Genomic DNA, 57,671 nt, shown 5'->3' with positions numbered 1-57,671 from the left:
TAACGGATAGCGGTATTATGACACTAGATACAGCAAACGAAGCCTCTCGCTCTACTGCCCTTGCCTCATCAACAGCATCAATACACAGTATTGCGCGTCAACGTATGCTAACAAATAATAACCCAACGACTTCACCATTAACGGCGGCTCTCGAATTATCGCCAAGTATGTTATATCAAGAGCAAGCTCCTGTATTTTGGTCTCAAGTCTTTGGTGGCAGCTTATCACATGAAGCAACCGATACAGCCTCAGCTTACGATACAAACCATCTTGGTTTTACGTTAGGTTATGAAAGAGATTTTCAACAAAGCCGTATGGGATTAATGCTAGGACTTGTGAATACGACAACTGATAGTACTGACTCCTTTGAAAACACAACAAGTAGTTTTTATACAGGCGCCTATTACAGTAAAAAATTAGGTTGGATGGATATATCTTCTTCATTACTAGCAGGTTACGCAACTAATGATAACAAACGTTATGTAAACGGCTCTGAAACAGCAAAATCTGATTTCACTAGCGTTTACCTAAGCCCTTCTGTGACAGCAAGTTCGACTTATATTGTAGTAGATAACGTGGAGATTCAACCTGCCGCAAGTCTAGATTTAACATTGGCTCAATTAAGTAGCTACAAAGAATCAGGAACCACTGTTTCTGACCTAGATGTTGATAGTCGTAATTTACAGTCATTAAGAGCAACGATTCAGTTAGCGACTATTTATCACTTCTCTGAAAATATGAATACATCATTCACCGCAGGTATTAGCGCATTAAATACTAATGATGAAGATATCAGCTTAAGTGTTGATGGAAATAGTCTTACTTACAGTGCAGATAACGGTACGGGTACCACGCCATTTGTGGGAGTTGATTTTAATCTGGTCGATTACAACGACTTTAATATTTCTGTTGGATTAAGTGCTGGTAGTAATAGCGATGAAAACTACACCAATGGCCACTTAGATGTGCAGTATCAATTCTAACGTTTAAACCTCAATTGTTTTATTTAATCAATCTGCCTTGCTGATTTATATCAAGGCGGATTGTCAATGCTTTCAAACGATTAAAACAAGCGACAACTGGATCATATTTAATTGGCTTGTATTAAAAAATAAGACCTTAGGTATTAACTATTAATACCTTTTAGAAGCTGATTTACAGGTTTATTCCACAGATTAAACTCGCTGTTCATTGTTTAACGAAAACGTTTAAAACTAACAGTAAACAGTAATTAAAATGAATTTTATAAAGGCTACAAACATGTTTAAAAAAATAACACCGCCACTCATAGTATTAGCAATGAGTGCAACGATAACCCCGTTTACTTTTGCTGATGATTTCATTATCAGTACAGATATTACAGAGCAAAACGGTGGTGACATACTTGATGGTGATGACATCATTACTATTACAGAAACAGGGTCTGTTACCATAAACACTTCAACCACTCGAGCTTTAAGAGCAGATGGAACATTCAATACCTTAATTAATAACGGAACAATAGAAACAGCTGGAACCGCTTCATACGGTATATATTCCAATGATGGAAACAATACATTGACCAACAACGGTGCTATAACGACGACAGAGACAAGTAGTCATGGCTTGTATGGTAGAGACGGTTCAAACACGCTAACAAATAGCGAAGAGGCTACGATAACAACAACAGGAAATTCTTCTACAGGTTTATATGCAAGAGAAGATTCAAATATAGTTATAAACAATGGAACTATTTCAACCTCTGGAAGCGGTTCAGATGCAATAAGCGCTGATAGCCAGACAGGAGCCGATGATAATACCTTAACCAACACTGGAACGATAAATTTAAGTGGCGAGGATTCATACGGTTTATATGCATTTGGAACTAATAACACCTTAACCAATAGCGGCTCTGTGATAATGACAGGCAGTAATAGTTTGGGTTTAGCGGCTACTGGTGACTTGAATGTACTTACTAATGATGGAAGTGTTACTACAAGTGGCGATGAGTCGTACGCTTTAGGTGCTGCCGGCAATAGTAATACATTAACCAATAACCATCTCATTTCAACCGATGGTGCTGAGGGGTCTGGCTTATATGTTTTAGGTGATGCGAATACTTTAGATAACAATGGAACAATAGAAACAAATGGCGAAAGCGCCTACGCAATTTATCTTGAAGGCGAACTGAATACCGTGACCAATGCTGGCGACATTACAACAACAGGTGATTATGCTTATGGCATCTACAGCGCTGAAAATACCACCACGAATGGTACTATAAGTATTGGAAACAGCGGCACCAATGGTGCCATAAGTATTGAAAACAGCGGCACCATTAGCACAACAGGTGATTATGCTTATGGTATTGCAGCTTTAGTAAATAATTCAACCATTGTAAACAGCGGTAACATTAGTACTACTGCTACTTCGACCTTTGGCCTCTATTCTTACGGCTCTGCGAACACTCTAAGCAACAGCGGCACAATAGCAACTTCTGGTGAGAGTGCCGATGGGGTATATATTAATGGAGATAATAACGAATTCTTAAACGAAGGAACGATCACTACAGAAGCTGGCACCGGTATATATACATACGGTGATGAACAAACAATCACTAATGCTGGCTCAATAACAACCGGTGGTTCTGCAGCATATGGTATTGATGTTCGTGGCGACTCTAACGAATTTACCAACAGTGGCGCGATAGCAACCTATGGTGAGAGCGCTTATGCAATATCTATCAATGGAGACAATAACGAACTGACAAACCAAGGAACACTTGCCACTGTAGATGGTGTGGGAGTGTATATCTTCGGGGACGGCAATACCCTTACTAATACGGGTACGATTAACACTGGCGGTCAGTATGCCTACGGTGTCACACTAGAAGGCTCTTCAAATACAGTGATTAACAACGGCACTATTATCACCAATGACTCCTACTCTTTTGGCCTCGACTCTTATTATGAAGAAGAAAACACTTTAATTAACAATGGCTCTATCACTACCAATGGTGAACGCAGTTACGGTATATCTTCAGACACAAGTAACAATACAATTGTGACGAATACCGGCTCGATCACTACTGCTAACACTGGCTCACATGCTCTATTTATTTACAGTGACACCAACACCATCACCAATAGTAGCTCGCTAGCAACCAGTGGTTCTGAAGCACATGGCGTTGATGTTAGCGGTGACTCTAACGAGATTACCAACAGTGGTTCGATCACAGTAACAGGTTCAGCAAGCCACGGCATTTATTTGGCGGATGATGCGACCAATACCACTATCACCAATAGCGGTATGATTTCAGCAACCGGCGAAGGCGGTTATGCCATTTTGGGTTCTGATACAACCGACACTACGGTTAACTTATTAGCAGGTTCAGTCATTGTTGGTGAAATCGATTTAGGTGGCACAACAGACAATGACACGCTAAACATTGTTTTCAACTCTGATTCGATAAGCAACAGTACACTCGCATTCTCTAATGTTGAAAACGTCAATGTGACTGGTGATTTAGGGGTAGGTATTGTAACTAATAATGGCATTATCACACTAGATACTGCCAACGAAACCTCTCGTTCTTCCGCTCTTGCCTCGTCAACAGCATCAATACACAATATTGCGCGTCAACGTATGCTAGCAAACAATAAACCCGCTGATTCTGCATTAACTGCCGCACTTGAATTATCGCCAAGCATGTTGTACCAAGAGCAAGCACCTGTGTTTTGGTCTCAAGTCTTTGGTGGCAGCTTGTCACATGAAGAAACCGATACAGCCTCAGCTTACGATACAAACCACCTTGGTTTCACTTTAGGTTATGAAAGAGATTTTCAACAAAGCCGTATGGGATTAATGCTAGGACTTGTGAATACGACAACTGATAGTACTGACTCCTTTGAAAACACAACAAGTAGTTTTTATACAGGCGCCTATTACAGTAAAAAATTAGGTTGGATGGATATATCTTCTTCATTACTAGCAGGTTACGCAACTAATGATAACAAACGTTATGTAAACGGCTCTGAAACAGCAAAATCTGATTTCACTAGCGTTTACCTAAGCCCTTCTGTGACAGCAAGTTCGACTTATATTGTAGTGGATAACGTAGAGATTCGACCTGCCGCAAGTCTAGATTTAACATTGGCTCAATTAAGTAGCTACAAAGAATCAGGAACCACTGCTTCTGACCTAGATGTTGATAGTCGTAATTTACAGTCATTAAGAGCAACGATTCAGTTAGCGACTATTTATCACTTCTCTGAAAGTATGAATACATCATTCACCGCAGGTATTAGCGCATTAAATACTAATGATGAAGATATCAGCTTAAGTGTTGATGGAAATAGTCTTACTTACAGTGCAGATAACGGTACGGGTACCACACCATTTGTGGCAGTTGACTTCAACATGGTTGATTACAACGACTTCAATATTTCTGTGGGATTAAGTGCAGGTAGCAACAGCGATGAAAGCTACACCAATGGTCACTTAGATGTGCAGTATCAGTTTTAGTTTCTAAATACCTATTAATAGACACTTATTAAAAAATAATCGCCACCATAATAACGTTTATTATGGTGGCTAAAATTAAGCTGTATTACATCAATCCTAACCAATATAACAATGAAATACCTAGGCTAGTAGTAATTAACGAGCCGATCGTTGTCATTGCAATAATATTAGCTGCTAAATCTGAATTATGTCCCATTGCCCTTGCCATAACATAACTTGCAGCAGCTGTAGGTGACGCTGACATAAAGAAAATCAATCCTAGCGGCATTCCCGTGAAACCATAAAAATAAGCACCTGCGGTTATTAATACAGGGCCAATTATAATTTTTAACATGCTCGAAAAACGACAGTTAAAGCTATTATCTTTTAATGCTTGGATATTTAAACTACCACCGGTGCATAATAATGCTAAAGGTAAAGTCATATTAGAGAAGTATTGCCCTGTATGGATAACAAGTTCAGGCACTGGAATCGCAAATAGGAAAAAGATAATACCGCTTGTAATACCTATAATAAGTGGGTTTTTCATTAAAGATTTAAACACACCTAAAAACATATCAACACTAATACCTTCTTGTTTAGGGGAAAGTATAATCACCGATAAAATGTTATATAACATGGTATGAAAAGCGACATATACCGCTGCAATTGCAAACCCATCATCACCATAGACATTCGCTACATAAGCTAAACCAATAATGGCAATGTTGCTACGAAAGGCCCCTTGAATAACAACACCATGCTCACTTTTATTTTTTACCCAATACCTTGCTCCTAAGATACTAATAATAAAAAACACAAAGTTGGCAATCAACGAATAAATAATCAATGAAAAATCGATATCAATATCACGATTGGTTTTGATAATACTCAAGAAAAGTAAAGCAGGTAAGGTAATTTTAAATACGAGTTTTGAACCCACTTCGATAAAAGCATCATCAATTGTTTTTGTTTTTTTCAAAAACCAACCTAAAAAAAGCAATAAACAAATTGGGCCAATAATAGAAAAGGAAAACTGTAAAGATTCAAAAAACATATAAGACTCTCAAGAATTTAAAGGGATATACCAATGTTGGCTATATTATCAGCATAAACAGATTGATGCTTAAATAAACTTAACTCCTCACATTGGTATATCAGCGATGAAGACGTTTTTTATTAGTCGATTTGTAAATATTTATGCATTTGCACTGATAAGCGCCAATTACGTTCAATGCATATTTTCATGCATAATGCGGTTGCCGAAGCTTTTTGTGAGATAGGTTGTAAGCAGATCGTTTTATCTTGTATTGAATCGGCTTTGGCTAATAACTCTTCTAACTGCTCAATATCCTTTTCAGTCCCTACAGGATGTTTTATTTCGTTCGCTCGCATTAAAGCGGTTTTTAATACTTCTTTTTTACCACGCATATTTATTTTAGGTGATAACGTGACCCAAGTTAATTCATCCACTAAAACAGGGTAAGTACCACTTGTCTCAACTTGCGTTTTAAAACCATATTGATTTAAGGTTTGTGTTAATTCACGTAAATCAAACATACAAGGCTCACCACCAGTGATAACAATTAGATTAGCACTGTATTCCAAGCGATTGATCTCATTAATAATATCTTTGGTGGAAGCATCAGCCCAACGATCTGATTCAGTACTTTTATCAGTTAATGAAATTAAGTCAGATTGATTTTCAGGATCAATTTCCCATGTGTGTTTGGTATCACACCAAGCGCAGCCTACATCGCAACCTTGTAAACGAATGAAAATAGCAGGTACGCCAGTGAAAACACCTTCGCCTTGAATGGTTTGAAACAGTTCATTTACTTTGTAGTTTTGTGTCATTAACGTAAAATGCCTTATTTTATCTTGCTCACTAATTTTGATGAGCTGTTTATAATTCAGAGCAATAGGAAACACAAGTGCTATGAGCAAAAAAGTCGTGGTTATTTATTCAGGTGGGATGGACTCATACACTGTTTTACATAAAGCAATTGAAGAAGGTTTAACACCCTATGCTTTAACTTTCGATTACGGACAACGTCACGTTAAGGAAATTAAAGTAGCAAGTGACGTCTGTAATGAACTAGGTATACATCATAAAGTTATCGATATTACAGCGATAAACCAATTAATTGGCGGTTCATCTTTAACTGATAGTTCCATTGATGTGGCATTAGGCCATTATCAAAATGACAATATGAAAAGCACTGTAGTACCAAACCGAAATATGATATTACTTTCAATGGCTATTGGTTATGCAGTTTCCATTGGCGCTGAAAAAGTGTATTACGGAGCACATTCCGGAGATCATGAAATTTATCCTGATTGCCGCCCTATTTTTGTTGAAAAAATGAATGAAGTGGCAGCGGTTGCCAATTATGAGGCGACTGAAATATATTCTCCTTATTTAACCACTGATAAAATTGGAATCTTAAAAGACGGGATTAGAATGGGGTTAGATTATAGTAAAACATGGACTTGTTATAACGGTAGAAAGCATGCTTGTGGACAATGTGGAAGTTGTGTTGAACGCCTCGAAGCTTTTGAAAAAAACGCAATAACAGACCCAATCAGCTACGAAAATTAAAAAAACATCAGTGATAACTATCCCGCATTCTCAAAGTGAATATAAGCGATAACAATATCACAGAGTTAATTTAAATATGCCTTTAGCCATTGCTATAACTGAAACTTAATGATTTATCATAAAATGAAATTGAGTTTTTATTAACACATTAATCAACGTTTTAGAGGCAAAGATAAATGTTCATCAAGACATTTATTGCCTCTAGCTATTCCCTAATCTACCTTTTTTTTATAAAATGACGAATTCGGCCATTGTTTGGCGTATTTTATTAAACAAGATAAATTTTTATTGTTTTTCAATTAGAGAACTAAAATGTTATTAGACCCATATTATGCCCAACAAGACAACATCATCACCATAACAGCTGAACAGGCGTGTACTTTCGCTAAAAAAGAATGTGAAGACTTTAACCCTATTCATGATAAAGACTCTAAACGTTTTTGTATTCCTGGTGATTTATTATTCTCATTAGCACTTAAAGAATATGGTGCGAGTGAATCAATGAGTTTTACGTTTACTAATATGGTAAAAGATAGTGTTCCACTGACTTTTCCTGAATGTGCGGATGAAGTACAAATCACAACAGAGCAAGGAAAAAGCGTATTAGAGATATCAAAATCAGGTGAAAAAAATTCAAATCCTGATTTTATTGATTCATTGATAAAAAATTACGTCCTTTTTTCGGGTCAAAACTTCCCTGGCTTATTAATGCCATTACTTGAAAAGCATCAAGTGATGTTCAACCCAGAAAAACCGCTTGTTATGTACAACAGCATGAGCTTTAAGTTCGACAATTTAGATGTAAGTAATCATATACATGTTAAATTAGCTGACACTTACCTTGAAGTTGAAAAAAAGCGTGGTAATTTCTTTTTGCACTTTGATATTTTAGATGGTGATAAAGTCATTGGACGAGGTATTAAAACAATGGTGGTTGCAGGTCTAAGACCCTATGAACATGAAGCGATTATAGGCTGTTGTGACCGCTATTTAGCACGACGCAATGACTTTGTAAAAAACTGCTAATTCATACTATTTATGACTTTTACAGAGGCTTCTTTATGAAGCCTTTTTATACCAATTACATTAAATAAGTGTTCTAAATTTTGCGCAGGAAAAATGGCTTAGTTCAAGGCATAAGTTGAGGTAAAGGGTTGTTTCCTTTATAAAACTTATAACGAAGAAATAAGTTATTTTAACAAGTAAAATAGATCTGTTAATTAGTGTGATTGGTATTATTAAGCGTCATTAATAAGTGAGCATAAAAAAGGGAGATAACACAAGCGTGTTATCTCCCTTTTTAATTGAAGAAAATTATTTATCTACATGGATTAATCTTCTGTTGATTCTTCTTTCTTCTCGGTTTTAACAACCGCAATACTTAATTCTTCAAGTGCAGCAGGATTCGCAAAACCAGGCGCATTCGTTAATGGACAAGCAGCCGAAGCTGTTTTCGGGAAAGCAATCACTTCACGAATTGAACTTGAGCCAGTCATTAACATCACAATACGGTCTAAACCGAACGCTAAACCTGCATGCGGTGGAGCACCAAATTGTAATGCCTCTAATAAGAAACCAAATTTATCTTGCGCTTCTTCATCTGAAATATTAAGAATACGGAAAATAGCTGCTTGCATATCTTGTTTGTGGATACGAACCGAACCACCACCTAACTCACAACCATTTAACACCATGTCGTAAGCATCAGATAACGCGCCCACAGGGCTCGCTTCTAACTCAACTGGCGTCATATTTAATGGCGCAGTAAATGGATGATGTATTGGTGTTAATGCGCCATCTTCTAATGGTTCAAACATTGGGAATTCGATAACCCAAAGAGGTTTCCATTCATCTTTGATTAAACCAAGATCTTCAGCAACTTTAAGACGTAGTGCACCGATTGCTTCTGCCACCACATTGGCTTTATCAGCACCAAACATAATGATATCGCCATCTTGTGCATTGGTACGTTTTAATAACTCAGCAACGATTTCTTCATTTAAGAATTTAGCAATTGGAGATTGAACGCCTTCAAGCCCTTTAGCCGCTTCATTCACTTTCATCCACGCCAGCCCTTTCGCGCCGTAGATAGTGACAAATTTACCGTACTCATCAATATTTTTACGAGAAAGTGATGCACCACCCGGTACACAAATAACAGCGACGCGACTTGCTTGATCATTAGCAGGACCAGAGAATACGTTAAATTCAACTTCTTTTAATAAGTCTGCGACATCTACTAATTCAAAATCGATACGTAAATCTGGCTTATCACTACCAAAACGACGCATTGCTTCTGCATAAGTCATTTTAGGGAAAGTGCCTAAATCAACATCTAGCATCTCTTTGAAAAGCTTAACGACCATCTCTTCTGTTTTATCCATTACCTGTTCGCCAGTCATGAATGATGTTTCGATATCTATTTGCGTGAATTCAGGCTGACGATCCGCACGTAAATCTTCATCACGGAAACATTTTACAATTTGGTAGTATTTATCAAGACCCGACATCATCAACAGTTGTTTAAATAACTGTGGTGATTGTGGCAGCGCAAAAAACTGACCTTTATGTGTACGGCTTGGCACTAAATAATCGCGTGCACCTTCTGGTGTTGCTTTGGTTAAGATAGGCGTTTCAACGTCTAAGAAACCATTATCATCTAAGAAACGACGTACAAAGCTACTTACTTTAGAACGAAAAACCATACGCTCTGCCATTTCTGGACGACGTAAGTCTAAGTAACGGTAACGTAAACGTTGCTCTTCAGAGTTCTTTTGGTTGCTATCAAGTGGAGATGGCTCAGAACGGTTTAAAATTTCAAGCTCAAGACCACGAATTTCAATACCACCCGTTGTCATATCTTTATTAACTTGTCCTTCTGGACGAGCACGAACTTGACCTTTCATCTTGATACAAAATTCATTACGAACAGAAGCCGCAACGGCTGTCGCTTCTGGTGTATCACCATCAAAGAATACTTGTACAATACCTTCACGATCACGTAAATCTAGGAATGTTACACCACCTAAATCGCGCTGTTTGTTTATCCAACCTACTAATTCAACTTCTTGACCAATATTCGCTTCGGTCACTTCACCACAATACATTGTGCGCATCATCGATTCCTGTTTGCATACGTTATAAAATAATTAGCTGTATTATAAAAGAAAACCGCTGATAGTCATATGCTTAAATAAAAAAATGACCCTGCAACACAATTTAAGTAAAATGCGCGACAATAGTTAGTAGAAATAACACTCAACCACAAAATTTAGGCAGCCCTATGAGCCAAACCGACAATATTTTTAGCAAACCCTTAGATAAAGTAGATAGTTTTAGTTTTGATCAGCAAGTCGTGCAAGTTTTTCCAGATATGATCAAACGTTCTGTGCCGGGTTATGAAAATATTATTAATAGCATTGCTGTAATCACTCAACGTTGTGCTATTGATAATTCGAATTTATATGACCTTGGTTGTTCTTTAGGTGCAGCAACATTATCAATGCGACGCGGTTTACTTGAAAAATCAGGTTGCCAAATAATTTCCGTTGATAACTCTTCTGCGATGGTTGAGTCATGTAAACAACATATACAAGCTTATAAATCAGAGATTCCAGTTACTGTATTACAGGATGATATTTGTAATATTAAAATTGAAAATGCTTCGGTGGTTGTGCTTAATTTCACTTTACAATTTTTAACACCAGAAAAACGTTTGAGCTTATTAACCAATATATACCAAGGTTTATTGCCAGGCGGCGTATTGATTCTATCTGAAAAATTCTTGTTTGATGATCCTAAAAGCCACCAGCTGATTATTGATTTACATTTAGATTTCAAACGCAATCAAGGTTATAGCGAGTTGGAAATAAGCCAAAAACGCTCTTCACTTGATAACGTGTTAATTTCAGATACGGTGGAAGAACATTATCAACGTCTTCAACAAGCGGGCTTTAAACACAACAATCTGTGGTATCAATATTTTAATTTCGGCTCAATTTTAAGTATCAAATAAGCTGACTTTCAATCGCTAAATTTATGGTAAAAATTATTTTATGATCGACTTCAATCACTTTTACAGCATCATTGCTAAAAACCGTTTAAATCACTGGTTACATACTTTACCAGCGCAATTACACGCTTGGGAAAATACGCATGTTCACGGAACGCTAGCAAGCTGGATCAGAGTGCTCAACAAATTTCCCGACATCAAGACCAATAATATTGAACTACAAAATGAAGTACGTATTGGTGATGGTTCAGAATTATCAATGGGTGAAACTAAAAAATTAGAGAATCTACTACAGAAATTTCATCCATGGCGTAAAGGCCCTTTTCATATTCACGGTGTACATATCGATACAGAATGGCGCAGTGACTGGAAATGGGATCGTGTTTTACCACATATCAGCCCACTTAAATATCGTTATGTGCTTGATGTAGGTTGTGGCAGTGGCTACCACATGTGGAGAATGCGTGGAGAAGGTGCTGAATTTGTAGTGGGCATTGACCCAAGTGAATTGTTTTTATGTCAGTTTGAAGCGGTTCGCCATTTTGCGAATAAAGATGAAAATGTCAATCTACTCCCTTTAGGTATACAGGAATTGCCTAAACTAGCAGCCTTCGATACGGTGTTTTCAATGGGTGTGTTATATCATCGTAAATCACCGATGGACCATATTACTCAGCTTCAAGATCAACTAGTTGAAGGTGGTGAATTAGTTTTAGAAACATTAGTGATTGAGGGCGATAAAGATGATGTACTTGTACCGCAAGATCGCTATGCCAAAATGCGCAATATCTGGTTTTTACCCAGCGCTGAAGCGCTTAAATTATGGGTTGAAAAATGTGGTTTTGAAGATGTACGCATCGTTGATATTAACGACACTTTGACTGGCGAACAACGCAGTACCGCATGGATGACCAATGAATCATTAGAAGATTACTTAGATCCTAATGACTCGACTAAAACCGTAGAAGGTCATCCAGCTCCTAAACGAGCTTTATTGATCGCTAAAAAGGCATTGAAGCCACTTAGTTAAGCTAATGATTATCAGCAACTATTACTATCTCGTTTTTAAATAATCAATTAACGAGATAGTTTTGTTTATTGTTATTGTATTCTTCTGCTGGGTGGCTTATTTTAACTAAACTTCATAATGATAAGGAGGGTAAATATTAATATGAACAAACAAGATTTTCTTAATCGATTCATTTTACATAATACAACTTCTTTATCTTTCCAGAACCGATTGCCACGCCCACATCATAAAATGCCACTTAAAAAAGCAGCCATATTAATGCCATTAATACAAAGAGAAAATGGTTTACATATGCTCCTTACACAACGAGCATTACATTTAAAACATCATGCAGGACAAATAAGTTTTCCAGGAGGAAAACATGAACTTACCGATAAAAGCTTAGCGCATACAGCATTACGTGAAACAGAAGAAGAAATAGGTATTAAACAAAAGGCAATACAGTTGATCGGATCTTTACCATCATTAACTACAGTTACTGGTTACCACATCACCCCTTTTATTGGTTTTGTAGAAGCAGAGCAAAAAATAATAATTGATCACGGTGAAGTGAAAGAATGTTTTGAAGTCCCTTTTTCATTTCTGTTAAACCCACAAAACTTTTCTAAACAACATTTAGTCGCAAACAAAAAACGTCATTTCACCTATTGTTGTGCCTACCAACATCATTTAATTTGGGGGGCGACAGCACAAATGTTAGTTAATTTGCAACAACACCTCAATGACGTTGAGTCTAGATAAAGTCTGCGGTATAGAAGATAAACTTTATAAAGCTAAAAAGATCTTTTTCTATTTTGATTCGTACCATCACCTCAATGGTTTGAATTTAACGATTTATATCGGCAATAGTAAATACAAGCTCATCGGTGACTGTCATAAATAGTTAACAATCAGCTTATAAATTTAAATGGTTCATTTATTTTGAATAATAAGCAATATTAAACAAATGGCTTGCTGAAGTAGGCAAACTAGTATTTTATACGCCTTCTAACTAATCAAATAAAATAAAGGATTAATAATAAAATTTAAATAACGAAATAGACTACAATCCATTAATAAAATGGCTAAGCATTACCCCCCTATTATTTACAATGCACCAAAAAGGAAAAAAATATGGTTGAACACATTACAGGCATGCTGGCATTAATTGGAGTGCTCTCGCTTTTGTGTCAATGGATTGGCTGGAAATTACATTTACCCGCTATTTTACCACTACTATTATGTGGATTATTGTTAGGCCCCGGTTTAGGTATTTTAAATCCAGATGCCATTTTTGGTGATTTATTGTTTCCGATTATTTCATTAGGTGTTGCTGTTATATTATTTGAAGGGGCATTAACGCTTAACTTTAAAGAAATTAAAGATCACGGTCGAATGGTAACTCATTTAGTGACAGCTGGTGCCTTTATCACTTGGGCTTGCATTACTCCTGCAGCCCATTTTTTATTAGGGTTTGATTGGAAAATTGCAATGCTACTCGGTGCATTAGTTGTAGTAACCGGACCGACCGTAATTGTCCCTATGCTGCGAACAGTGAATCCAAAATCCAACTTAGCCAGTATTCTTCGTTGGGAAGGTATCGTGATTGATCCTATTGGGGCTTTACTTGCAGTATTAGTATTTGAATTCATTGCAGTCACAGCGGATCCAACATCCCACATATTACACGCGCTTACTTTAACTTTAACACTTGGATTTGGTTTAGGGATTGTGGCAGGTTATTTAACCGGTTTAACTATTCGTAAAAACCTATTCCCTCATTATTTACGTAACACAGCCGTATTAACGATTATGTTAGGTGTTTTTGTTGCTTCAAATATTTTACAGGAAGAGTCAGGTTTATTAACTGTTACTGTGATGGGAATTTGGTTAGCAAATATGCGCGGGGTTGATATCGCTGAAATTTTAGAGTTTAAAGAAACCTTAACCGTATTACTTATTTCTGCTTTATTTATTCTATTAGCTGCACGCCTTGATTCTGGAGCCATGTTAGATCTGGGTTTGGAAGGGTTAGCGGTGTTATTTGTAGCCATGTTTATCGCTCGTCCATTAAGTATTTGGGTATCAGGCATTGGTACTAACCTATCCTCAAAAGACAAGTGGTTTTTAAGTTGGGTAGCTCCTCGTGGTATTGTAGCGGCAGCAATTTCCTCATTATTTGCCATAAAGTTAGAGTCTGTTGGCTTAGAAGGTGCAAGCTCAATCGTGCCTTTAGTCTTTTTAATTATTATCGGCACAGTTGTTATTCAAAGCTTAACAGCAGGCCCTTGGGCTAAGTTTCTTGGTGTAAAAGAAGGTTCAAATCAAGGCTTATTAATGTTTGGCGCTTCAAAATTTTCTCGGGAATTAGCATTAATATTAATGTCGAAAAACATTAAGGTTCGCCTTGCTGACAATAACTGGGACAGTATTCGTAAAGCGCGTATGGCTAACATTCCTGTTTATTTCGGAAACCCTGCTTCTGAGCATGCCACTAACTATATGAATTTAAGTGGTATTGGTAGAGTGTTAGTGATGTCTCCCTATCGTCAGTTAAATCCGTTAGTGACATTTCATTTCCAGGATTTATTTGGCATTGAAAAAGTCTATGGTTTAACTAACCCTGATAGTAGTAGTGCTCGACATCAATTATCAGAATCTTACTTGAAACGCTTATGTTTGTTTGGTGAAAATATATCCTACGCTAAAGTGGCAAGCTTAATGGCTAAAGGCGCTATCTTAAAAATCACTAATATCACCGAAAATTTCACTTTTGAACGCTTTAAACAGCGATATGGTGAAACAGCAATACCTTTAGTTTATTTAACGAAGGAAGGCGATGTAAATATTGTTTCCAGTGTCGACAATAGTGATTTCCCTGATGGAATTGAATTAATTAGTTTATTGCCTCAGGAAGCACAAGAGCAAGCTGTTATTCAACGCGCTTTAGATGAAGAAATGGATCGCCAAACAAAAGCAAAAATAAAAATGGAAGAAGCTGAAAAGCGTATTACAGATAAGATACATAATAAGGAAAATACACCAACTAAATAATCCTTATTAGACTCGAAGCTAAAGTCCAATCAAAGTATTGGGCTTTCTTTCCTCCCCTCCTAAACCAACAAACCAACAAACAAGCTATTAACAATTATTTTACTTTATTTACACATAAAATTAGACTAACAAAATAATCACTCCTACACTCCTCACATAGAGTTAGATTTAATAACTCACTTTCATAACATGATGCATTAACTCCTTTGTAAATAATATGAATACAATCAAAGCTACATAAAATTAACTATTAGCCATTAAATCAGACGAATAGGAATAAATATGGGATTCTTCTTCAGAAAAAATAAGCACGAAGAAACAGCATCATTAAAACAATCAAATACAGATAAAGCACACCACACATTAGAAAGCTTGAAAGATACAGCTGCATTTATAGAATTTACAACAGAAGGTATTGTCGTAGATGCTAATGAGCACTTTTTAAATGCGGTTGGATATACTTTTGATGAAATAAAAGGAAAGCATCATCGTATATTCTGTGATCCAACTTATACGAAATCCGATGAATATACTTCATTTTGGACAACGCTCGCTTCAGGGCAATCAATAAAAGATAGATTTAGACGTTTTACTAAAGATGGTCAACCAATATGGCTTGAAGCCTGTTATAACTCTGTTAAGGATGATTCAGGAGAAATAGTCTCAATAGTCAAGATAGCAAGTGATGTCACTAGTTTTATTGAAAATGCGAATATTCAAAACGGCATTTTAAAAGCCTTAGATAGCTCAACGGCAACCATCTCATTTAATTTAGATGGCACTATCATCGATGCTAACCAAAATTTTTTAGATGCGGCAGGCTACCAATTATCTGATATCCAAGGACAGCATCATAAAATATTTTGCTCAGCTGAATTAGTTGCCAGTAATGAGTACACAGCACTTTGGGCAAAACTAAATCGAGGGGAATTTGTTCAAGGTTTATTTGAACGTCGAGACTCTAGGGGCAACGTCCTTTGGTTAGAGGCAAGCTATAACCCGATTATTTGTGAAAATGGCAATTTAATACGTGTCGTCAAATTTGCCACAGATGTTACAGAAAGAATTAATAACGTGAATAATGCTTCTGAAGCCGTCTCCTCGACAGTCACAGAAACGGAACAAGTTTCAGAGCAAGGTAAAGATGTATTGATCAAAAGCGTTGCGATCATGGATGAAATAACAGAAAACGTTGAAGTTGTCGCAAAGGATATTTTAGCGCTAGGTGAGCAGTCCGACAAAATTAATAATATGGTAAGCACAATAACTGCAATAGCAGATCAAACTAATTTATTAGCCTTAAATGCAGCCATTGAAGCAGCCCGAGCTGGTGAATATGGCCGAGGATTTGCAGTAGTAGCAGATGAAGTAAGAAGCTTAGCAGCAAGAACCAGTACTTCTACTTCAGAAATAACTGAAGTTGTTAAAAATAATTCAACATTGTCCAACACTCTGGCTCAAAATATTATTGAAACGCAAGAAAAAGCAGTAAAAGGAGCTGAGTTGATCACACAAGTCGATGGTATTTTCGTTGAAATTAATGAAGGAATGAAAGGTGTTGCTGCAGCAGTAAATCGTTTATAGCCCTCGATTCAAATTCAGTTAATATAATATAAGGTTTAACAGTGAAATATATGTTCAAGCCTTATTCTCACCTCTACATTATCTTTTTTTACATTATTAGCTAACCTGTCCCATTACAGGGTTGTAAATTAGCGATTGCAGAAATCTTAAAAAACACGATAATACTCACACTATTTTATATGCTGATCATAGGCTTTTTAAATTTGCCTAAAAGGATTTTTCTGTGAATATCAAAAAATATAGCCTACGACCACTGTGCATTGCCCTTTCTTTATTAACCACGACTTCTCTTGCAGCTGAAACCACAAAGAATAATATTCTAGACCCCAATTATATCCCAGCTGAGAAAGAAAATGATTTCAAAGATTTAGGTTATCAAGTTAAAGGGACAAACTCATCGTGGGAACAACTCGATGTTTCAGATATTTTTTATGAAGATCCCTACCAAATTTCATTATTTTCACCTCAAAATGGTGAAGATAGTGAACGACTATGGTCTCAAACGACTTCAATTTTTTACTATGGATTCGGTGCAATTGCTGTTCTAGCAGCATTACCAACAGAAATAACTAATTGGGAAAGCTCGGATGCCAACCTAGGACAAAAATGGATAAACAATGTTACCGATGGACCTGTATGGGATCGTGATGACACTGTATTAAATTATGTACTACATCCTTATTTTGGCGGTGCATATTATCAAACAGCTCGTAAATCAGGTTATCGTCAATGGGACTCTTTTTTATATTCAACCTTGATGTCAACCGCATTTTGGGAATATGGTGTAGAAGCCTTTGCTGAAATTCCATCAATGCAAGATCTAGTCGTCACGCCTGTATTAGGTTGGGTCTATGGGGAATGGGCATTTAATACAGAGCGCGAAATCTGGTCTGAAGGTGGCACGGTATTAGGTAGTGAATATCTAGGTAATGTAAGCTTATTTTTATTAGATCCTGTTGACTCGGTGGGACGTAATGTAAACCGTTTGTTTGGTACTGATGTTATTAAAGCGGGAACAAGCTACATTAAACTATCTGAAGGTGACAATACGGGTAAAAAAATCACCTTTGAAATTAACTACACCTTTGGTGAAGAAGATAATGCAGCGCAACAAAGCATAAGTGGCAAACGAAAAGTCATTAACAGCTATTCATTCACTCCTTCTAAAGATCCTGTCAGCTCAGGAATTGTAGGAGTAACGCTCGGAACCGGACAAGTAAATTTTGCATCGAAACGAGGCTACGTTAGCGAGCAATATATGCAAGCTTCATTAGGATTATATTTTAGCCGTAGTTTTTCAACACGCTTAAATTATTCATCAACTAAAATGATGAAAGAAATTGTTAAACCAACTGTAATTTTTGAAAGTTTCAGCGTAGATGGACAATATTATTTTAATACTGATTCAAACTTCCGACCTTATATTACTGCTGGTGTAGGTGAAGAAATTTGGGAAGAAGATAATGATTCTTATAACTTTCAGGCTAATGCAGGTTTAGGAATTCACTATAAACTTAACTCAAACTGGGCATTACAAGTAGAAGCAGTTAATTATTACACTTATGATGAATCAAGTAATGATCAACAAATGACAGGGAAATTAGTCTATCGTTTTGCAGTAGGTGAAAAGTAAATAAACCGCTAGCATTTTATTTTTATAAACTTTAAAAACTTAATCGTTCAGCTATTAAAAAATAATTTTAATAAAGCATGAGTGTTAACGATTAAGTTTTAAGGATTTTACATGTATAAATTTTTCGAAAATTTAGTCCCCGCATTAGATGATCAAGAGCCAGCTCAACCTCCAAGAACTCTCGTTGCTTTCTGTTTACATTACACAAAAGGTTATAAAACAGCTTTGTTTTTTATGACTTTATTAACAGCCACACTCGCAATTTTAGAAGTCTCTTTATTTGGTTTCATGGGGCAACTAGTTGATTGGTTAATTGCCAAAAATCCAGAAACTTTATTGCAGGATGAAGGTAAGAAATTATTACTTATGTCTTTAATGGTCTTAGTCTTAATCCCCTTACTTACCCTTTTACACTCTCTTATCGTTCATCAAGTTTTACTAGGCAATTATCCAATGTCAATACGTTGGTTTGCTCATCGCTATTTATTAAAACAAAGTGTTTCATTTTATCAAGATGATTTTGCAGGTCGTATTGCTACTAAAGTAATGCAAACCGCATTAGCCGTGCGTGAAACTGTTATGAAACTATTAAATGTAATGGTTTATATCTTGGTTTATTTTATCTCGATGATCATTATGGTAGCGAAATCTGATTACCGCCTCGCTATACCTATGTTGGTATGGCTGATTGTTTATTGCGGTATTCAATATTACTTTATTCCTCGATTAAGAAAAGTAGCAGTTAAACAAGCAGATGCTCGCTCTACAATGACAGGACGTATTGTGGATAGTTATACGAATATCTCAACGGTAAAACTATTTGCGCATACTGATTCTGAATCGGCATATGCTAAAAAAGGCATGGAAGGCTTTTTAGATACCGTTTATAAACAAATGCGTTTAGCAACAGGCATCAATGTTAGCGTTCAGGTTTCAAATTATATCTTGGCTTTTGCTATAGCTGCATTATCGATTGCTTTGTGGATGGAAAGTGCTATTTCAATTGGTGCTATTGCTATCGCAATTAGTTTAGCCCTTCGGTTAAATGGTATGTCGCAATGGATAATGTGGGAATTAAGCGCTTTATTCGAAAATATCGGCACAGTAACTGATGGTATGAATACCTTAGCTAAGCCTAACATTATTAAAGATCAAGACGATGCGAAACCTTTGATTGTTTCTGAAGGTAACCTTTATTTTAAACAAATGAGCTTTCATTACGGTGAAAATAAAGGCGTTATTGATAACCTAGATTTAAATATCAAAGCAGGCGAAAAAATTGGTTTAGTTGGTCGCTCTGGTGCTGGTAAATCGACATTGGTTAATCTTCTATTACGTTTTTACGATGTCGAAAAAGGGCAAATCATTATTGATGGGCAAGATATTAAAACGGTACAACAAGAAAGCTTACGTTTACAAATTGGTATGGTGACGCAAGATACTTCTTTATTACATCGCTCTATACGTGAAAATATTCTTTATGGGCGTCCAAATGCCACTGAAGAAGATATGATTAAAGCGACAAAACAAGCCCAAGCGCATGACTTTATCATGGGGTTAACGGATACCACTGGTAACACAGGCTACGATGCGCAAGTTGGCGAACGTGGTGTGAAGCTTTCTGGTGGGCAACGCCAGCGTATTGCTATCTCTCGAGTGTTATTAAAAGACGCGCCTATATTAGTATTAGATGAAGCGACTTCAGCACTAGACTCAGAAGTAGAAGCGGCAATTCAAGAAAGTTTATACGAATTGATGCAAGGCAAAACGGTTATTGCAATTGCCCATCGATTATCAACAATTGCAGCAATGGATCGCTTAATCGTTTTAGATAAAGGTCAAATTATTGAACAAGGTAGCCATGAAGAGTTAATTAAACAGAATGGTGTTTATGCGCAATTATGGACACATCAAACGGGTGGATTCTTAGGCTTAGATTATAATTAATCCCATTAAAAAAGGCCTTTAATAAACTTAAAGGCCTTTTAAATTAAACGCTTAACAACAGTAATTAATATTTGCTAATTAATCATTATTCTTCATAAAGATTATCATAAACAAAGTTAGTAGCTTCAATATAACCAGGCACACTGCCGCAATCAAAACGCTTACCTTTAAATTTGTAAGCTAACACACAACCAGATTTTGCTTGCTCTAACAAAGCGTCGGTAATTTGTACTTCGCCACCTTTACCCGGCTTTGTATTTTCTAAAATATCAAAGATATCTGGCGTTAAAATATAACGACCAATAATGGCAAGATTACTTGGTGCTGTGCCAGGGGCTGGTTTCTCAACCATATCATCAACACGGTAAATATCATCTCTAATAACAGAGCCTTTAATAACACCATATTTATGAATTTGATCTTCTGGCACTTCTTCAACGGCAACGATAGAGCAGCGGAATTGTTTATATAACTCAGTCATTTGTTTTAATACACCATCGCCTTCTTGATTGATACACAAATCGTCGGCAAGTACCACGGCAAAAGGTTGATCACCAATAAGCTCTTTACCAATTAAAATAGCATGCCCTAAGCCTTTCATCTGACGCTGACGAATAAAAGAGAAAGTCGCAGTATCCATAATTTGTCGAATATCTTTTAGCTTTTCTTCTTTTGGTGTACCACTAATTTCTTTTTCTAATTCGTAATTATGGTCAAAATGATCTGAGATAGAATGCTTGCCTCGACCTACCACAATTCCCATACTCGTCATGCCAGCTTCAATTGCTTCATCAACACCAAACTCAATTAATGGCTTATTAACTAGTGGCATCATTTCTTTTGGCATTGATTTAGTTGCAGGAAGAAAACGTGTACCGTAACCAGCCGCTGGAAATAAACATTTTTTAATCATACGTCCCCACTTAGAATATATTTAATTGATGAAATGAAATATTAACACTTTCTACAAATTTTATTAGCTAAATCTAGCATATTATTAGCATAATTAAATAACTACACTAATAATATCAATAATTAAGTTCTTGTACGTGTTACTCGGCGGCGTTCGCCAGCTTTACGATGCTGATTATGCTTTTTAACAGCACGTCGTATTCTAGCTTGAGGATTTGATATTTTGTTAGTATCAACACGCACTTTAGTTTCTGTTTCTCGTGGCATATCAACCAGTTTACGTAAGTAGTTAACTTCCTTAAGTGAAAGCTCTTGCCAGCCACCTTGAGGTAATTGATTGTTTAAAATGATATTACCGTAACGAACACGCATTAAACGGCTGACTTGTAAGCCTTGGCTTTCCCATAAACGACGTACTTCACGAGTACGGCCTTCAGTTAATACAACATGGAACCAGCGGTTAATACCTTCACCACCATGTTCTTTAATATCTAAGAACTTAGCTTCACCATCTTCAAGCTGAACGCCCATACGTAAACGATTTAAAATAGCTTCAGTTACCTCACCAAATACACGTACTGCATACTCACGTTCAATTTGTTGGCTTGGATGCATCATTTTATTCGCAAATTCACCATCGGTAGTGAACAATAATAAACCTGAAGTATTGATATCAAGACGACCGATAGAAATCCAACGCGCGCCTTTTAATTGAGGCAAACGGTCAAAAACGGTTTTACGCCCTTCTTCATCACTACGCGTACAAACTTCACCTTCAGGTTTGTTGTAAGCTAAAATACGACAAACCACGCTTTCAGCGGCTTGGTATTTCACAACATGCCCATCAACACGAATCACTTGCTCTTGCGTAACACGTTCGCCTAATTCAACAATTTTACCATCAAGGCTAACACGCCCTTCAGCAATGACTGTTTCCATTTTACGACGTGAACCTAATCCCGCTCGTGCTAATACTTTTTGTAATTTTTCACTCATCTTACTTTCCTTTGGGTAATTCTCATTATGCCAATAAATAGCCAGCCTATTTTAACACTTAAGATTAAATAAACCGCACTATTAATATTTTTTATAACTTCACTTTTTGTTACTTTTAAGTAACCACTTAAAAACTTTACTGGAACGGCGTTAAATCTCCCGCCCCTTCTCTCATAATAACCACTTCATCATCAGACAAATCAATCACAGTCGTTGGTGATTCTCCGAGATAACCGCCATTAAGAATTAAATCCACCTTCTGCTCTAATTGGTCTCGAATTTCTTCAGGATCAAACTCAGCCGTATGATTACCAGGTAAAATCAAACTGGTTGTCATCAAAGGCGTATCTAGTTCATCTAGTAACGCTAATGCAATGGCATTATCAGGAATACGAATACCGATTGTACGCTTGCTTGGATTCATTAAACGTTTGGGTAAATCTTTAGTCGATTTAAAGATAAAGGTATAAGCCCCTGGTGTATTGCTTTTCAGCATACGGTAAGCGGCATTATCAACGCGCGCATAGACGGAAATTTCAGCTAAATCTCTACAGACTAAAGTAAAATTATGTTTTTTATCTAAATCTCTAATATGACAAATACGCTCTAATGCATGCTTATTATCGATACTACATCCTAGTGCGTAACCAGAATCTGTAGGGTAAATAACAACACCACCCTGCTTTATTATTTCAGCAGCCTGTTTCATTAATCTTTTTTGTGGATTTTCAGGATGCACGTAAAAAAACTGACTCATAACTTTATTGCTCTATATGTTTATAAATTTATTATTTTAACTACAGTGATATTGTTATTAAAACTTTATGGGGTCTGGCAAGCAGGCCAATTATGCCAAATTGGTTGACAAACTTCAGGTAAAAAAAGACTTTTCCCTAAATCACGCCAGCGCCCTACAAAATGAAAATCACTCCCTTGAGAAGCCAATAAATCATATTCTTTGCTCCATAAACCTAACTGAAGTCTCATCTGTGGTGATTGCTGCCCCATTGCCACTTCCATTGCATCGCCTCCTTCATCTTTAAAGGTCACTAACAATTTCCTTAACCATTTGTTGGATAATTTATAATGATCGGGATGGGCTAATACCGCTTGGCCGCCAGCAGCTTTAATCACTTTAATTGCATCGGCTAAATCAACCCAATTATGAGGGACGTATCCAGTATTACCACGGCTAAGATATTTATCGAATATTTTAGGGAAAGTCGGCGCAACACCAATTTCAACCATATAACGAGCAAAATGAGCACGTGTGATAGCGCCTTCGCCCGCTAAGGCTTTGGCACCTTCATAAACATTAGGAATATTTGCTTTGGCTAAACGTTTTCCCATTTCAAGCGCGCGTTGCTCGCGTTTTTCTTTTTGTATCTCAATGAGCTCAATTAAAGCAGGATGAGTGGGATCAATATTAACGCCCACAACATGAATTTCATGATTTAACCAATTCGTTGTCACTTCGATACCGTTAATTAATTGCAACTTCAAATTATTATCTTGAATATATTGTGTTGCTTCGGCTAAACCGTCCACGGTATCGTGATCGGTAATGGCTAAAAAATGAACTTGTCTATTTTCTGCTCGTTGCACTAATTCGCTAGGCGTAAGCTGTCCATCTGAGGCTTTAGTATGTGAGTGAAGATCAATTAACATGAATATCCTAAAAATCACCTTGACATTAGGAGCATTTTGCAAAAAAATAGCTTCTAATTATTACGGGACGCATAATATATGATTTTTAATACAATTACTCTTAAAGATTCTTGGTGGCACTCATTCTCATAAGCGAGCAATGAGGTTTTTGTATATCTATATCCCAATAAAACCAATTTTAAAGCTCGCATCTTGCGGGCTTTTTTCATATTTGGAACAAACAAAAGTAAAACAGGCACAGTACAATGATAATTTTTAACACAATCCTTAATTGGCGATGGCAAATAAAATAATTTAAAACGACTATTTGCAAATTTATTATTAAGGAATTAAACATGAATACTTTACACCCTATCGGCGTATTAAAAACCATTGAAACACCCTGCAGTTATATTCAAGATTCATTAGGGCTATTTCAAAAAATCAGTGAAGACAGCAATAACCATTTATTATTTGACTCGGCAGAAATAGAAAGCAAAGAGCATTTAAAAAGTCTTATACTCGTTGATGCTTGTTTGAAGATAACTTGTAAAGGTTTAGTGGTAACACTTGATGCCCTAACCGACAATGGTAAAGATTTACTGACTTTTATCACCCCCAAATTTTCAACTCAATTAATTACAGCGCAACGACCAAATAAATTACAACTAAGTTTCCCTCAATCAGATACCAGTGGCGATGAAGATCAGCGTTTAAAGTCAGCCTCTCCAATGGACGCTATTCGCTGTATCGTTGATCGCATTAAAAAACGTTCATCACATCCACAAGCTTTATTTTTAGGTGGCGTATTTGCTTACGATTTTATTGCGACTTTTGAACAATTAATGGATGTGCCTGATAGCGAAAACACAACACCTGATTATGTATTTTATGTTGCTGAAACCTTAATGCTACATGATCATCAAACTCAAGAAGGCCATATTTTAGGCAGTGTATTTGGTGGGTTATATTCAGATGAAAATGAAGTGCGTATCGCAAAACGTATTACTGAGTTACAAAGCTTCTGTGAAAACTTCACTACACCAGTCAATCAACAAATTACAATTGATGCAAAAGTGACTGTCGATGTTTCAGACCCAGATTATTGCGAAATAGTAGAGCAATTAAAAACCAACATTGTTAAAGGCGACATTTTCCAAGTTGTTCCTTCACGTAGTTTTGCTTTACCTTGTCCAGATCCTATTTCAGCATATCAAAAGCTAAAAGAAACCAATCCAAGTCCTTATATGTTTTATTTAAAAGACAGTGACTTTATTTTATTTGGTGCATCGCCTGAAAGCGCAATCAAATTTACACAATCGACTCGCGATGTTGAGATTTACCCGATTGCAGGTACACGTCGACGTGGGTTTAACCCAGATGGCACAATTAATAAAGATCTCGATGGCCGTTTAGAATTAGAGTTACGTTTAGATAAAAAAGAAACGTCTGAACATTTAATGCTCGTTGATTTAGCACGTAATGATGTTGCACGTATTAGTGAACCCGGAACACGCCATGTAGCTGAATTATTACAAGTTGACCGTTATAGTCACGTGATGCATTTGGTGTCTCGCGTTGTGGGTAAACTTCGTGCCGATTTAGACGCATTACATGCTTATCAAGCTTGTATGAATATGGGAACCTTAGTGGGTGCACCTAAAATTAGCGCTTCTAACTTAGTCAGACGAGTCGAGAAAAAACGTCGCGGAAGTTATGGTGGAGCCGTAGGCTATATCAATGGTAATGGTGATATGGATAGCTGCATTGTTATTCGTTCTGCTTTTGTGAAAGATGGCATCGCACAAGCACAAGCAGGTGCAGGTGTTGTTTATGATTCAGTACCGCAACTAGAAGCGGATGAAACACGCAGTAAAGCCTCAGCCGTTTTAAATGCCATTGCGCTTGCACATGGTTCAACGTTAGCGGCGGTTATGCCCAAGACTAAGCAAGGAGCATAAGACGATGCAAACAATTCAAACTAGCCGTAAAAAAACAACCTTATTCTTCTTAGATAACTTTGATTCATTTACTTATAATTTAGTGGATCAATTTAAAACAGCAGGTTATCCAGTAAAAATTTACCGTAATAACCAAAGTGCAGAGCAAATAAAATCGCATATTGATCATTGCAAAGGTGACGTAGTTTTAGTGCTTTCACCAGGCCCTGGCACGCCAAGTGCAGCGGGATGTATGATTGAACTGATTGGTTTATGTAAAGGAACGATTCCTATCTTAGGGATATGTTTAGGTCATCAAGCCTTAATTGAACAGTATGGCGGCGTGGTTGGTCAAGCCGATGAAATACAACACGGTAAATCATCACTGATTGAACACTGTGCAGATAAAATGTTTGCAGGATTATCACAACCACTGTCAGTGGCTCGTTATCATTCATTAGTAGGCACATCAGTCCCTCAATCGCTTGAAATTGTGGCACAATACAAAGGTATGTGTATGTCTATTTATCAGGAACAAGATAAGGTGATCGGTTTTCAATTTCACCCTGAATCTATATTAACCTGTGAAGGTGCCCAGCTTTTAGAAAACAGCCTCAATTTATTGACTGCCTCGGAGAAAAATTAAATGAGCGAATACAATGTACACCCTATCCTAGAACAACTGTATTTAGGCGACTCTTTAACAGAGCAGCAAAGCCAAGCATTTTTTGAACAAGTGGTATTGGGTGAAGTTGATCCTATTGTTTTATCATCAGCTTTAACTGCTCTGAAGATTAAAGGTGAAACGCCAACAGAAATAACCGGTGCCGCTAAGGCCCTATTAGCACAAGCAAAAGCCTTTCCGCGTCCCGATTACCCATTTACTGATATTGTAGGAACAGGCGGTGATGGTTTAGGGACCATTAATATCTCTACAGCCAGTGCATTTGTTGCCGCAGCTTGTGGTGTTAAGGTTTGTAAACACGGTAGCCGCAGTGTTTCAAGTAAATCGGGGTCTTCTGATTTATTGGCAACCTTTGGAATTAACCTAGAAATGTCACCTGAAACAGCGCGTCAATGTCTAGATAATTTAAACGTGTGTTTCATTTTTGCACCAAGTTACCATGCAGGAATGCGCTTTGCGGGTCCTGTACGCGCGGCATTAAAAACACGTTCGATCTTTAATGTCTTAGGCCCATTAGTGAACCCAGCACGTCCAGACTTTGAATTAATGGGTGTATACGCACCTGAACTCTTGGTACCTATTGCAAAAGTACACCAACAATTAGGAATGAAACGCGTTATGGTGGTGTTTGGTAGCGGTTTAGATGAAGTGGCTTTACACGGAAGCACTCAAGTCGCTGAATTACACAATGGTGAAATCAAAGAATATACATTAACACCCGATGATTTTGGTGTAGAGCATCACCCAGTAGAAAGTATTTTTGGTGGCACACCAGAAGAAAATAAAATCATTATCGAACAAATATTACAAGGTAAGGGCACGCCAGCTCAACAAGCGGCTGTTGCTATTAATGTTTCAGCTTTATTAGTTTTAAATGGTAAAGCAGATAACTTTAAACAAGGCACAACCATGGCATTGGAAAGCATGCAATCAGGGCAGCCTCTTACATTACTCAAACAACTTGCGGAGCAAAGCAATGCTTAATGACCAAAGTTTACAAGATACTATTTTAGGCAAGATTGTTGATGACAAATTAATCTGGGTTGAACAAAGAAAACAGCAACAACCTTTAATTAAGTTTAAAGATGATTTAGTAGAAAGTGATCGTCACTTTTATCAAGCCCTAGATCAAGAACAAAGCGTTTTTATTTTAGAATGTAAAAAAGCTTCACCATCGAAGGGCCTGATCCGAGAAGACTTTGATTTGGATTTAATTGCAGGTGTTTATAAAAACTACGCATCAGCGATTTCTGTGTTAACCGATGAAAAATACTTTCAAGGTGATTTTGAGTATATCAATAAAGTGCGTGAGCAAGTGACACAACCAGTTATCTGCAAAGACTTTATTGTTGACCCATACCAAATTTATTTAGCTCGTCACTATAAAGCTGATGCTATTTTATTAATGCTTTCAGTATTAGATGACGATGCTTACCAAGCTTATCGTGATACTGCGCACAGCTTAAATATGGGTGTATTAACGGAAGTCAGTAATGAACATGAGTTGGTACGTGCTATCGCTTTAAACGCAAAGGTAATAGGCATTAATAATAGAGACTTACGTGATCTTAGTATCGATTTAAATCGTACTAAACAACTGGCAGTCAAGATGCCTGAAGATAGAATTGTCATTTCTGAATCCGGTATTTATAACCATCAACAAGTGAAAGAATTAAGTCAATTTGCTAATGGTTTTCTAGTGGGCAGTTCACTGATGTCACAACCTAATATCGACCAAGCTTGTAGAAAACTTATTTTAGGTGAAAACAAAGTTTGCGGTTTAACTCATGCTCGTGATGCGGCTGATGCTCATAAAGCAGGTGCCATTTACGGCGGCCTTATTTTTGTTGAAAAATCTCCTCGCTTTGTCGCACTTGAGCAAGCTCGCTTAGTGATGTCTGGTGCGCCACTTAATTATGTTGGTGTTTTCCAAAATGAAGACGTTGAATTAGTGGCTTACACGGCAAAAAGTTTAGGTCTTAGCGCGGTGCAATTACATGGCGATGAAACACCTAAATATATTAAGCAACTATTAGCTGTATTACCTAAAAGTTGTGAAGTGTGGAAAGCGCATGGTATCAGTGAATTCTTACCGGATTTTGAAAAATATAATGTGAGTAAACATGTCCTTGATACGCGTGTCGGCGATCAAAGTGGCGGCACAGGAAAAAGCTTTGATTGGACTTTGTTAGATAATACTCAAACAGCAACAATAGACAAAAATACAATATTATTAGCAGGCGGTCTTAACCCTGACAATGCCCAACAAGCTGCTTTAATCGGCTGTGCCGGGTTAGATTTTAATTCCGGCGTTGAGTCTGAACCTGGTAAAAAAGACGCAGATAAATTAAATCGCAGTTTTGCAGCTATTCGTCGCTATATGACAAGATAGTTAACAGCGACAATCGTATTAAAAGGTAATAAAACATGAAAACGTTAGATGCTTATTTTGGTGATTTCGGCGGTATGTATGTACCGCAAATATTAGTCCCAGCGCTTAAACAACTTGAAGCTGAATTTTTAAAAGCACAATCAGATCCTGAATTCCAAGCCGAATTTAGTGAATTATTAACCGAGTATGCGGGACGCCCTACTCCGTTAACATTATGCCGTAATTTAACTAAAGGTAAAAAAACTAAACTTTATTTAAAACGTGAAGACTTATTACACGGTGGCGCGCACAAAACTAACCAAGTGTTAGGTCAAGCTCTACTGGCTAAACGTATGGGTAAAACTGAAATCATTGCAGAAACAGGCGCCGGTCAACACGGTGTAGCAACCGCGCTAGCTTGTGCATTATTAGGTCTTAAGTGTCGTGTATATATGGGCGCAGTGGATTGTGAACGCCAAAAACCCAATATGTTCAGAATGCGTTTAATGGGTGCAGAAGTTATCCCTGTTACGTCAGGCTCTTCAACCTTAAAAGATGCATGTAATGAAGCATTACGCGATTGGGCTGGTAGTTATGATACTTCGCATTATTTATTAGGTACTGCTGCAGGGCCACATCCTTTCCCTACTATTGTGCGTGAATACCAAAAGATTATTGGTGAAGAAGCTAAACAACAGTGCTTGCGTAAAGAAGGTATTTTACCTAATAAAGTGATTGCTTGTGTTGGCGGTGGCTCTAATGCTATTGGTATTTTCTCTGACTTTATTGATGATGAAAGCGTTGAATTAATTGGTGTTGAACCAGGTGGACATGGCATTGAAACGGGTGAGCATGGTTGCCCTATTGCTTGTGGTACTGATGGTATCTTCTTTGGAATGAAATCATTAATGATGCAAGATGAACAAGGTCAAATCCAAGAATCTTATTCTATTTCAGCGGGTCTTGATTTCCCGTCTGTTGGCCCTCAACATGCTCACTTAGCTAAAACAGGCCGAGCACAATACGTGAACGCAACTGATGATGAAGCGTTAATGGCATTTAAAGCACTAGCGGAACAGGAAGGTATCATTCCGGCACTAGAATCTTCACATGCTTTAGCGCATGCTTTAAAAATCATCGAAGCAGATGATAAAGAACAAGTTATTATCGTTAACCTATCGGGTCGTGGCGATAAAGATATTTTCACCGTTGCTGATATTTTTGAAAAAAGAGGAATGATCTAATGGCTGATGATCTACAAACACAACGATATACTGAATTATTTGATCGCTTAGCAGCAAAAAATCAAGGTGCCTTTGTTCCTTTTGTCACAGTCGGTGACCCAAATAAAGAACAATCATTAGCAATCATCAACACGCTTGTTGAAGCAGGCGCAGATGCGCTAGAACTAGGTATTCCATTTTCAGACCCTGTTGCCGATGGAACTGTCATCCAAGATGCATCAATCCGAGCTCTAGAAGCAGGCACCACACCCGAAGTATGTTTTGATATCATCAAAGAAGTTCGAGCTAATCACCCACAAATACCAATTGGTTTACTATTGTATGTAAATTTAGTTTACCGTAATGGCATTGAAAGTTTTTACCAACGTTGTAAAAAAGCCGGTGTGGACTCTATCTTGATTGCAGATGTACCTTTGCATGAAAGTGAACCTTATCGTGCCGCCGCTGAGAAATTTGGTTTACAACAAATCTTTATTGCTCCGCCAAACGGTGATAAAGCGACGCTTCAGCAAGTTGCTGAATACGGGCAAGGTTATACTTACCTATTAAGCCGTGCAGGTGTGACAGGCGCTGATGCCAAAGCAGGTATGCCTGTCGAACATATGCTTGAAACATTAAACCAGTATAATGCACCACCATCATTGCTTGGATTTGGTATTTCGCAACCAGAACAAGTCGCTGAAGCCATCAAGTCAGGCGCAGCGGGTGCGATATCTGGGTCTGCAGTAGTTAAAGTTATTGAACGTAATCTTGCAGATCCAGAAAAAATGAAAACAGAAATGTTTGAATTTATTAGCTCAATGAAAGCTGCGACATTAAAATAAATTATTCCACTTAAAATAAGAGAGTTTTATGAAACAATTGCTTGATTTTATTCCATTAATCATTTTTTTCGCCATTTATAAAATGGTTGATATTTATGCAGCAACGGGATCGTTAATTATAACAACAGGGCTAGTGCTCGCTTATAGTTACTTCAAAAACGGTAAAGCAGAAAAAATGCAGGTTATAACCTTCGTGATGGTTTTTGTATTTGGTTCATTAACACTTATTTTGCATGACGATGCTTTCATCAAATGGAAAGTAACCTTTATCTATGCTTTATTTGCTATCGCTTTATTAGTCAGTCAGCTACTCTTTAAAAAGCCAATTATCAAACAAATGCTAGGTAAAGAATTAGCGCTACCTGACGCTGTTTGGAATAATTTAAACGTAGCTTGGGCACTTTTCTTTATCGTGCTAAGTATATTAAATGTTTATGTTGCATTTAACTTGCCGCAAGAAATTTGGGTTAACTTTAAAGTATTTGGTTTATTAGGTGCGACACTGGTATTTACGCTTTTAAGTGGTGTTTACATTTATAAGTATTTACCGGCTTCAGATAAAAATAAAGAAAAAGCAGAACAAGAGTCAGATAAATAACTAAAAGTAGGCGTTTAAAAGAGACGAAGTAACAAAAAGGCGACTGTATGTAACATACAGTCGCCTTTTTAATTTTCTCAATAGACTAGTTAGAATGCAACATACTATTTAATTCAACAGCACTTTTATTCACTAAACATTCGATTTGACCTGTTACTGAATTACGGCGGAATAATAAATCATCTTTATTCGCTAAATCGCGTGCTTTAACAGAGCCAGCTTCTTTGCCTTCTTTGTCTAACATTTTAACTTTAGAGCCCGCTGTTACATATAAACCAGATTCGATAGTACAACGATTACCTAATGGGAAACCTAGACCCGCGTTAGCACCTAATAAACTGTTCTCACCAATAGCCACGACCATTTTACCGCCACCAGAAAGAGTCCCCATAATAGAAGCTCCACCACCAATATCACTACCTTCACCAACCATTACACCAGCAGAAATTCGACCTTCAACCATGCTAACGCCTGTTGTACCAGCATTGAAGTTAATGAAACCTTCATGCATAACTGTAGTGCCTTCGCCAACGTGAGCACCTAAACGTACGCGTGATGTATCAGCAATACGTACGCCTGCTGGAACCACGTAATCAACCATTTTAGGGAATTTATCAACACAGTCGACAATAATCGTTTTACCTTTTAAACGTGCTTTCATTTGACGTTCTTTTAATTCTGGTAAATCAATTGGACCTTTATTAGTCCAGGCGATGTTATGTAATAAACCAAAGATCCCATCTAAAACTACACCATGTGGTTTAACTAGACGATGTGAAATAAGTTGTAGTTTTAAGTAACCTTCAGCTACGCTTTGTGGCGCTTCATCTGTTGCTAGAATAACTAATACTAGCGGTTGTTTTGATTTAGCGGCTGCAACGGCAAAATCTGCATTATCAGTCTCATTTTCACCATTAAAAGCAGCGGCTAATTGTTCAGCGATAGCTGGCATAATTTCAATAACTTGATTACCTTCTTTATAACCAGCAATAGCACCTACTGTTGCCACTAAATCATCACTTGGATTTAGAATTGGATTTGGGAAAAATGCTTCGATGATTTTTTGGTCACGGTTTTTAGTCGCAGTACCAAAAGCAAGAGAAAATGTAGACATGTATAAAGCTCCAGTTTAAAAGTTTATTTGGTGTAAACACCATAATATAAATGAAATAAGGTAATAGAGGACAATAATAAAGAAGCCTCAACAGAGATGCAAAATTATATGTAATAAAAACGGATAATCTATATTATTGATCTTGTTCTATGCTCAGAGACTTATTTAATCAAGTATTTGGCATACTTAGAGGTTATGATGCAGAAAATTTATTTTTAAAAGAAGAAAAAATAAATCCAGTAAAATGCTTTACTAAAAATAGAAAAAATTCAAGCAGCAGCATAAATAAGATAGCCACTGCCAATCCAACTATAATTGATTCTTGATTCAATACAATATTCGCACGGTAATCACGCCAAGTGTCAATAAAGATAGGTTGCCCCACTTCTTTAACCAATAATCCCAAACGGTACCAAATAGGCTTATTCATATTATTGATTTTTTTCTGTAAATACTGCACACGTAAGTATGTGTCTTCAATAATAGAAGCTTCATCTTGAAACAATGCAAGATGGCTGATTTTATGTTGGTTAATTAAAGCATCTAAATCACCATCAAAATGCACATCTGCAAGTAATTGATATTGTGAAAGTTGCAAATTAGCTTCGACAAAGTGCCCCTGTAAACGTAATTCATATTGCTGTAAAAAGTGTGGTAATTGCAATCCAAACAAAACACTTAGCGCAAAGAGTATTTGTAAACAGTAACGCTTTATCATGGCTAACATAATTATTTAAATCCTCTATCACTACGTAATAATTCATAGGCTTTTTGGATATCTTGTGCTTTTTCTTTCGCTAATTGCATCATTTGTTCAGGTAATCCTTTTGATGCTAATTTATCAGGGTGATTTTGACTCATCAATTTACGATAAGCACGTTTAATCTCTTTATCACTTGCACTGCTATCAACACCTAATATTTTATACGCATCAGCTTTGTCAGATGAAGTGCTAGCTCGTTGGCTACCATTATGACTTTGATTGAAATGTTGCTGCCCTTCCATCATTTGAATTAACCGATCTAATTCAAAGCGAGATGATCCTAATGTTTCAGCAATAATGTAAAGGATCGCTTTTTCTTTTGCTTCGATTTGCCCATCAGCAAAGGCCATTTGCACTTGAATGGCTAGAAACATTTGCAATACATTGCGTTCACCATGTAATACACGCATAAATTCTTGTAATGTTTCTATCAATGCAAAGGATGGGCTTTTTCCTTCGGTAAAAGCTGTTTGCGCTTGAGTACGAGCTTCACCATGTAAATTCATCTGATCCATATACGCACTGGCGATTTGGATATCATGGCTAGTCACTTGCCCTTTTGATTTAGCAACATGCCCCATAACTGAAAAAGCAGTTTCAAAAAACACCTTCTGTTTATCAAAGCTATTTGAGCGCCCGTTTAAAATACCATCCTGAAGAGTAAAGTTACGGCCTAAGGCAACATCAAAACGATGCCCTAACCAAACCCCAAAAATAAGCCCAAAGAAATGCCCAAACATGAAACCAAAGAACCCACCTAATAGTTTTCCCAATATATGCATAATTATTAACAGCCTTTAAACCAAAAGTATCAAATGAATTCATTATTTTGACTAACTATGTAACTATTTACCAATTATTTGTAGTAAATAACAAAAATAGCCCCTTTATCGTCAATCAAAGATTGGAGCAAGCAAAATTTTGCTTTATTATATACAGTTATATTGTTTTTTGCTTAGCGTTTTCATTTATTTCTAGGCACTTGTTGTGAGTTATTAATGTTAAAATATATCCCTTTATTATTCATGTTATCCCCTATTGCTCACGCTGCAGAGCAAAGCGAAACTAATGATTCTGTTACTCAAGATGATGTTGATACTCAGATGAGTCTAAAAGAGAATTCAGCACTACGTAAAGTAGATGCTTTCTTCCAACAATGCTATCAGAACGTCCCACCTCGTATCAAAAGTAATAATAAATTAGACAGAAACCAAATACCTGTCGATATTAGCGCTGATACCTTAACAGGTTTTGCTGGCGATATATTTTATCAAGGCAATGTTAATCTAGTACAAGGTGACAAAACCTTAACATCAGACACGTTATCTTATAGCCGTTCGGCAGAACAAGCTTATGCTGCGGGTAATGTTCGCTTTGTAGATGGTGAAATCACTTTAACCGCAGATCAAATTAAAACTAACTTAAAAACCGATGAATCTTCATTATTTAAGACTGAATACCAATTCCATGGTCAAGGTGGACGAGGTGATGCTGATTTAATTTATGATAATGGGCAAAACCTTTATGAGTTTAATTCATCATCTTATACAGCCTGCCCACCGCAAGATACGACTTGGAGTATTGAATCTTCAACTATGTATATTGATAATGCATCAGAAGTCGGCAGTGCTTATAATGCAGTATTAAAAATAAAAGGGATTCCTGTCTTTTATTTTCCTTACATAAATTACCCTCTGACAGATAAACGTAAAACGGGGCTTTTATTTCCAACTTATGAAAACTCATCGATTAATGGTATTACTGTTGCTCAGCCCTTATATATCAATCTAACCACGAATCAAGATATGACTTTCACCCCAACATATATGGCAGATAGAGGATTATTGTTGAAAAATGAATATCGTTATTTATTTGATATAGGTTCAGGAAAAATTGCGACAGAATATCTGGGTACCGATAAACTTAATGAAGACGATGATGAAGAAGAAAATACTCGTTACTTACTACATTTAAATCATAATATTACTTTTGCTAAAAATTGGAACTTCAATGCTGAATACACAAGAGTCAGCGACGAAGATTACTTTAATGATATCGAAACAGACTATGGAACCCAGAGTGACGGCCAATTATTACAAACCGCGGAGTTAAGCTATACCTCAATGAATTGGAATAGCTCAGTAGAAGTACGTGATTTCCAAGTACTAGATGAAGACGAAGATTCCTATATTGTGCTTCCAAAAGTATCATTAAATGCATACCAACCATTGGACTGGAGAAGTCTACAATTTGAATGGTATTCAGAAGTCACTAAATTTTCTCATAATGATGACGACGTTTACACAGGTACTCGTGTGCATGCAGAGCCTAAAATTGTATTGCCTCTTTACTATGATTCTTTATTTATTAATACTGAATTAAAATATATGCTAAGCCTTTATCAACAAGATTTAGGCACAACCGACACCTATGATGAATATGACGAAACTGCCACAAGGTATATCCCTTCTTTTAAAATTCATTCGGGCATAAATCTAGAACGCGACTTCACTTTATTTGATAAAAATTACCGTCAAACGTTAGTGCCACAGATGCAATATTTATATGTGCCTTATGAAGATCAATCTAACATTGGTTTATACGACACAACAACGTTGGAAAGCGATTATTATGGGCTTTTTCGTGACAATCGATATTCAGGATATGACCGAATAGCAGATGCGAACCAAATAACCTTTGGGCTGTCTAGTAGTTTTATCAACAATCAAGGTAAAGAGAAATTACGCTTTGCAGTGGGTCAAAACTATTACTTTGAAGAGTCAAAGGTTACTTTAGATGAAGATGATAGCAGTGATGAAGATGAAGTAAGCCGATCATCAATGATCGGTGAGTTTGATATCAACTTTGAGAATGACTACTTCTTACATGCAGGAGTTGAGTGGGATAGTAATGACAAAGTCATTGAACGAGCTAATACCACGGTTGAAAAACGCTGGGCTAACAATACCTATCTGCAAGCAAGTTACCGTTATTACAAAGAATCCGATGATGCCGATTGGGATGAAATCATTAACCAAGTTGGCGGCAAATTAAATTGGTCAATTAGTAGTCAATGGAGTACTTTTGCAAGTTATTACTATGACCTTAATGTTGACAATACCTTTGAGAGTATTGTGGGATTAAAATATCAATCTTGTTGTTGGTCCATTAGTTTGACTTATGACCAACACATGCTTTCTTATTACGACGAAGAAGATGACTTAGAAAGCACACTTGAAACAGAAACAAGCTATGGAATAACCTTTGAGTTAACAGGGTTAGGTGGTACAGACGTCGCTGATGGTGACGAAGGTTTATTCGACTACGGTCGCCCATTTTATTTAAAGTGATGAGTAAAAAATGAAATTAGCAAAACGACTTTTAGGCACGATGATCTTGTGCAGTGTCATGTCACAAACGACAACCGCAGCACAAATACAATTAGATAATATTGAAGCAGTAGTGAATAAAGAATTAATTTTACACAGTGACATGGTCAACATGAAGCAAGAAATAACAAATCGCTATAAAGAAAATAATCAACCGATCCCTGCTGACTTTGATAAACAAATCTTAGATAAATTAATCAATGATAAATTACAACTTCAAGTTGCAGAAGCAATAGGTTTACGCATCAATGATGTACAAGTTAATCAAACAATAGAAAGCATTGCTAAGAAACAAAATAAAACATTAGCACAGCTACGTCTTGATTTAGAAAAGTCAGGGATTAATTATAATGCCTATGTTGATAATATTCGTGATGAATTAACTATTAATGATATTCGTCAAATAGAAGTTCGCAAACGAATTAAGCTTTCAGATCAAGAAGTTGAACAAATGGTTGACTTAATAAATCAACAAGGTCAACAAAAAGCAGAATTTAACTTTGCCCATATCATGCTTCAAGTTGCCGCTAAAGACTCTCCAGAAAAGAAATTAGCAATAGACCAAAAGGCACAAAAATTAGTTAAAGAAATTCAAAGTGGTGCTGATATCAAAAAGCTAGCAATCCAAAATTCAGACGGCCCTAAAGCCAAAGAAGGTGGAGACTGGGGCTGGCGTAAACTTGAGACCATGCCGAGTTTGTTTGCTGAAAAAATTAATGATGATAATAAAAAAGGCGATATTATCGGTCCATTTCGTTCTGGAAGAGGTGTTCATATCATTAAGATACTAGACACTAAAGGCAAGCAAAGTGTTATGAATGAGGAAGTTAACGCTCGCCACATTTTAATTAAACCAAATGTTATTTTAAGTGATGAAAAAGCGAAACAGTTACTAGCCTCTTTGCGTAAAGACATAGTTTCTGGGAAAAAAAGTTTTGCTGATGTTGCCAAAGAATACTCTCAAGACCCAGGTTCGGCAGTCAAAGGCGGTGTTCTAGGCTGGGCTGATCCGAAGGTATATGTACCAGAATTCCGAGATGCTGCTTTATCTCAGTCAATTGGCGAAATCAGTCAGCCATTTCGAACTACACATGGATGGCATATCCTAGAAGTATTAGAAAAACGAAAATCAGATGTAACAAAACAAGTTACCAAACAAAAAGCATATAATATTTTATTTGGTCAACGTTTTCCTTCAGAAGCCGCTGCTTGGATCAATGAAATTCGCCAGCAGGCTTATATTAAAATTAATAATCCTGAATATATTTTTGAGGAAGAATAATGTTACCTCGTATTGTTGTTACAGCGGGCGAACCAAGTGGGATTGGTCCAGATTTAATATTAGAACTTGCAGATCAAATCTGGCCTGTAGAATTAATTATATGTGCAGATTTAACTGTATTAAGAGAACGTGCGGCTAAACTGAATAAAAAATTAGACTTTATTCAATATGACTTTGCTAATAAAAAACAAAGTCAAAAAATTGGACAACTCACCGTTGCCCATATTCCAACGGCCGTTAATGTCGAAGCTGGTACACTAAACAAAAGCAATGGCGAATATGTATTAGAAACATTACGATTTGCTAGCCAAGGCTGTTTAAATGGTGAATTTGCAGCAGTTGTTACCGCTCCTGTTCATAAAGGTGTAATTAACGATGCAGGCGTTGCATTTAGCGGACATACAGAGTTTTTTGCAGAACAAGCTGATGTAGATTTAGTGGTCATGATGTTAGCGACCACTGGGTTGCGTGTTGCTCTTGCGACCACACATTTACCGCTATCAGCCGTGCCAAAAGCAATCACAGAACCCTTGTTAACTGATATCATCACGATCCTTAATGCTGAATTAATTGCAAAATATGCAATTGACCAGCCTACCATCTATGTTTGTGGTTTAAACCCGCATGCAGGTGAAGGTGGTCATATGGGTAGAGAAGAGATTGAAGTAATTGAACCCACACTTGATAAACTTCGATCGCGCGGCATTAACTTAGTGGGCCCATTACCAGCAGATACATTATTTCAAGATAAATATTTACAGCAAGCTGATGCAGTTTTAGCTATGTACCATGACCAAGGTTTACCTGTTTTAAAATACAAAGGCTTTGGCAAGTCGGTTAACATCACACTTGGTTTATCCTTTATCCGAACATCGGTTGACCACGGTACCGCATTAGATTTAGCAGGAACAGGAAAAGCAGACTCAAGTAGTTTACACTGCGCAGTCAACGAGGCTATTACTATGGTCCAAAGTAACATCAACAAGGTTAATTAAAAATGAACGACAAAACTCACTTAGGCCATACTGCCCGTAAACGCTTTGGACAAAACTTTTTACACGATGATTATATCATTGACTCAATTGTTGCAGCGATTGCACCACAAGCAGAAGATAATATAGTAGAAATTGGCCCTGGTTTAGGCGCATTAACAGAGCCTGTTGCTGCAAAAGTAAATTGTTTAAATGTTGTTGAGCTTGACCGCGACTTAGCAGAGCGTTTAGAGCAGCACCCCACTTTACGCGATAAACTAAAAATAACTCAAGCCGATGCAATGCGCTTCGATTTTGGACAATTAGTTCAAGGTGACAAACAGCTACGTGTATTTGGTAACCTACCTTACAACATTTCTACACCGCTTATGTTTCATTTATTCGAATTTGCAGACAAAATTTCTGACATGCACTTTATGCTTCAAAAAGAAGTCGTTAACCGATTATGTGCGGGACCAAATTGCAAAGCCTATGGTCGCTTAAGTGTGATGGCACAATATTACTGTAATGTAATTCCGGTATTAGAAGTGCCACCAACGGCCTTTATACCTGCACCTAAAGTGGAATCCGCAGTGGTTCGATTAGAGCCTTACGATACCCCTCCTTTTGTGGCGAAAAGCCTTAAAGTATTAAATCAAGTTTGTTCAATGGCTTTTAATCAGCGTCGTAAAACAATCCGTAATGGATGGCGCGAATTATTAACAGCAGAAGAATTAGCAACGCTTGATATCGATATCGGTAAACGAGCAGAAAATATTTCAGTTGAAGAGTACGTGCGTGTGGCGAACTACGTTTACGACCGTCAACAAGAAGCTTAACTAAATAATGGCAACTTACATAGTAGGTGACATTCAAGGTTGTTATGATGAACTTAAACAACTTTTATGTTTAGCCAATTTCGATAAAGACAGAGATGAATTATGGGCTGCCGGTGATTTAGTTGCTCGAGGTCCTAAATCATTACAGACATTACGCTTCTTAAAAACGTTAAATGCAAAAGTGGTACTTGGGAATCATGATTTACACTTGTTAGCCACTTCCATTGGCGTGCATAACTGCAAAGCCAAAGATAAAACCCTACCTATTTTAGAAGCTCAAGATAGTGATCAATTACTGACTTGGTTACGTCAACAACCACTTTTATTAGAGCACCCAGAACACAAATTTATCATGGTTCATGCAGGTATATTACCATCGTGGAGTATTGCTCAAGCAAAAAAATTAGCAAAAGAAGTCGAAACGGTATTGCAAAGTGATGATTACCAAACGTTGCTAAACAATATGTACGGTAACCAACCAACACAATGGCAAGACACTTATTCAGGCTATGAACGACTACGGTATATAATTAATGTATTTACTCGTATGCGTTATTGCACAGTGGATGGTGAACTGGAATTTGATAACTATCTCGCCCCAGCTCAAGTAAACAATCCACTATTAAAGCCTTGGTTTGAAATAGCACCAAAACAGCATAACCAACCCATTTTATTTGGTCATTGGGCGTTTTTAGGTAAAGCAGAACAGGTGAAAAATACGTTATATGCACTTGATACAGGCTGCGTATGGGGAAATAGTTTAACTATGTTACGTTGGCAAGATAAAAAATTATTTTCGTTACCTTGCCCCGTACATTGCTAGCGGACGATTAAGCAATCACTCTTTCTAAAGTGACAAATTCTAAATTATGTGCATTTTTTTCATCGGCTAAATAAACTTCAGATTCAATTTTATTCCACTCCCCCTGCGCTAAATAATCAGGAAAGCGAGTATCACCATTAGTTTCTAAATCAATAAAGGTCAGATATAAACGATTTGCAACGGATAAAAAATGCTCATAAATAGTCGCACCACCAATAATCATTACTTCTTCAACACCTTCAGCAGCGGCTAATGCTTGTTCAACTGAGCTTACACAAGTCACTCCTGCAATATTTAAACTCGCGTCACGCGAAACAACAATATTAAGTCGCCCAGGTAATGCACGGCCAATAGAGTCATAGGTTTTGCGGCCCATTATCACAGGCTTACCTAATGTCGTTTTTTTAAAATGCTGTAGATCTGCAGGTAAATGCCAAGGCATTTTATTATCTAACCCAATTACTCGATCCTGTGCCATGGCAACTATCATTGAAATTTTCATTTATATCCCTAATACAATGCTTATATCTAATAATTACTTAAGTTTATCAACTAAGGTTTAAAATTCATCTATTTAATTATTGATTAAATCAGAAACTCAGCATAACTACTTACACTTCTTATGCTAAAGTCTTATTATTGTAGTGTTCCACAGGAAATAAAATATGACTGTTTCATTTAATAAAAAAATAATAGTGCCGCTATTATTTATCGCAGGGTCTTTTTGGGTTGTTTCCATTTGGTGGGGATTAATGCCTTCAAGTTTTGATGTTAAAGCAAAAACACAAGCAATAGCATCAGCCTCAAATCATGACATTGTCCCAGGATATACAACGACAACCACGTTAATTGAACTAACGAGTTGGTTAGTTGATAAGCCCGGCGGCTTTCTATCTAATGATATGACACCCCCTGGAATAATAATGGACAATATGCCAGCTTTTGAATATGGCGTATTGGAGCAAGTACGCGACTTAGCTTTAGTCATGCGTTTAGATTTTAGTCGTTCGCAATCACAATCAACCGGTGATAAAGATTTAGAAATAGCACAAACTAAACTTAATATTTCTCACAAAAACTGGGTATTACCTAGCTCTGAAAGCGAATATAAAGATGCAATCTCTGCTTTAAAACGTTACCGAAATCGTCTCGTAAATAAAGATGAAACAGAGGCTCAATTTTACACCCGAGCAGATAACTTAAGTGATTGGTTACGTGAAGTAGAAAAACGTTTAGGTTCAGTTTCTCACCGTTTAAGCGCAAGCGTTGGACATGAACGTTATAATAATGAATTAGCAGGTGATGCCACTGCAAAACAAGCAACAGAAACAGCTGATGAAGTAGAAGTGAAAACAAATTGGTTCAAAATTGATGATGTATTTTATGAAAGCCGAGGCGCTACTTGGGCAATTTTGCATTTATTGAAAGCAGTTGAAATTGACTTCCAAGATGTATTAGAAAAGAAAAATGCCCAAATCAGCTTAAAGCAAATTATTCGAGACTTAGAAGCAACCCAACAAACCATTTGGAGCCCAATGGTCTTAAATGGCAGTGGATTTGGATTTTTAGCTAATCATTCCTTGGTGATGGCAAACTATGTTTCTCGTGCAAATGCAGCTTTAATTGATCTAAGACGCTTATTAGAGCAAGGATAAAGCAACTTTATTTACTGAATGTAATAGAAAGCAAAAAGCCGTGAACATTTATATATTCACGGCTTTTTAATATTTGCTTTACTAACTGTTTCGTTGCTTACAATTTACTAACCACAACATTTTTTATATTTTTTACCACTACCACAAACACAAGGTTCGTTACGGGCAGGTGTTTTTTCAAAACGTGTTGTTACAGGTTTATTAATTAACACGTCTAACTCAGTGGTATTTTCAGTTTGCTTCGCATCAACTGTGATCTCAGTAATTAAATCATGCTCTTTTGCAAGTGCTTTTATTTCTTCAGCACGCGCTTCAGTGTTGACTACAACTTGTAAAGGTAACTCTTCAGTACCTGCTTTCACGGCACGTTTTGTATTAAAACCATAACTTGAGTGCTTTGGCTTTTTCTCTTTTTTACCCTTAAAGAAAAATTTATCTGACATAATTAACCTTGTTTATTCATCGCCTATCATTTGGCGCACAGTGTACAGTATTACGACCTCAAATAACTATACAATTGGACGTCCACGATAAATTAAAATAGAAGGCAAAGCTAAACCAAAGCTTAAAGCCGTTAAAATGAATAAAGTTCGTAACCCATTCTCCATAACAATTTGCATTAACTCTAAGCTATATCCACCCGTATTAATTTCCATTAAACCAATCATCGCATTAAATGCAAAACTACCAGGGATCATTGGGATCACAGACGCAACCGTAAAAACAGGACGAGGAATAAGGTATTTACGCGACCAATACAATCCAACAAACCCCATACAAGCAGAAGCAAGGAAAGTAGACCACTCTATTGGCATACCAAAATGCATCAATAAAAACCGGAAGCTATGTGCAAAGGATCCACCAATCGCGCAGTAGATAAGCATTTTACGTGGAACATTAAACACCATTGCAAATCCCACTGCAGGGATCCATGCAAACCATGCATCAATTAAAAATAAGCTTAATACATTTAGAAAGTTATCCATTAGCGCATCCACCCTGAAATTCCCATCACTGTAATCGCAGCAACAATGCCAATTGAAACGCTAATAGCGAGTAAGGTTGCAAACACCCAACGAGCAATCCCCATATTAATATGCCCTTTCAGCATGTCCGATACGGCATTAATCAACGGAAAACCAGGTACAAGTAGCAGTACGCTTGCCGCCATTGCTATTTTAGGGTTTTCACCAATGTCATAAATCACTCCTAAACTGGTAATAATAGTGGCTAGAAAAGCCGCAGAAGCAAAATTAACAAAAGGATTGTGATGACGATGTGCTAATTCCTGTCGTAAAATCATCGCTAAACTTGAGGCCACAAATGTTGTCCAATAAACAGCTGTATCACCACCAAAGAAGTGACTGAAGCTGCCACAGGAAAAACCAATCATCAGCACCACTAACCAACGATTATGCTTATAAGGGACTAGACGCTTGAGTCGTTTTTTAACTTCTTTAACATGCAGAAGTTGTTTCTCAGCCATCACACAAATTCGTTGGACATCACACACCATTTGCATGTTGATACCTCGGTCATAACAACGTCTTGTTGTTGTTATGCATCGACCATCGTACAAACTGGTGATCACGATTGCATCAGGAGTAACAGAGAGTTCAATACTGTCGGCTCCTAACGCAAGCCCTAAACGTTGTGTTGTTTGTTCAATCAAACGACTTTCCGCGCCATGTTGATGTAATATTTGTCCAGCTAAGACGGCAACTCGTGTTACCTCTGTTTGTGCTTCTTCCGATAAAATCATCATTTAACCATTTTATAATTGTGATTCAGCGAGTTTTAAATCTAATGTTGCTTTAAGTAATTTAAAAAGCAATATTGCGGCATCAATTTCTTCTTTTCGATTAGTTAAACTTTCAATATTCAACCCTAATGGAATATTCAACGGCAATACAGCCTGTAAAATTTGTTCAAAATTATTGCGGCTAATTTGCAGTGACTCTTTTAAAGGATTATCAGCCCCTAAAATACGTAAAGATGTCGCTTCAGGAATAGAAATACCTAACCATTCAATAAACTCTAGGGTCTTAGCGCTACCACAGGGAGAAAAAGTTAGAATAATACGTTTAGGTTGTACACCTTGTTGTTTACATTCATTAGCATAGCGCGTTAATAAATCGATCGTTGCCTGTGCATTGTAAACGGCTTGTGAGATAAAAAAATCACATCCTTGTTTTTGCTTATGGCATAAACGAACATGCTCATCGCCTTTAGCAACATGACGTTCAGCAATAGTGACGCCCCCTAAATGAAAATCTTGCGGGTGAGAAGCTAACGCTTCATAGGCGTCGGCTAATGGTAATTTAATTTCTCCATCTGACGAAGGAGACCCCACTAAAACAATATCTCGCACAGAGAACTGATGCCATGCATCGGATAGCCATTTAGAAAAGTCTGCGGCATCACGTTGTGAAACACTTTTATAAGTGATAACTGGCTTGCCAACTTTATCGTGGATTATTTTTGAATATAAACGAGAATCATGAGTATATTTAAACGGAAAAGGACGAGGTTTATCTGTACGAGAGGTTTCATCTTGAATGTCATAAACAATTAACCCATCGTAATCAATTTCAGCGAGTCGCCCTAATAATTTATCGGCAATGCCCGCCACAAGTTCAAGATCAGTATCCTGCTTCGGTGGAGTGGTACCAATGAAATAAACGCCACGCTTGGGGTCAGTAGTCATACTTTTTAAATTAGAGCTGTACATAAACAAGATCCTAAACCATCACAAAAAATAAAATATAAAATTATCCCATATCTTGTACCTAATTGATATTAAGGAAATTGTAATTAAGTGATACTCTTAATATTATTCAAATTTAACGATTCAATTATGCTTACTCTTGAAAGAAGGACTGTCTATGGTTAAGCAATGTAATATTGAATTTTTTCACGTTATACTTCCATTTATTTAGATTATTAAAGTAGCCTTTATGCGTAATCCTCGTTTTTATGAACCACAACAACTATCGGAAAATACAAGTATCACTTTATCCGATGATGCCACTCAACATATTCGTGTGTTACGCTTAAATGTTGGCGACAATATCACTTTATTTAATGGTGAAGGTGGACAATATCTCGCACAACTCAGTGAAGTTCAAAAGCGAACCTGTCTGGCTAACATTATTTCCTTTCAGGAAACCAATAACGAAAGCCCGTTACACCTGCATTTAGGGCAAGTTATTTCTCGCGGTGATCGTATGGAGTTTGTGATACAAAAAGCCGTTGAATTAGGCGTTAATGAAATCACACCATTAGTCAGTGAACGTTGTGGTGTAAAACTCAACGCAGAACGAATGGCTAAAAAACAGCAGCAGTGGCAAAAAATAGCCATTGCAGCTTGTGAGCAATCAGGCAGAAACAGTGTTCCCGTTATTCATGCAACCCAAGCTTTAACAGAGTGGAGCGCATCTGATATTGATTGTTGCAAACTAACCTTGCATCCACGAGCAAAATATTCAATTAATACTTTACCGAATGATATTAATCACATTCGTTTACTAATAGGTCCAGAAGGTGGATTAAGTGACGATGAAATCAGTTTAACCGAATCATTGAGTTTCACAGAGACCTTATTAGGACCTCGAGTGTTACGAACAGAAACAGCAGCATTAACAGCCATTACCGCATTACAATGTCGTTTTGGTGATCTAGCCTAAGCTTTAACAAAGCGATAGTGACTTATACATTAAATACAGGAATAACATATGACCATTAAAATCGGTATAGTGATGGACCCCATCGCAGATATTAAAATTAAAAAAGACTCAAGTTTCGCCATGTTATTAGAAGCACAATCTCGCGGTTGGGAGCTTTACTATATGGAAATGCAAGATTTACATCTTGAAAATGGTCGTTGTTTTGCAACAAGTAAAAAGTTAACAGTGCAACGTGAAGAAGGTAACTTCTATCACCTAGAAGAAGCGGTAAGCCACCCTCTTTCAGATCTAGATGCGGTATTAATGCGCAAAGATCCTCCTTTTGATACAGAATATATTTACGCAACTTATTTATTAGAACGTGCGGAAGATGAAGGTTGTTTGATTGTGAATAAACCACAAAGCTTACGTGATGCAAACGAAAAGTTATTTACCGCTTGGTTCAGTGAATTTACACCAACAACGTTAGTAACACGTAGTGCAGAGAAAATACGCGCATTCCACCAGCAACATAAAGATGTCATTTTGAAGCCATTAGACGGCATGGGCGGCGCATCTATTTTCCGTATTAAAGAAAATGATAGTAATATTGGCGTAATCATTGAAACGCTAACAGAGCACCAACAACGCTATTGTATGGCACAAGCTTTTATTCCAGAAATTAAAGCGGGTGATAAACGTATCCTAATTGTTGATGGTGAGCCAATGCCTTACGCATTAGCGCGTATTCCAGCAAAAGGGGAAACTCGTGGTAACCTAGCAGCAGGTGGCACTGGCGTTGCTCAACCACTCTCAGAATCTGATTGGCATATTGCGAATACCATTGGTCCTAAATTAAAAGAAAAAGGACTAATATTTGTAGGTCTAGATGTCATTGGCGATAAAGTCACTGAAATTAATGTCACTAGCCCAACTTGTATACAAGAAATTGATAATGCATACGGCACTAACATTAGTGGTAAATTAATGGATGCCATTGAAAAACGAGTAACAAAATCGTAAACGATTGAATCCTTAGTTTAAAAATCAGTTTACAAGTTAATACACCATTTATCTTTTCCTCTTGATACTATAAATGGTGTTTATAAACTGATAATAAATGGAGAGTCACATGACAATAAATAAATCCAAAACCCCATTTGCTGATTCTGACATGGATTCGACGAACACAAGCACAAGCGAGCAAGAAAACACGGCAGCAGAAGTGATTAGCTCATTAAAAAATCATTTCTTAATTGCGATGCCATCATTGACTGATCCCTATTTCAAGCAATCTGTCGTGTATTTATGCGAACATGATGAACAAGGTGCAATGGGATTTATTGTTAATTACCCAGTTAAATTAACAGTACAAGAACTATTAAAGAATGCAGAAAGTATTGATCATGAGCCTAATCCACCACTTACAGAGGCAGTATTTTTAGGTGGCCCATTAGAAATGGATAGAGGCTTTGTATTGCATACACCCACTTTAAATAATTTTCAAAGCACGGTTCTTAACGAAAAATTAATGATGTCCAATTCCAATAAAATCTTATCTACCTTAGGTACCGAAGAAGCGCCAGAAAAATATATGGTAACTCTTGGATACGCTAGCTGGGATAAAGGACAACTTGAAGAAGAAATGAGTCAAAATCAATGGTTAACCATTGAGTGCGAAAACGATATTATTTTTAATACACCCATCGAACAACGTTGGAGCTCTTCATTACAACGCTTAGGTGTTGAACCATCACAATTAAGCAGCGATATAGGCCACGCATAATGAGCACTACAGAAATAACAAAAGCGCCTAACACCTTATTGGGTTTTGATTTTGGTACGAAGAGCATTGGTGTTGCCACAGGACAAATGATCACGGCAACGGCACAACCGATTGCAGCTATCAAAGCCAATGACGGCATTCCAAATTGGGATACAGTGGAAACAGTACTTAAAGAATGGAAACCAGACTTAGTGATTATTGGTTTACCATTAAATATGGATGGTACTGAACAGCCAATTACCCAACGCGCTAAAAAATTCGGTAATCGTTTAGCAGGTCGTTTTGGTGCAAAAATAGCTTTTCAAGATGAGCGCTTAACAACAGCTAGTGCCAAAGAATTCATTTTCGATAGAGGCGGTTATAAAGCGCTTGAAAAAGGAAAAATTGATAGTGTTTCAGCAGCCTTGATTTTAGAAAGTTGGATGGAGAGTTATCACCAATAAAGTTTTTATTAAAAATTAATCTAAATAAAGTCTCTTGATTGGTAACAAGTATAGGTGTAGATTCGAAACTTATGTATTTGAATCAACTTAGATTCATTTCTTTATTCAAAGGCAAAAATAATAAAAATGCAGCTTATTGAAATCAACCCAGAACGTTATCGAAAACGCTTAAACAAAGTCATCTTTGCGTGTATCGGCATATTAAGCATAGGCAGCCTATCAATTAGCCAATTATTAATTTTTCTATTCCCCTCTGCAGAAGGCACTCACTTTCATTGGAATTTATTAGGCGTAGTATTCACTGCCGCTCTTCTTCTGACAGCACTTGTTAAATTTAAGAAACACCCTTTTTTATATGAAACTAGTTATGTATGGGATTTAAAACAAACGCTAAATAGCATTAATCGTCGCATGAAAAAAATAGAAGCGGCTAGTCAAAAAGGCGATAAAACCGCTATCAATATTTTGCATTTTAGTTATTCAGGTTCGCGTCAACTTTGGGAATTAGATAACAACACGATAACCATCAATCATTTAACTAGTCTTGAAAACAAACTCAATGAGTTGGCTCAAAAACATCAAGTCACACTCGACATTAACCACTACAACAGCAACCAATTAGTGGAGTATTAACCCTATGCCTATTTTACATATTGAAGCTTTTTTAATTGCGATCACCATTTTAACCATCACCCCCGGATTAGATACGGCGCTCGTTATCAGAAACACAACCCGTGGTGGGGAAAAAGATGGCTTTGTCACCAACATAGGAATTTGTAGTGGCTTATTTTTCCATGCTTCTTTATCTGCTGTGGGAATTTCTTTATTGCTTTCCCAATCACCACAATTATTCCAAACCGTTAAGATGATTGGTGCCTTATATATTTTGTATTTAGGTGTGCAAGGATTAAGACAAAGCTTTCTCACTACAACAAAAAGCAAAGAAACAACCGATACAAAAGGGAGTTTTAACCTAATAAAAAGCTTTAGAGAAGGCTTATTATCTAACGCATTAAATCCTAAAACTGCGATTTTTTACTTAGCATTCTTACCACAATTTATTAATCCAGAATATTCAGCTTTTATGCAATCACTATTGATGGCAGCAATACACTTCGTCATTGCGATGTGTTGGCAAGCTTTTATTAGTCGCATGATAGTCACAGCTCAAAAACGCTTTGATGGTGGCAGAACGCAGCTAATAATGGAGCGTTTAACTGGCGTTGTATTGATAGGATTGGCCGTTAAATTATTAATGGAAAAGTAATGGTGACCTTACAAGGATTTATTATTGTTCCTCAAGAAGCATTAGAGATTATAAAGATAGAGTTAATTAACCATAAACGACTTACTTTACAGGAATCAGGTTGCATCACTTTTAGTGTGATACAGGATAGAAATAACTTCTGTAAATTTAATGTTTACGAAGAATTTATTGATCAAATCGCTTTCGAACAACATCAAGCAAGAGTTAAATCCTCTGATTGGGGTGAAGTCACTAAAGACGCTAAAAGACATTATAAAGTGACAGTAAGTGAATGATGACTAAAAATAGAATTCCATTTAACGATGAAAGAGATCTCATGAAAGAGTTTGAGCAGTTACTTAAAATAGCAAAACGTAAAACACAACTTGATAAAGGTAACTCGTGGTCAAATGGCGCTAAAACTTACTTGGCTGGTATTAAAGAAGAAGTTGATGAAGTAATAGAAGAACTTCCTAAATCGCGTCAATGTTATTTAGAAGATGAATTAGGCGATATTCTATGGGATTACCTTAATGTGCTAAGTGCATTAGAGGACGAGAAAGGCATTGATACCCAAGCCGTTTTAACAAGAGCTTGCCAAAAGTATGAAGAAAGAATATCAGGGATTGAATCCGGAAAGACATGGGCTGATATTAAAGAAAAACAAAAAATAGCATTAGCAAAAGAGCACAGTTCAAATACGTAGTTATATCTCAAAAAACTAATAATATATGAGCTAAACTATCTCACTCAAATAGTTCCAACCTTTTATTAAAACAATAGGGTATATTTTATTATGTATATAGGCAGAATTGTAAGTGTAGGTAAATCTGAAAATGGTCAATTAAGCGTTATGTATCGAGTTTCATCTCGTTCTTTTCCTAATCGAGAAATAGTGAAACTTATAGATACCTTTGCAGTAATGCCTAAGAAGGGTTACCACGAAGATGCCTACAAAAATCCTTATATTAGCTATAACTGTTGCCGAACAAATGAACGTTATGCAGTGGTTGCAAATGGCACACATGCAGACCCTATTTTTGAAAAATTATTAACGGGTATGGATATGAGAGATGCAATTGGCTCAGTACTTTTAGCTATGGATTATGAGCACGATCAATTATCCACACCAAGAATTGTAGCTATTACGGATAGAGCATCTGATAGTTGCGCTTTGGGTTCTATTCGACATGATGGCTTAAGCGTAGAAGTATTTCAATTACAACCTTCTGAATTCCGCTTTGTTTCAACTTATGAGAAATGTATCGTCAGTACAGAAAATGGTAGTAAAAATTTCTCACCTTTAAATGAGAAATCAGCAGCTCAATTCATTATCAATGGAAGTGTTTTCTCTGAGTTTGATAACCCTATTTCTGCCGTTGCTGCTCTTGCAAATACAAACGGATACAAAACAGCGGTTATAAACTTATAAAGCTCCATTCATTTATTTTGAAAAAAAATGATGTAAATAACTTAATAAAATAATGGAATTCCCTCAATGAATAAACTATTTATTATATTAATAATGTTGTATTCATCATTTTCTATTAGTGATGATTTTGACTGCAAATACGCAATGAATAGCATGCAAATTAGTTATTGTGCAGAGTTAGAATTAACAAAAGCTGAAGAAAAAATGGAGACTTACTTTATAAAGGCAAAGCAACATCACAGTGAAGATTTACAATTGATCACAGCAATTAATAAAGCACAGGATGCATGGTTAACTTATTCAGAAGCGCAATGTGGGGCTGTATATACTCGATTTCGTGACGGCTCAATTAGTGACCTAATGGAGATAAGTTGTAAAGAAAATTTAACGAAGAAACGTACCTATGAAATCTGGACAGATTATCTAACTTATATGGATGGAGAGGAAGAGCCGGTATTACCTGATCCACAAGAAATCAAATAAAATATAACGAATTTTAGATTACTTGAGTAGATCTAGATCTGTTAATAAATAAGTATAAAAGCACTCAAATGCTAGTTTCATTAAGCTTTGAGTGCCCTATTGCATTACTTTGGCTTATAAACCAGATTGCTTAATTAGTGTTGAAGTAAAGTACTTAGGATCACCCGTCACTTCTTCCAGTGCCCAACAAGGTAAAATAATATCTTTAAAGTGAAGATCTACTTTAGCTTTACCCACCATAGTGCCATCTTTATATTTATCTACAACCCAATCCACATCATCATAACGAATATACGTTCTTGTTTTTGTTATTGTTTTACCAACAAAATTAATTGCTAGTTTAGCAAAAGATAGCGGAACAGATAAACGTAACTCGTTACGTGCCATACCACCTAAAGAACGTGCACCTTTAAAAGTCAATTTACCCTTATTATTTCTAATACGCACTCGAACTGAACGAGACGCGCCATTGTATAAGTAACCTTGTAAAATCGTTTCTTCGAAAGTATCCAATTTCAAATTTTTAGCAGATTCAAATGCAGCCTCATTGACGAGGAATTTTCTTTCAATAGAAATAGCCATTAGTCGTTTCCTTGGTATATTTAGGTTGATAAGTAAACATATAACTCTAGCGAACATAATCGCCAAATGTTTTTAATATTTGAATGCCACAGGACAAAAGTCAGCAAAAGACACGCTAACCATAGCCTATTTATATCGCCGAGACTTTATTGTGAATCTGCTCTTCACATGCAAACATTAAATTAATAAATTATTTGTTAGAAATAAATCAGCATTTATTTAAATGCAGACCAAAGCCAATCAGATTGCATGTCACCCATTTATTGGATGCCAATAGTTCTTTTACTGCAAAAATCATGGTTCATCTGAAATAATAAGACGATTGCCGAAAAAAACAACTACTCGATGCTTAAACTTTTAACCCACCAAGATAAAATCATTTCGTTATCAACAAACTGAGAGAAGCAACAAGGAAATGGTTTTTTAAATATTATAAGAAAGTGCTTAACAGTGCTTCTTTCTTCTAAATACAACTTGCAACAAAATAAAACTGACACGTATATTTATATTTTACAGTAAACAAAACTAAGTGGTTTCTTATTAAAGAATTAATTTTTAAAATAGTTTATTCTCAAATCTATTAATACTATAAAATTATCTTAATAGAAGCTCATAAGCAGCGGTTTTTAAAAGCCAATTAATATAAACCTTAGACCTTGATTTAGATAAACTGAGATACCCTTGACTTTCATAATAATGCGAGTGTTCTATTAGCTGCAAATAAAAGGAATATTTTAAAAACAATAAGCTGTATATTCTATCCCTTAAAATATAAAAACAGAGAGCATAATGACAACAAATGCCCCAACAAAAATATCCTTCTTTGAGTTTCTAACGCCATTGATTAGTTCAGGTAAGAAAACGATTACAATTCGAGATAAAACAGAAAATAATTATGTAGTCGGATCTCAAGTTGAAGTTATTGCATTAGAAACGAACCAAAAAGTGTGTGACATCAAAATTGAATCCGTTAACCCCATTCAATTTAATGAAATTAATGACTTTCATGCCCAACAAGAAGCCATGTCATTACCAGCACTACAAAAATTAATTAAAGAAATTTATCCAAATACGGATGAGTTATTTGTTATTACATACCAATTAATCACTCACACTGTAACTAGCAATAATGGCTAATGAAGCAGAAAATAACGCGCTATTCCGTAAATATATAAAACAGAAAAGATAATGTTAATGTATTTAAGCTGTCGTTCAGTGTGCAACCAAGCACAGTAAATCCATATTAGACAAAATGGTAAACTGATAAACATAGTATATGGGTACCAATCTTGTATCGTCGCAATAGTACTGAAGATCCCTAATACCAAGGCAAACCATTTTAATTTCTGCTCTTGGTTTGCTAATTTTTGCATCGAAAATTTCATGGCATTCCTTATTTAGTTGCTTATTAGATATTACCGTGATGATACCTTGATACATAAAATAGAACTAATAAAGATGTTATTTGTCGGAATAATTCAATAACAATCACAATAAATAGCTTATTCATTTCACTGGCTAAAACAGCTAATCGTTAAAAGCAATTTGAATATGGCAGGAGAAACAATGAAAACATTAAAAGAGCAAACTGATGCTAAAATTGAAGCTGGCCGCAAAGGCAATCCAGAATTTATGCAAGGTGTAGACGATGTTATTAAACAAGCAAAAAACTTTCAACAAGGTGCAGAGGCGCTAATCATTGGACAACTTGCCCCTGACTTTAAATTACCAAACCCACAAGGAGAATTAACCGCTTTAAATGATCTATTAACAAATGGACCCGTTGTTGTAACTTTCTATCGAGGAAGTTGGTGCCCTTATTGCAATTTACAACTAAGAGCGTTACAAGCTCGTTTAGCTGATATTAAAGCATTAGGTGCAGAACTAGTCGCAATTAGTCCACAAGTGCCCGATGATTCTCTAACTGAAGATGAAATAAGTAATATGGATTTTATTGTTTTGTCGGATCAAAATGCAAACGTCGCAGCAAAATTTGGCGTTGCTTGGGAAGTACCTGAGTTTCTTTTAGAACATATGCGAGTAGATAGAGGGCTTGATCTTGAAAGCATTAACAATGGCAACACTAATATATTGCCTATTCCAGCAACCTTTATAATAGACAAGAACGCTAAAGTTGTTTGGCGTTTTGTGGATGTCGATTATCGTACCCGCTCCGAACCCGAAGAGATTATTCAAGCTTTACAACAACTCGTGTAAAGCAATTTAAATAAAAATGAATTGTTGTGAATAAAAGTAACAACAACTCATTGCTCATTTAAAACTTGTGGATTGTGAAGCCATTAGCAGAAGAAAGATAACTACAGTGGAGGATCTACCTTATCAGTGACTGAGGTATTCACCCTAAACCATCCCGCTATTGAATAACGATCTCGCTTGGCAGCCAACACTTCATGAGGAAATTCTTCACTTAAAAACGCAACGATTGTCCCTAATAAAGGAACCACTCTTGTGCCTTCTTTATCTCTATCATTTTTATATAATACCAATTCGCCGCCATCGCTGGCTAACCAATGACGATTAAAATATACAACTATAGATAATATTCGATTAGATTCACCTTTAAATGCATCGTAATGACGCTTGTAATAATCACCAGGTCTGTAATGTGCAAAATGACTTTCAAATGAAAATAACCCTAAAAATAAACGTCGATTTAGAAAGCTTTGTAAATTAGCAATCCAATTTAACCATTCTTTACCAGCGTTTGTTTCACCTGTTATCCAACTAATGGCATCAGTTCTTACAAATTCATTTTTTAAGTATTCCTTACCTCGGCCGATACCCGCTTCCTTAAATTTATATGACTCCATCGCTTGCTGATGCATATATAAAGTATTAATCAGCGCTTCAGGCATCGCTGTTGGTCTAATGCTGTATCCTTGTTGATTAATATCTTGTGCAATAAGCGTAAAAAGTGACTCATCAATAAAATGAGTTCCACCCGTTTCTTTGATTTTTTTAATGGCTTGCAAAAGGTTCGCCTTATTTTATTAAAACAGCTGCTTTATAAAAAATAATTAATACCAATTGTATTAAATAACTGCTCTAAATTTTACGCTAGAAAAATAGCTCAATGACTTATTATGATTGGCATAAAGTCCTTTTAAAGGAAACTTAAGAGCAGGAATAATGACTACAATGTAAGCTTTTTATCAAAAGGAATGAGATCGCATGGTGACACTTTTCTATAAAAAGAAAAGCTTTATTAAAGGCAAGATTAAAAATAAAAAAGCCAAGTTTATTATCCTTATAAACATGGCTTAAAAATGGCTTTGAATAACCAATGGATCAAGCTTGGTTAAGCAATTTTGCTAATGATTTAAATTCCTCACTAATTTTATCTCCAAACAAAGGATCCACATATTCGTGATGCTTCCATTGTTGTCTTAAACTTTCCCAATCATCTGGTGTTAAGCTTTTTTTAATGGCAGGTAATACTTTCTTCTCTTCATAATCTAGATGTTGCTGCTGTCTTGTAACAAACAACTCAAGCTTTTCAATAAATAACTCTTTTGGCACAATTGCATCTAATAACACCATATCGACCATATCATCGAGCTCTCTTGTGATCACTTTTAACTGTTGATGCTCATCACTTAAACGATTCGCAACTTGATCCGAAACCACTCGATACTTTAAATAATAAGCATAAATAAGATCTTCCATAGGATGATGATATTTATCTGCATATTTTTTAAGATACATAATGATCGCTTTAATCACTTTATAATCTATTTTTTTATCTTCTTTCAACAGGTTAACTTTATTACTTAAAACCTGTAATAACCCCATAATATTTTTATGATCTTGATGGATGCTTTCAATCATTTTGAGCTCCCTTCCTAAATTAAAAACAACATGGATGAATTATAATCAGAACTCGTTTAAAACCCCTGTACTAAATCAAATAAGTTTCATTTAATTTATTACCATTGAATAGGCGTTTTCTCTTGCTCAATTAATACCTGATTAGCTTTAGAGAAATGTTTGCAACCAAAAAATCCACGATAAGCTGATAATGGAGAAGGATGTACCGCTGTGAGAATATGATGTTTGTTCGTATCAATTAATGAAGATTTTTTAATGGCGTAACTCCCCCACAATAAAAAAATCACCCCCGTATTTTCTTCATTAATATGTCTAATCACATTATCACTAAATTGTTCCCACCCTTTTTTGGCATGACTGCCAGCTTTTGCTTTTTCAACAGTTAACACCGCATTAATAAGTAATACGCCCTGCGTTGCCCATTTTGTTAAATCACCGTTTTCAGGTATTTCAGACCAATTTAAATCATCAGCCAATTCTTTATAGATATTGCGTAAAGATGGAGGGAGCTTCATTGCATTAGGCACAGAAAAACTAAGTCCTTGCGCTTGCCCTTCTCCATGATAGGGATCCTGCCCTAAAATCACAATTTTAACGGCGTCTAAAGGCGTTAATGAAAAGGCATTAAAACGATTTTCTAACGCGGGATAAATAACTTTTCCGGCAGCAGATTCTTGCTCAAGAAATTGTTGTAATTTTTTAAAGTACGGTTGTTTTTGTTGTTGTTCTATAAAACTTGACCAAGACATCTTTGTTCACCACTGGAATTAATTTAAAAACAAAATATAACACACAAGCATTTGTTAAATATTCACCTTCACTTAACATTAATTTAACCAAGAAAAATGATTTGATCACTTTACTAGATCTCAGCAAAAACAAGCACTTGCAATATTGCATTGATATAGCTCAATATACAACCAAATAAACCATACAAATAATGTGTGAATATTGATTTACATCAACCAAAAGCGGTCATATAATCTTACGTAGATTAATTAAAAAGCTATATTAAGGAATGCTTTTTAAGAAGCTGTAATTTAATTACGTTTACCATTTTAACTAAAGTTAAGCGTTTTAATGACAGTAATTGTTTTTTAACTAACATTAAGGAAATCCCATGACTTTAGGTATCCAAATTACTAAATCTGATAACGCAGCACTACTAAACTCTTTCTGGTTATTAGATCAAGAAAATGCACAAGCACGTTGCCTATGTGTAAAAGATGACGCTTACGCTGAAGATCAAATTATCTCTTTAGCGGAACTAGGCGATATCGAATACAAAGAAGTCGCTGTTGAAGCGCCAGTTGCACAAGAAGGTGGACAACACCTAAACGTAAACGTATTACGTCGTGAAACATTACAAGATGCGATTGAACATCCAGAAAAATACCCACAATTAACAATTCGTGTATCAGGTTATGCAGTGCGTTTTAACTCATTAACAGCTGAACAAAAAGCTGACGTAATGGCACGTACTTTCACTGAAAAAATGTAATATTATTTAAGTAAAAACTCAAAAAAGGGAAGCCGATGCTTCTAATGCCTGTCAGTTAAGAACTGATGGGCATTTTTTTACCTTTTCTTTCTGCGTATCTTTTGGGTCTCGCTTTAACCATTCTTGGGTAACTTCTCTCTCGCCGTTCAGGCAAAACAAATGCTTCTGCCATATCTAATAAACAACCAATTACCTTCGGGATGTTTCCTGGTGAAACAAATGGCAACATGCATAGCTCTTGAATTATATAAGCCGATGCTCGGTTAAAACTAAGTTGGTATGGCATCACTCCTTTTAAGCTATGCGCC

57 protein-coding genes and 1 pseudogene (1 of these 58 running past the window's edge) are annotated in these 57,671 nt (G+C 36.5%); 37 read left to right on the top strand and 21 right to left on the bottom strand.

Features of this window, described 5'->3' with window-relative positions; translation table 11 throughout:
- A protein-coding gene (locus E2R67_RS05230; protein ID WP_134289873.1) for an autotransporter outer membrane beta-barrel domain-containing protein crosses the window boundary here: on the top strand, nt 1–983 show its 3' end. It extends 1,612 nt beyond the left edge of the window; 983 of the gene's 2,595 nt are visible here — the last part of the coding sequence; its start codon lies beyond the left edge, outside the window; its stop codon occupies nt 981–983.
- 277 nt (nt 984–1,260) lie between these two features.
- Entirely contained in the window at nt 1,261–4,503 is a 3,243-nt protein-coding gene (locus tag E2R67_RS05225) for a pectate lyase-fold domain-containing protein (protein WP_166739317.1), read from the top strand.
- A gap of 85 nt (nt 4,504–4,588) precedes the next feature.
- Here E2R67_RS05225 and E2R67_RS05220 read toward each other — a convergent pair whose 3' ends face one another.
- Nucleotides 4,589–5,539, bottom strand: a complete 951-nt coding sequence (locus E2R67_RS05220; RefSeq protein WP_134289871.1) for an AEC family transporter — start codon at nt 5,537–5,539, stop codon at nt 4,589–4,591.
- A 122-nt stretch (nt 5,540–5,661) separates the two neighbouring features.
- Complete coding sequence (gene queE, locus E2R67_RS05215) at nt 5,662–6,339, bottom strand: 7-carboxy-7-deazaguanine synthase QueE (RefSeq protein WP_134289870.1); 678 nt, start codon at nt 6,337–6,339, stop codon at nt 5,662–5,664.
- An 82-nt stretch (nt 6,340–6,421) separates the two neighbouring features.
- Here queE and queC point away from each other — a divergent pair, with 82 nt between their 5' ends.
- Both queC and E2R67_RS05205 read left to right on the top strand, forming a co-directional pair.
- Nucleotides 6,422–7,084 carry a 7-cyano-7-deazaguanine synthase QueC gene (gene queC, locus E2R67_RS05210; protein ID WP_134289869.1) on the top strand — a complete coding sequence of 221 codons (663 nt, stop codon included), beginning with the start codon at nt 6,422–6,424 and terminating at the stop codon, nt 7,082–7,084.
- Between the two features lie 312 nt (nt 7,085–7,396).
- Nucleotides 7,397–8,110 (top strand): DUF3581 family protein, encoded by a 714-nt coding sequence (locus tag E2R67_RS05205; RefSeq protein WP_134289868.1) that lies wholly within the window; start codon nt 7,397–7,399, stop codon nt 8,108–8,110.
- 305 nt (nt 8,111–8,415) lie between these two features.
- On the opposite strand, the gene aspS is transcribed toward E2R67_RS05205, so the two are convergent.
- Complete coding sequence (gene aspS, locus E2R67_RS05200) at nt 8,416–10,200, bottom strand: aspartate--tRNA ligase (protein WP_134289951.1); 1,785 nt, start codon at nt 10,198–10,200, stop codon at nt 8,416–8,418.
- 167 nt (nt 10,201–10,367) lie between these two features.
- On the opposite strand from aspS, the gene cmoA reads away from it, so the two are divergent.
- The 7 genes from cmoA (at nt 10,368) to E2R67_RS05165 (ending at nt 20,323) form a co-directional block, all read left to right on the top strand.
- A complete protein-coding gene (cmoA, locus tag E2R67_RS05195; protein WP_134289867.1) occupies nt 10,368–11,099 on the top strand; it encodes a carboxy-S-adenosyl-L-methionine synthase CmoA in 732 nt (243 codons plus the stop codon).
- Nucleotides 11,100–11,139: 40 nt separating this feature from the next.
- Complete coding sequence (cmoB, locus tag E2R67_RS05190) at nt 11,140–12,126, top strand: tRNA 5-methoxyuridine(34)/uridine 5-oxyacetic acid(34) synthase CmoB (RefSeq protein WP_134289866.1); 987 nt, start codon at nt 11,140–11,142, stop codon at nt 12,124–12,126.
- Nucleotides 12,127–12,267: 141 nt separating this feature from the next.
- Nucleotides 12,268–12,867 carry a CoA pyrophosphatase gene (locus E2R67_RS05185; protein WP_134289865.1) on the top strand — a complete coding sequence of 200 codons (600 nt, stop codon included), beginning with the start codon at nt 12,268–12,270 and terminating at the stop codon, nt 12,865–12,867.
- A 372-nt stretch (nt 12,868–13,239) separates the two neighbouring features.
- The gene (locus tag E2R67_RS05180) at nt 13,240–15,159 is read left to right on the top strand and encodes a cation:proton antiporter (protein WP_134289864.1); all 1,920 of its coding nucleotides are present in this window, start codon (nt 13,240–13,242) and stop codon (nt 15,157–15,159) included.
- Between the two features lie 282 nt (nt 15,160–15,441).
- Nucleotides 15,442–16,743 carry a methyl-accepting chemotaxis protein gene (locus E2R67_RS16925; RefSeq protein WP_134289863.1) on the top strand — a complete coding sequence of 434 codons (1,302 nt, stop codon included), beginning with the start codon at nt 15,442–15,444 and terminating at the stop codon, nt 16,741–16,743.
- A gap of 223 nt (nt 16,744–16,966) precedes the next feature.
- Nucleotides 16,967–18,376 carry a DUF3943 domain-containing protein gene (locus E2R67_RS05170; protein ID WP_134289862.1) on the top strand — a complete coding sequence of 470 codons (1,410 nt, stop codon included), beginning with the start codon at nt 16,967–16,969 and terminating at the stop codon, nt 18,374–18,376.
- A 111-nt stretch (nt 18,377–18,487) separates the two neighbouring features.
- Nucleotides 18,488–20,323: an ABC transporter ATP-binding protein gene (locus E2R67_RS05165; protein WP_134289861.1), complete on the top strand. Its 1,836-nt coding sequence runs from the start codon at nt 18,488–18,490 to the stop codon at nt 20,321–20,323.
- Nucleotides 20,324–20,408: 85 nt separating this feature from the next.
- Here the strand turns inward: E2R67_RS05165 and galU are convergent, their stop codons facing one another.
- From galU to rnm, 4 genes are all read right to left on the bottom strand, one after another.
- Nucleotides 20,409–21,236 carry a UTP--glucose-1-phosphate uridylyltransferase GalU gene (gene galU / locus E2R67_RS05160; protein ID WP_134289860.1) on the bottom strand — a complete coding sequence of 276 codons (828 nt, stop codon included), beginning with the start codon at nt 21,234–21,236 and terminating at the stop codon, nt 20,409–20,411.
- 122 nt (nt 21,237–21,358) lie between these two features.
- Nucleotides 21,359–22,231 carry a 23S rRNA pseudouridine(2605) synthase RluB gene (gene rluB / locus E2R67_RS05155; protein ID WP_134289859.1) on the bottom strand — a complete coding sequence of 291 codons (873 nt, stop codon included), beginning with the start codon at nt 22,229–22,231 and terminating at the stop codon, nt 21,359–21,361.
- Nucleotides 22,232–22,367: 136 nt separating this feature from the next.
- Nucleotides 22,368–22,988, bottom strand: a complete 621-nt coding sequence (locus E2R67_RS05150; RefSeq protein WP_134289858.1) for an L-threonylcarbamoyladenylate synthase — start codon at nt 22,986–22,988, stop codon at nt 22,368–22,370.
- Between the two features lie 65 nt (nt 22,989–23,053).
- The gene (gene rnm / locus E2R67_RS05145) at nt 23,054–23,899 is read right to left on the bottom strand and encodes an RNase RNM (RefSeq protein WP_134289857.1); all 846 of its coding nucleotides are present in this window, start codon (nt 23,897–23,899) and stop codon (nt 23,054–23,056) included.
- Between the two features lie 335 nt (nt 23,900–24,234).
- On the opposite strand from rnm, the gene E2R67_RS05140 reads away from it, so the two are divergent.
- From E2R67_RS05140 to E2R67_RS05110, 7 genes are read left to right on the top strand one after another with little or no spacing between them, the layout of a single operon-like run.
- Nucleotides 24,235–25,839, top strand: coding sequence for an anthranilate synthase component 1 (locus E2R67_RS05140; protein WP_134289856.1), 1,605 nt, complete (start codon nt 24,235–24,237; stop codon nt 25,837–25,839).
- A gap of 4 nt (nt 25,840–25,843) precedes the next feature.
- Nucleotides 25,844–26,464, top strand: a complete 621-nt coding sequence (locus tag E2R67_RS05135) for an anthranilate synthase component II (RefSeq protein ID WP_134289855.1) — start codon at nt 25,844–25,846, stop codon at nt 26,462–26,464.
- Nucleotides 26,465–27,487 carry an anthranilate phosphoribosyltransferase gene (gene trpD, locus E2R67_RS05130; RefSeq protein WP_134289854.1) on the top strand — a complete coding sequence of 341 codons (1,023 nt, stop codon included), beginning with the start codon at nt 26,465–26,467 and terminating at the stop codon, nt 27,485–27,487.
- The gene (trpCF, locus tag E2R67_RS05125; RefSeq protein WP_134289853.1) at nt 27,480–28,895 is read left to right on the top strand and encodes a bifunctional indole-3-glycerol-phosphate synthase TrpC/phosphoribosylanthranilate isomerase TrpF; all 1,416 of its coding nucleotides are present in this window, start codon (nt 27,480–27,482) and stop codon (nt 28,893–28,895) included. The genes trpD and trpCF overlap by 8 nt, the downstream gene beginning before the upstream one ends.
- Nucleotides 28,896–28,930: 35 nt before the next feature.
- Entirely contained in the window at nt 28,931–30,118 is a 1,188-nt protein-coding gene (gene trpB, locus E2R67_RS05120; RefSeq protein ID WP_134289852.1) for a tryptophan synthase subunit beta, read from the top strand.
- Entirely contained in the window at nt 30,118–30,942 is an 825-nt protein-coding gene (trpA, locus tag E2R67_RS05115; protein ID WP_134289851.1) for a tryptophan synthase subunit alpha, read from the top strand. The genes trpB and trpA overlap by 1 nt, the downstream gene beginning before the upstream one ends.
- Nucleotides 30,943–30,970: 28 nt before the next feature.
- Nucleotides 30,971–31,540 carry a septation protein A gene (locus E2R67_RS05110; protein ID WP_134289850.1) on the top strand — a complete coding sequence of 190 codons (570 nt, stop codon included), beginning with the start codon at nt 30,971–30,973 and terminating at the stop codon, nt 31,538–31,540.
- An 85-nt stretch (nt 31,541–31,625) separates the two neighbouring features.
- Here E2R67_RS05110 and dapD read toward each other — a convergent pair whose 3' ends face one another.
- The 3 genes from dapD to djlA form a co-directional block, all read right to left on the bottom strand.
- On the bottom strand, nt 31,626–32,654 hold the full coding sequence (gene dapD / locus E2R67_RS05105) for a 2,3,4,5-tetrahydropyridine-2,6-dicarboxylate N-succinyltransferase (RefSeq protein WP_134289849.1): 1,029 nt from the start codon (nt 32,652–32,654) through the stop codon (nt 31,626–31,628).
- 193 nt (nt 32,655–32,847) lie between these two features.
- Nucleotides 32,848–33,381 (bottom strand): DUF2937 family protein, encoded by a 534-nt coding sequence (locus tag E2R67_RS05100; protein ID WP_134289848.1) that lies wholly within the window; start codon nt 33,379–33,381, stop codon nt 32,848–32,850.
- 2 nt (nt 33,382–33,383) lie between these two features.
- On the bottom strand, nt 33,384–34,199 hold the full coding sequence (djlA, locus tag E2R67_RS05095; RefSeq protein ID WP_134289847.1) for a co-chaperone DjlA: 816 nt from the start codon (nt 34,197–34,199) through the stop codon (nt 33,384–33,386).
- A 216-nt stretch (nt 34,200–34,415) separates the two neighbouring features.
- Between djlA and lptD the strand changes: the two genes are divergently transcribed.
- Genes lptD through E2R67_RS05070 form a run of 5 tightly spaced genes read left to right on the top strand, consistent with a single transcriptional unit; the run spans nt 34,416 to nt 40,721 of the window.
- Nucleotides 34,416–36,767: an LPS assembly protein LptD gene (lptD, locus tag E2R67_RS05090; protein ID WP_134289846.1), complete on the top strand. Its 2,352-nt coding sequence runs from the start codon at nt 34,416–34,418 to the stop codon at nt 36,765–36,767.
- A gap of 10 nt (nt 36,768–36,777) precedes the next feature.
- Nucleotides 36,778–38,088 (top strand): peptidylprolyl isomerase SurA, encoded by a 1,311-nt coding sequence (surA, locus tag E2R67_RS05085; protein ID WP_134289845.1) that lies wholly within the window; start codon nt 36,778–36,780, stop codon nt 38,086–38,088.
- A complete protein-coding gene (pdxA, locus tag E2R67_RS05080; protein ID WP_134289844.1) occupies nt 38,088–39,083 on the top strand; it encodes a 4-hydroxythreonine-4-phosphate dehydrogenase PdxA in 996 nt (331 codons plus the stop codon). Before surA ends, pdxA begins: the two co-directional genes overlap by 1 nt.
- Nucleotides 39,084–39,085: 2 nt before the next feature.
- Nucleotides 39,086–39,898, top strand: coding sequence for a 16S rRNA (adenine(1518)-N(6)/adenine(1519)-N(6))-dimethyltransferase RsmA (rsmA, locus tag E2R67_RS05075; protein ID WP_134289843.1), 813 nt, complete (start codon nt 39,086–39,088; stop codon nt 39,896–39,898).
- 7 nt (nt 39,899–39,905) lie between these two features.
- Complete coding sequence (locus E2R67_RS05070; protein WP_134289842.1) at nt 39,906–40,721, top strand: symmetrical bis(5'-nucleosyl)-tetraphosphatase; 816 nt, start codon at nt 39,906–39,908, stop codon at nt 40,719–40,721.
- A gap of 7 nt (nt 40,722–40,728) precedes the next feature.
- On the opposite strand, the gene folA is transcribed toward E2R67_RS05070, so the two are convergent.
- On the bottom strand, nt 40,729–41,223 hold the full coding sequence (gene folA, locus E2R67_RS05065; RefSeq protein ID WP_134289841.1) for a type 3 dihydrofolate reductase: 495 nt from the start codon (nt 41,221–41,223) through the stop codon (nt 40,729–40,731).
- Between the two features lie 163 nt (nt 41,224–41,386).
- Here folA and E2R67_RS05060 point away from each other — a divergent pair, with 163 nt between their 5' ends.
- A complete protein-coding gene (locus E2R67_RS05060; protein ID WP_134289840.1) occupies nt 41,387–42,376 on the top strand; it encodes a DUF2333 family protein in 990 nt (329 codons plus the stop codon).
- A gap of 107 nt (nt 42,377–42,483) precedes the next feature.
- Here E2R67_RS05060 and E2R67_RS05055 read toward each other — a convergent pair whose 3' ends face one another.
- The 4 genes from E2R67_RS05055 to E2R67_RS05040 form a co-directional block, all read right to left on the bottom strand.
- A complete protein-coding gene (locus tag E2R67_RS05055) occupies nt 42,484–42,819 on the bottom strand; it encodes a PBPRA1643 family SWIM/SEC-C metal-binding motif protein (RefSeq protein WP_134289839.1) in 336 nt (111 codons plus the stop codon).
- Nucleotides 42,820–42,885: 66 nt separating this feature from the next.
- The gene (locus E2R67_RS05050; RefSeq protein WP_134289838.1) at nt 42,886–43,362 is read right to left on the bottom strand and encodes a threonine/serine exporter family protein; all 477 of its coding nucleotides are present in this window, start codon (nt 43,360–43,362) and stop codon (nt 42,886–42,888) included.
- The gene (locus E2R67_RS05045) at nt 43,362–44,138 is read right to left on the bottom strand and encodes a threonine/serine exporter family protein (protein WP_134289837.1); all 777 of its coding nucleotides are present in this window, start codon (nt 44,136–44,138) and stop codon (nt 43,362–43,364) included. Before E2R67_RS05045 ends, E2R67_RS05050 begins: the two co-directional genes overlap by 1 nt.
- A 12-nt stretch (nt 44,139–44,150) precedes the next feature.
- The gene (locus E2R67_RS05040; protein WP_134289836.1) at nt 44,151–45,107 is read right to left on the bottom strand and encodes a methylenetetrahydrofolate reductase; all 957 of its coding nucleotides are present in this window, start codon (nt 45,105–45,107) and stop codon (nt 44,151–44,153) included.
- Between the two features lie 226 nt (nt 45,108–45,333).
- Here E2R67_RS05040 and rsmE point away from each other — a divergent pair, with 226 nt between their 5' ends.
- From rsmE to E2R67_RS04990, 10 genes are all read left to right on the top strand, one after another.
- Nucleotides 45,334–46,062 carry a 16S rRNA (uracil(1498)-N(3))-methyltransferase gene (rsmE, locus tag E2R67_RS05035; RefSeq protein WP_134289835.1) on the top strand — a complete coding sequence of 243 codons (729 nt, stop codon included), beginning with the start codon at nt 45,334–45,336 and terminating at the stop codon, nt 46,060–46,062.
- Between the two features lie 48 nt (nt 46,063–46,110).
- Nucleotides 46,111–47,064 (top strand): glutathione synthase, encoded by a 954-nt coding sequence (gene gshB / locus E2R67_RS05030; RefSeq protein ID WP_134289834.1) that lies wholly within the window; start codon nt 46,111–46,113, stop codon nt 47,062–47,064.
- 109 nt (nt 47,065–47,173) lie between these two features.
- Nucleotides 47,174–47,827, top strand: coding sequence for a YqgE/AlgH family protein (locus tag E2R67_RS05025; RefSeq protein ID WP_243836959.1), 654 nt, complete (start codon nt 47,174–47,176; stop codon nt 47,825–47,827).
- The gene (ruvX, locus tag E2R67_RS05020) at nt 47,827–48,270 is read left to right on the top strand and encodes a Holliday junction resolvase RuvX (protein WP_134289833.1); all 444 of its coding nucleotides are present in this window, start codon (nt 47,827–47,829) and stop codon (nt 48,268–48,270) included. Before E2R67_RS05025 ends, ruvX begins: the two co-directional genes overlap by 1 nt.
- Before the next feature lie 126 nt (nt 48,271–48,396).
- Nucleotides 48,397–48,903 carry a DUF3087 domain-containing protein gene (locus E2R67_RS05015; protein ID WP_134289832.1) on the top strand — a complete coding sequence of 169 codons (507 nt, stop codon included), beginning with the start codon at nt 48,397–48,399 and terminating at the stop codon, nt 48,901–48,903.
- A 4-nt stretch (nt 48,904–48,907) separates the two neighbouring features.
- Complete coding sequence (locus tag E2R67_RS05010; protein ID WP_134289831.1) at nt 48,908–49,537, top strand: LysE family translocator; 630 nt, start codon at nt 48,908–48,910, stop codon at nt 49,535–49,537.
- Nucleotides 49,537–49,812 (top strand): putative quinol monooxygenase, encoded by a 276-nt coding sequence (locus E2R67_RS05005; RefSeq protein ID WP_134289830.1) that lies wholly within the window; start codon nt 49,537–49,539, stop codon nt 49,810–49,812. The genes E2R67_RS05010 and E2R67_RS05005 overlap by 1 nt, the downstream gene beginning before the upstream one ends.
- A gap of 41 nt (nt 49,813–49,853) precedes the next feature.
- Nucleotides 49,854–50,222, top strand: a complete 369-nt coding sequence (locus E2R67_RS05000) for a MazG nucleotide pyrophosphohydrolase domain-containing protein (RefSeq protein WP_134289829.1) — start codon at nt 49,854–49,856, stop codon at nt 50,220–50,222.
- A 90-nt stretch (nt 50,223–50,312) separates the two neighbouring features.
- Nucleotides 50,313–50,948: an IMP cyclohydrolase gene (locus E2R67_RS04995; protein WP_134289828.1), complete on the top strand. Its 636-nt coding sequence runs from the start codon at nt 50,313–50,315 to the stop codon at nt 50,946–50,948.
- Nucleotides 50,949–51,014: 66 nt separating this feature from the next.
- Nucleotides 51,015–51,431, top strand: a complete 417-nt coding sequence (locus E2R67_RS04990; RefSeq protein WP_134289827.1) for a lysozyme inhibitor LprI family protein — start codon at nt 51,015–51,017, stop codon at nt 51,429–51,431.
- A 114-nt stretch (nt 51,432–51,545) separates the two neighbouring features.
- Here E2R67_RS04990 and E2R67_RS04985 read toward each other — a convergent pair whose 3' ends face one another.
- Complete coding sequence (locus tag E2R67_RS04985) at nt 51,546–52,013, bottom strand: CYTH domain-containing protein (protein ID WP_166739315.1); 468 nt, start codon at nt 52,011–52,013, stop codon at nt 51,546–51,548.
- A gap of 789 nt (nt 52,014–52,802) precedes the next feature.
- Here E2R67_RS04985 and yqfB point away from each other — a divergent pair.
- Complete coding sequence (yqfB, locus tag E2R67_RS04980) at nt 52,803–53,150, top strand: N(4)-acetylcytidine aminohydrolase (RefSeq protein WP_134289825.1); 348 nt, start codon at nt 52,803–52,805, stop codon at nt 53,148–53,150.
- Here yqfB and E2R67_RS04975 read toward each other — a convergent pair.
- Nucleotides 53,147–53,398 (bottom strand): hypothetical protein, encoded by a 252-nt coding sequence (locus tag E2R67_RS04975; protein WP_208379463.1) that lies wholly within the window; start codon nt 53,396–53,398, stop codon nt 53,147–53,149. The genes yqfB and E2R67_RS04975 overlap by 4 nt on opposite strands.
- A gap of 181 nt (nt 53,399–53,579) precedes the next feature.
- On the opposite strand from E2R67_RS04975, the gene E2R67_RS04970 reads away from it, so the two are divergent.
- A complete protein-coding gene (locus tag E2R67_RS04970) occupies nt 53,580–54,230 on the top strand; it encodes a peroxiredoxin-like family protein (RefSeq protein WP_243836958.1) in 651 nt (216 codons plus the stop codon).
- Between the two features lie 101 nt (nt 54,231–54,331).
- On the opposite strand, the gene E2R67_RS04965 is transcribed toward E2R67_RS04970, so the two are convergent.
- The 3 genes from E2R67_RS04965 to ung all read right to left on the bottom strand — a co-directional run bounded on the left by E2R67_RS04965 (nt 54,332) and on the right by ung (nt 56,611).
- Nucleotides 54,332–55,006: a 2OG-Fe(II) oxygenase gene (locus E2R67_RS04965; RefSeq protein WP_134289823.1), complete on the bottom strand. Its 675-nt coding sequence runs from the start codon at nt 55,004–55,006 to the stop codon at nt 54,332–54,334.
- Nucleotides 55,007–55,322: 316 nt separating this feature from the next.
- A complete protein-coding gene (locus E2R67_RS04960) occupies nt 55,323–55,862 on the bottom strand; it encodes a hemerythrin domain-containing protein (RefSeq protein WP_134289822.1) in 540 nt (179 codons plus the stop codon).
- Nucleotides 55,863–55,960: 98 nt separating this feature from the next.
- On the bottom strand, nt 55,961–56,611 hold the full coding sequence (ung, locus tag E2R67_RS04955) for a uracil-DNA glycosylase (protein ID WP_134289821.1): 651 nt from the start codon (nt 56,609–56,611) through the stop codon (nt 55,961–55,963).
- A 371-nt stretch (nt 56,612–56,982) separates the two neighbouring features.
- Here ung and grcA point away from each other — a divergent pair, with 371 nt between their 5' ends.
- On the top strand, nt 56,983–57,363 hold the full coding sequence (grcA, locus tag E2R67_RS04950; protein WP_134289820.1) for an autonomous glycyl radical cofactor GrcA: 381 nt from the start codon (nt 56,983–56,985) through the stop codon (nt 57,361–57,363).
- A 55-nt stretch (nt 57,364–57,418) separates the two neighbouring features.
- Here the strand turns inward: grcA and E2R67_RS16600 are convergent.
- Nucleotides 57,419–57,671 (bottom strand): annotated as a pseudogene (locus tag E2R67_RS16600) (IS4 family transposase); the annotation flags it as partial.

This window comes from Psychromonas algicola, assembly GCF_004378355.1.
In the GTDB taxonomy this organism is placed as follows: domain Bacteria; phylum Pseudomonadota; class Gammaproteobacteria; order Enterobacterales; family Psychromonadaceae; genus Psychromonas.
The sequence above is the reverse complement of the archived record's forward strand: the minus strand, read 5'-3'. Positions and strand labels throughout refer to the sequence as shown.

Coding starts and splice junctions, on each gene's coding strand:
- E2R67_RS05225 (WP_166739317.1), top strand. CDS start 1,261: ATGTTTAAAAAAATAACACCGCCACTCATAGTATTAGCAATGAGTGCA.
- E2R67_RS05220 (WP_134289871.1), bottom strand. CDS start 5,539: ATGTTTTTTGAATCTTTACAGTTTTCCTTTTCTATTATTGGCCCAATT.
- queE (WP_134289870.1), bottom strand. CDS start 6,339: ATGACACAAAACTACAAAGTAAATGAACTGTTTCAAACCATTCAAGGC.
- queC (WP_134289869.1), top strand. CDS start 6,422: ATGAGCAAAAAAGTCGTGGTTATTTATTCAGGTGGGATGGACTCATAC.
- E2R67_RS05205 (WP_134289868.1), top strand. CDS start 7,397: ATGTTATTAGACCCATATTATGCCCAACAAGACAACATCATCACCATA.
- aspS (WP_134289951.1), bottom strand. CDS start 10,200: ATGCGCACAATGTATTGTGGTGAAGTGACCGAAGCGAATATTGGTCAA.
- cmoA (WP_134289867.1), top strand. CDS start 10,368: ATGAGCCAAACCGACAATATTTTTAGCAAACCCTTAGATAAAGTAGAT.
- cmoB (WP_134289866.1), top strand. CDS start 11,140: ATGATCGACTTCAATCACTTTTACAGCATCATTGCTAAAAACCGTTTA.
- E2R67_RS05185 (WP_134289865.1), top strand. CDS start 12,268: ATGAACAAACAAGATTTTCTTAATCGATTCATTTTACATAATACAACT.
- E2R67_RS05180 (WP_134289864.1), top strand. CDS start 13,240: ATGGTTGAACACATTACAGGCATGCTGGCATTAATTGGAGTGCTCTCG.
- E2R67_RS16925 (WP_134289863.1), top strand. CDS start 15,442: ATGGGATTCTTCTTCAGAAAAAATAAGCACGAAGAAACAGCATCATTA.
- E2R67_RS05165 (WP_134289861.1), top strand. CDS start 18,488: ATGTATAAATTTTTCGAAAATTTAGTCCCCGCATTAGATGATCAAGAG.
- galU (WP_134289860.1), bottom strand. CDS start 21,236: ATGATTAAAAAATGTTTATTTCCAGCGGCTGGTTACGGTACACGTTTT.
- rluB (WP_134289859.1), bottom strand. CDS start 22,231: ATGAGTGAAAAATTACAAAAAGTATTAGCACGAGCGGGATTAGGTTCA.
- E2R67_RS05150 (WP_134289858.1), bottom strand. CDS start 22,988: ATGAGTCAGTTTTTTTACGTGCATCCTGAAAATCCACAAAAAAGATTA.
- rnm (WP_134289857.1), bottom strand. CDS start 23,899: ATGTTAATTGATCTTCACTCACATACTAAAGCCTCAGATGGACAGCTT.
- E2R67_RS05140 (WP_134289856.1), top strand. CDS start 24,235: ATGAATACTTTACACCCTATCGGCGTATTAAAAACCATTGAAACACCC.
- E2R67_RS05135 (WP_134289855.1), top strand. CDS start 25,844: ATGCAAACAATTCAAACTAGCCGTAAAAAAACAACCTTATTCTTCTTA.
- trpD (WP_134289854.1), top strand. CDS start 26,465: ATGAGCGAATACAATGTACACCCTATCCTAGAACAACTGTATTTAGGC.
- trpCF (WP_134289853.1), top strand. CDS start 27,480: ATGCTTAATGACCAAAGTTTACAAGATACTATTTTAGGCAAGATTGTT.
- trpB (WP_134289852.1), top strand. CDS start 28,931: ATGAAAACGTTAGATGCTTATTTTGGTGATTTCGGCGGTATGTATGTA.
- trpA (WP_134289851.1), top strand. CDS start 30,118: ATGGCTGATGATCTACAAACACAACGATATACTGAATTATTTGATCGC.
- E2R67_RS05110 (WP_134289850.1), top strand. CDS start 30,971: ATGAAACAATTGCTTGATTTTATTCCATTAATCATTTTTTTCGCCATT.
- dapD (WP_134289849.1), bottom strand. CDS start 32,654: ATGTCTACATTTTCTCTTGCTTTTGGTACTGCGACTAAAAACCGTGAC.
- E2R67_RS05100 (WP_134289848.1), bottom strand. CDS start 33,381: ATGTTAGCCATGATAAAGCGTTACTGTTTACAAATACTCTTTGCGCTA.
- djlA (WP_134289847.1), bottom strand. CDS start 34,199: ATGCATATATTGGGAAAACTATTAGGTGGGTTCTTTGGTTTCATGTTT.
- lptD (WP_134289846.1), top strand. CDS start 34,416: ATGTTAAAATATATCCCTTTATTATTCATGTTATCCCCTATTGCTCAC.
- surA (WP_134289845.1), top strand. CDS start 36,778: ATGAAATTAGCAAAACGACTTTTAGGCACGATGATCTTGTGCAGTGTC.
- pdxA (WP_134289844.1), top strand. CDS start 38,088: ATGTTACCTCGTATTGTTGTTACAGCGGGCGAACCAAGTGGGATTGGT.
- rsmA (WP_134289843.1), top strand. CDS start 39,086: ATGAACGACAAAACTCACTTAGGCCATACTGCCCGTAAACGCTTTGGA.
- E2R67_RS05070 (WP_134289842.1), top strand. CDS start 39,906: ATGGCAACTTACATAGTAGGTGACATTCAAGGTTGTTATGATGAACTT.
- folA (WP_134289841.1), bottom strand. CDS start 41,223: ATGAAAATTTCAATGATAGTTGCCATGGCACAGGATCGAGTAATTGGG.
- E2R67_RS05060 (WP_134289840.1), top strand. CDS start 41,387: ATGACTGTTTCATTTAATAAAAAAATAATAGTGCCGCTATTATTTATC.
- E2R67_RS05055 (WP_134289839.1), bottom strand. CDS start 42,819: ATGTCAGATAAATTTTTCTTTAAGGGTAAAAAAGAGAAAAAGCCAAAG.
- E2R67_RS05050 (WP_134289838.1), bottom strand. CDS start 43,362: ATGGATAACTTTCTAAATGTATTAAGCTTATTTTTAATTGATGCATGG.
- E2R67_RS05045 (WP_134289837.1), bottom strand. CDS start 44,138: ATGATTTTATCGGAAGAAGCACAAACAGAGGTAACACGAGTTGCCGTC.
- E2R67_RS05040 (WP_134289836.1), bottom strand. CDS start 45,107: ATGTACAGCTCTAATTTAAAAAGTATGACTACTGACCCCAAGCGTGGC.
- rsmE (WP_134289835.1), top strand. CDS start 45,334: ATGCGTAATCCTCGTTTTTATGAACCACAACAACTATCGGAAAATACA.
- gshB (WP_134289834.1), top strand. CDS start 46,111: ATGACCATTAAAATCGGTATAGTGATGGACCCCATCGCAGATATTAAA.
- E2R67_RS05025 (WP_243836959.1), top strand. CDS start 47,174: ATGACAATAAATAAATCCAAAACCCCATTTGCTGATTCTGACATGGAT.
- ruvX (WP_134289833.1), top strand. CDS start 47,827: ATGAGCACTACAGAAATAACAAAAGCGCCTAACACCTTATTGGGTTTT.
- E2R67_RS05015 (WP_134289832.1), top strand. CDS start 48,397: ATGCAGCTTATTGAAATCAACCCAGAACGTTATCGAAAACGCTTAAAC.
- E2R67_RS05010 (WP_134289831.1), top strand. CDS start 48,908: ATGCCTATTTTACATATTGAAGCTTTTTTAATTGCGATCACCATTTTA.
- E2R67_RS05005 (WP_134289830.1), top strand. CDS start 49,537: ATGGTGACCTTACAAGGATTTATTATTGTTCCTCAAGAAGCATTAGAG.
- E2R67_RS05000 (WP_134289829.1), top strand. CDS start 49,854: ATGAAAGAGTTTGAGCAGTTACTTAAAATAGCAAAACGTAAAACACAA.
- E2R67_RS04995 (WP_134289828.1), top strand. CDS start 50,313: ATGTATATAGGCAGAATTGTAAGTGTAGGTAAATCTGAAAATGGTCAA.
- E2R67_RS04990 (WP_134289827.1), top strand. CDS start 51,015: ATGAATAAACTATTTATTATATTAATAATGTTGTATTCATCATTTTCT.
- E2R67_RS04985 (WP_166739315.1), bottom strand. CDS start 52,013: ATGGCTATTTCTATTGAAAGAAAATTCCTCGTCAATGAGGCTGCATTT.
- yqfB (WP_134289825.1), top strand. CDS start 52,803: ATGACAACAAATGCCCCAACAAAAATATCCTTCTTTGAGTTTCTAACG.
- E2R67_RS04975 (WP_208379463.1), bottom strand. CDS start 53,398: ATGAAATTTTCGATGCAAAAATTAGCAAACCAAGAGCAGAAATTAAAA.
- E2R67_RS04970 (WP_243836958.1), top strand. CDS start 53,580: ATGAAAACATTAAAAGAGCAAACTGATGCTAAAATTGAAGCTGGCCGC.
- E2R67_RS04960 (WP_134289822.1), bottom strand. CDS start 55,862: ATGATTGAAAGCATCCATCAAGATCATAAAAATATTATGGGGTTATTA.
- ung (WP_134289821.1), bottom strand. CDS start 56,611: ATGTCTTGGTCAAGTTTTATAGAACAACAACAAAAACAACCGTACTTT.
- grcA (WP_134289820.1), top strand. CDS start 56,983: ATGACTTTAGGTATCCAAATTACTAAATCTGATAACGCAGCACTACTA.